This window comes from Streptomyces sp. NPDC027663, assembly GCF_055566415.1.
Map to the genome: position 1 here is coordinate 456,498 of NZ_JBVHSK010000004.1, position 56,724 is coordinate 513,221.

Annotated in this window: 45 protein-coding genes, 1 tRNA gene and 3 pseudogenes (2 of these 49 running past the window's edge); 27 read left to right on the forward strand and 22 right to left on the reverse strand. The window is 72.6% G+C overall.

The genetic code is table 11. The annotated features are described in order from the left end of the window. Positions 1–664 carry the 5' end (the start) of a GAF domain-containing SpoIIE family protein phosphatase gene (locus ACZ4SF_RS15040; RefSeq protein ID WP_468383706.1) on the reverse strand. The gene continues 1,682 nt to the left of window position 1, outside the view, so the window shows 664 of its 2,346 coding nt (coding positions 1–664); its start codon is at positions 662–664; the stop codon falls past the left edge of the window. 127 nt (positions 665–791) lie between these two features. Continuing rightward, the gene (locus tag ACZ4SF_RS15045) at positions 792–4,778 is read right to left on the reverse strand and encodes a HAMP domain-containing protein (protein ID WP_468383468.1); all 3,987 of its coding nucleotides are present in this window, start codon (positions 4,776–4,778) and stop codon (positions 792–794) included. A 557-nt stretch (positions 4,779–5,335) separates the two neighbouring features. Between ACZ4SF_RS15045 and ACZ4SF_RS15050 the strand changes: the two genes are divergently transcribed. From ACZ4SF_RS15050 to fdh, 4 genes are all read left to right on the forward strand, one after another. Further along, the gene (locus tag ACZ4SF_RS15050; protein WP_468383725.1) at positions 5,336–5,674 is read left to right on the forward strand and encodes a hypothetical protein; all 339 of its coding nucleotides are present in this window, start codon (positions 5,336–5,338) and stop codon (positions 5,672–5,674) included. 15 nt (positions 5,675–5,689) lie between these two features. Next, positions 5,690–6,709: a 4Fe-4S dicluster domain-containing protein gene (locus tag ACZ4SF_RS15055; protein ID WP_468383471.1), complete on the forward strand. Its 1,020-nt coding sequence runs from the start codon at positions 5,690–5,692 to the stop codon at positions 6,707–6,709. A gap of 196 nt (positions 6,710–6,905) precedes the next feature. Next, entirely contained in the window at positions 6,906–7,958 is a 1,053-nt protein-coding gene (gene nrfD / locus ACZ4SF_RS15060; protein ID WP_468383474.1) for an NrfD/PsrC family molybdoenzyme membrane anchor subunit, read from the forward strand. Positions 7,959–8,250: 292 nt separating this feature from the next. Beyond that, the gene (gene fdh / locus ACZ4SF_RS15065) at positions 8,251–11,511 is read left to right on the forward strand and encodes a formate dehydrogenase (protein ID WP_468383477.1); all 3,261 of its coding nucleotides are present in this window, start codon (positions 8,251–8,253) and stop codon (positions 11,509–11,511) included. Positions 11,512–11,679: 168 nt separating this feature from the next. Here the strand turns inward: fdh and selD are convergent, their stop codons facing one another. Then, a complete protein-coding gene (gene selD / locus ACZ4SF_RS15070) occupies positions 11,680–12,693 on the reverse strand; it encodes a selenide, water dikinase SelD (protein WP_468383480.1) in 1,014 nt (337 codons plus the stop codon). A 37-nt stretch (positions 12,694–12,730) separates the two neighbouring features. On the opposite strand from selD, the gene ACZ4SF_RS15075 reads away from it, so the two are divergent. Then, positions 12,731–12,823 (forward strand) — tRNA-Sec (locus tag ACZ4SF_RS15075). A gap of 101 nt (positions 12,824–12,924) precedes the next feature. Here the strand turns inward: ACZ4SF_RS15075 and ACZ4SF_RS15080 are convergent. Next, a pseudogene (locus ACZ4SF_RS15080) lies at positions 12,925–14,613 on the reverse strand (GTP-binding protein); the annotation flags it as partial. A gap of 338 nt (positions 14,614–14,951) precedes the next feature. Then, positions 14,952–16,322: pseudogene (gene selA, locus ACZ4SF_RS15085) on the reverse strand (L-seryl-tRNA(Sec) selenium transferase); the annotation flags it as partial. A 134-nt stretch (positions 16,323–16,456) separates the two neighbouring features. On the opposite strand from selA, the gene ACZ4SF_RS15090 reads away from it, so the two are divergent. Next, positions 16,457–16,807: a hypothetical protein gene (locus ACZ4SF_RS15090; protein ID WP_468383483.1), complete on the forward strand. Its 351-nt coding sequence runs from the start codon at positions 16,457–16,459 to the stop codon at positions 16,805–16,807. A 315-nt stretch (positions 16,808–17,122) separates the two neighbouring features. Here the strand turns inward: ACZ4SF_RS15090 and ACZ4SF_RS15095 are convergent, their stop codons facing one another. The 3 genes from ACZ4SF_RS15095 to ACZ4SF_RS15105 form a co-directional block, all read right to left on the reverse strand. Beyond that, positions 17,123–18,139 (reverse strand): MASE1 domain-containing protein, encoded by a 1,017-nt coding sequence (locus tag ACZ4SF_RS15095; protein WP_468383709.1) that lies wholly within the window; start codon positions 18,137–18,139, stop codon positions 17,123–17,125. 204 nt (positions 18,140–18,343) lie between these two features. Continuing rightward, on the reverse strand, positions 18,344–19,174 hold the full coding sequence (locus ACZ4SF_RS15100; RefSeq protein WP_468383486.1) for a PP2C family protein-serine/threonine phosphatase: 831 nt from the start codon (positions 19,172–19,174) through the stop codon (positions 18,344–18,346). 159 nt (positions 19,175–19,333) lie between these two features. Continuing rightward, complete coding sequence (locus tag ACZ4SF_RS15105; RefSeq protein WP_468383489.1) at positions 19,334–19,654, reverse strand: hypothetical protein; 321 nt, start codon at positions 19,652–19,654, stop codon at positions 19,334–19,336. Positions 19,655–19,879: 225 nt separating this feature from the next. Here ACZ4SF_RS15105 and ACZ4SF_RS15110 point away from each other — a divergent pair, with 225 nt between their 5' ends. Next, on the forward strand, positions 19,880–20,257 hold the full coding sequence (locus ACZ4SF_RS15110) for a hypothetical protein (protein ID WP_468383492.1): 378 nt from the start codon (positions 19,880–19,882) through the stop codon (positions 20,255–20,257). Between the two features lie 78 nt (positions 20,258–20,335). Here ACZ4SF_RS15110 and ACZ4SF_RS15115 read toward each other — a convergent pair whose 3' ends face one another. Next, the gene (locus tag ACZ4SF_RS15115; RefSeq protein WP_468383495.1) at positions 20,336–21,028 is read right to left on the reverse strand and encodes an alpha/beta fold hydrolase; all 693 of its coding nucleotides are present in this window, start codon (positions 21,026–21,028) and stop codon (positions 20,336–20,338) included. 150 nt (positions 21,029–21,178) lie between these two features. Between ACZ4SF_RS15115 and ACZ4SF_RS15120 the strand changes: the two genes are divergently transcribed. Further along, positions 21,179–22,633 carry a glyceraldehyde-3-phosphate dehydrogenase gene (locus ACZ4SF_RS15120; RefSeq protein ID WP_468383497.1) on the forward strand — a complete coding sequence of 485 codons (1,455 nt, stop codon included), beginning with the start codon at positions 21,179–21,181 and terminating at the stop codon, positions 22,631–22,633. A gap of 77 nt (positions 22,634–22,710) precedes the next feature. Here the strand turns inward: ACZ4SF_RS15120 and ACZ4SF_RS15125 are convergent, their stop codons facing one another. The 3 genes from ACZ4SF_RS15125 to ACZ4SF_RS15135 form a co-directional block, all read right to left on the reverse strand. After that, positions 22,711–24,657 carry a collagenase gene (locus tag ACZ4SF_RS15125; protein ID WP_468383500.1) on the reverse strand — a complete coding sequence of 649 codons (1,947 nt, stop codon included), beginning with the start codon at positions 24,655–24,657 and terminating at the stop codon, positions 22,711–22,713. A gap of 148 nt (positions 24,658–24,805) precedes the next feature. After that, the gene (locus tag ACZ4SF_RS15130; RefSeq protein WP_468383503.1) at positions 24,806–25,759 is read right to left on the reverse strand and encodes a LysR family transcriptional regulator; all 954 of its coding nucleotides are present in this window, start codon (positions 25,757–25,759) and stop codon (positions 24,806–24,808) included. Positions 25,760–26,176: 417 nt separating this feature from the next. After that, complete coding sequence (locus tag ACZ4SF_RS15135; RefSeq protein WP_468383506.1) at positions 26,177–27,064, reverse strand: NAD(P)-dependent oxidoreductase; 888 nt, start codon at positions 27,062–27,064, stop codon at positions 26,177–26,179. Between the two features lie 69 nt (positions 27,065–27,133). Here ACZ4SF_RS15135 and ACZ4SF_RS15140 point away from each other — a divergent pair, with 69 nt between their 5' ends. The 3 genes from ACZ4SF_RS15140 to ACZ4SF_RS15150 all read left to right on the forward strand — a co-directional run bounded on the left by ACZ4SF_RS15140 (position 27,134) and on the right by ACZ4SF_RS15150 (position 29,608). Continuing rightward, positions 27,134–27,496, forward strand: coding sequence for a winged helix-turn-helix transcriptional regulator (locus tag ACZ4SF_RS15140; RefSeq protein WP_468383509.1), 363 nt, complete (start codon positions 27,134–27,136; stop codon positions 27,494–27,496). Positions 27,497–27,825: 329 nt separating this feature from the next. Beyond that, the gene (locus ACZ4SF_RS15145; RefSeq protein WP_468383512.1) at positions 27,826–28,398 is read left to right on the forward strand and encodes a TetR/AcrR family transcriptional regulator; all 573 of its coding nucleotides are present in this window, start codon (positions 27,826–27,828) and stop codon (positions 28,396–28,398) included. 43 nt (positions 28,399–28,441) lie between these two features. Further along, positions 28,442–29,608: a GDSL-type esterase/lipase family protein gene (locus ACZ4SF_RS15150; protein ID WP_468383514.1), complete on the forward strand. Its 1,167-nt coding sequence runs from the start codon at positions 28,442–28,444 to the stop codon at positions 29,606–29,608. 15 nt (positions 29,609–29,623) lie between these two features. Here the strand turns inward: ACZ4SF_RS15150 and ACZ4SF_RS15155 are convergent, their stop codons facing one another. Together ACZ4SF_RS15155 and ACZ4SF_RS15160 are read right to left on the reverse strand one after the other, a co-directional pair. Then, complete coding sequence (locus ACZ4SF_RS15155; protein WP_468383516.1) at positions 29,624–30,295, reverse strand: class F sortase; 672 nt, start codon at positions 30,293–30,295, stop codon at positions 29,624–29,626. Between the two features lie 137 nt (positions 30,296–30,432). Next, a complete protein-coding gene (locus ACZ4SF_RS15160; protein ID WP_468383518.1) occupies positions 30,433–31,044 on the reverse strand; it encodes a hypothetical protein in 612 nt (203 codons plus the stop codon). A gap of 273 nt (positions 31,045–31,317) precedes the next feature. Here ACZ4SF_RS15160 and ACZ4SF_RS15165 point away from each other — a divergent pair, with 273 nt between their 5' ends. Both ACZ4SF_RS15165 and ACZ4SF_RS15170 read left to right on the forward strand, forming a co-directional pair. Further along, a complete protein-coding gene (locus ACZ4SF_RS15165; RefSeq protein ID WP_468383520.1) occupies positions 31,318–32,304 on the forward strand; it encodes a Vgb family protein in 987 nt (328 codons plus the stop codon). Positions 32,305–32,669: 365 nt separating this feature from the next. Beyond that, the gene (locus tag ACZ4SF_RS15170) at positions 32,670–33,536 is read left to right on the forward strand and encodes an SCO6745 family protein (protein WP_468383523.1); all 867 of its coding nucleotides are present in this window, start codon (positions 32,670–32,672) and stop codon (positions 33,534–33,536) included. 218 nt (positions 33,537–33,754) lie between these two features. Here ACZ4SF_RS15170 and ACZ4SF_RS15175 read toward each other — a convergent pair whose 3' ends face one another. Continuing rightward, complete coding sequence (locus ACZ4SF_RS15175; RefSeq protein WP_468383526.1) at positions 33,755–34,966, reverse strand: cytochrome P450; 1,212 nt, start codon at positions 34,964–34,966, stop codon at positions 33,755–33,757. Continuing rightward, positions 34,963–35,670 (reverse strand): cyclodityrosine synthase, encoded by a 708-nt coding sequence (locus tag ACZ4SF_RS15180; RefSeq protein WP_468383529.1) that lies wholly within the window; start codon positions 35,668–35,670, stop codon positions 34,963–34,965. The genes ACZ4SF_RS15175 and ACZ4SF_RS15180 overlap by 4 nt, the downstream gene beginning before the upstream one ends. A gap of 187 nt (positions 35,671–35,857) precedes the next feature. Here ACZ4SF_RS15180 and ACZ4SF_RS15185 point away from each other — a divergent pair, with 187 nt between their 5' ends. The 4 genes from ACZ4SF_RS15185 (at position 35,858) to ACZ4SF_RS15200 (ending at position 39,085) form a co-directional block, all read left to right on the forward strand. Next, positions 35,858–36,724 carry a fructosamine kinase family protein gene (locus tag ACZ4SF_RS15185; protein ID WP_468383531.1) on the forward strand — a complete coding sequence of 289 codons (867 nt, stop codon included), beginning with the start codon at positions 35,858–35,860 and terminating at the stop codon, positions 36,722–36,724. A gap of 235 nt (positions 36,725–36,959) precedes the next feature. Next, complete coding sequence (gene tgmA, locus ACZ4SF_RS15190) at positions 36,960–37,151, forward strand: putative ATP-grasp-modified RiPP (protein ID WP_468383533.1); 192 nt, start codon at positions 36,960–36,962, stop codon at positions 37,149–37,151. Between the two features lie 18 nt (positions 37,152–37,169). Then, positions 37,170–38,153, forward strand: a complete 984-nt coding sequence (gene tgmB, locus ACZ4SF_RS15195) for an ATP-grasp ribosomal peptide maturase (protein ID WP_468383535.1) — start codon at positions 37,170–37,172, stop codon at positions 38,151–38,153. Between the two features lie 35 nt (positions 38,154–38,188). After that, a complete protein-coding gene (locus tag ACZ4SF_RS15200) occupies positions 38,189–39,085 on the forward strand; it encodes a Gfo/Idh/MocA family protein (protein ID WP_468383537.1) in 897 nt (298 codons plus the stop codon). A 290-nt stretch (positions 39,086–39,375) separates the two neighbouring features. Here the strand turns inward: ACZ4SF_RS15200 and ACZ4SF_RS15205 are convergent, their stop codons facing one another. Continuing rightward, on the reverse strand, positions 39,376–40,284 hold the full coding sequence (locus ACZ4SF_RS15205) for a GNAT family N-acetyltransferase (protein WP_468383540.1): 909 nt from the start codon (positions 40,282–40,284) through the stop codon (positions 39,376–39,378). Between the two features lie 225 nt (positions 40,285–40,509). On the opposite strand from ACZ4SF_RS15205, the gene ACZ4SF_RS15210 reads away from it, so the two are divergent. The 3 genes from ACZ4SF_RS15210 (at position 40,510) to ACZ4SF_RS15220 (ending at position 43,887) form a co-directional block, all read left to right on the forward strand. Next, positions 40,510–41,619, forward strand: a complete 1,110-nt coding sequence (locus tag ACZ4SF_RS15210; RefSeq protein ID WP_468383542.1) for a PP2C family protein-serine/threonine phosphatase — start codon at positions 40,510–40,512, stop codon at positions 41,617–41,619. Positions 41,620–42,000: 381 nt separating this feature from the next. Continuing rightward, positions 42,001–42,468 carry a hypothetical protein gene (locus tag ACZ4SF_RS15215; RefSeq protein ID WP_468383544.1) on the forward strand — a complete coding sequence of 156 codons (468 nt, stop codon included), beginning with the start codon at positions 42,001–42,003 and terminating at the stop codon, positions 42,466–42,468. A gap of 177 nt (positions 42,469–42,645) precedes the next feature. Next, positions 42,646–43,887 (forward strand): serine hydrolase domain-containing protein, encoded by a 1,242-nt coding sequence (locus ACZ4SF_RS15220; protein ID WP_468383546.1) that lies wholly within the window; start codon positions 42,646–42,648, stop codon positions 43,885–43,887. A gap of 159 nt (positions 43,888–44,046) precedes the next feature. Here ACZ4SF_RS15220 and ACZ4SF_RS15225 read toward each other — a convergent pair whose 3' ends face one another. Both ACZ4SF_RS15225 and ACZ4SF_RS15230 read right to left on the reverse strand, forming a co-directional pair. Beyond that, entirely contained in the window at positions 44,047–45,231 is a 1,185-nt protein-coding gene (locus ACZ4SF_RS15225; protein WP_468383711.1) for an RNA polymerase sigma factor, read from the reverse strand. Between the two features lie 8 nt (positions 45,232–45,239). Beyond that, positions 45,240–45,647 carry a YciI family protein gene (locus tag ACZ4SF_RS15230; RefSeq protein ID WP_468383548.1) on the reverse strand — a complete coding sequence of 136 codons (408 nt, stop codon included), beginning with the start codon at positions 45,645–45,647 and terminating at the stop codon, positions 45,240–45,242. Between the two features lie 366 nt (positions 45,648–46,013). On the opposite strand from ACZ4SF_RS15230, the gene ACZ4SF_RS15235 reads away from it, so the two are divergent. The 3 genes from ACZ4SF_RS15235 to ACZ4SF_RS15245 all read left to right on the forward strand — a co-directional run bounded on the left by ACZ4SF_RS15235 (position 46,014) and on the right by ACZ4SF_RS15245 (position 48,854). Further along, positions 46,014–46,634, forward strand: a complete 621-nt coding sequence (locus tag ACZ4SF_RS15235; RefSeq protein WP_468383551.1) for an L-threonylcarbamoyladenylate synthase — start codon at positions 46,014–46,016, stop codon at positions 46,632–46,634. Positions 46,635–46,748: 114 nt separating this feature from the next. Further along, a complete protein-coding gene (locus ACZ4SF_RS15240; RefSeq protein WP_468383554.1) occupies positions 46,749–47,504 on the forward strand; it encodes a dienelactone hydrolase family protein in 756 nt (251 codons plus the stop codon). A gap of 150 nt (positions 47,505–47,654) precedes the next feature. After that, complete coding sequence (locus ACZ4SF_RS15245) at positions 47,655–48,854, forward strand: glycoside hydrolase family 64 protein (RefSeq protein ID WP_468383556.1); 1,200 nt, start codon at positions 47,655–47,657, stop codon at positions 48,852–48,854. 90 nt (positions 48,855–48,944) lie between these two features. On the opposite strand, the gene ACZ4SF_RS15250 is transcribed toward ACZ4SF_RS15245, so the two are convergent. Beyond that, positions 48,945–51,347 carry a M4 family metallopeptidase gene (locus ACZ4SF_RS15250; RefSeq protein ID WP_468383558.1) on the reverse strand — a complete coding sequence of 801 codons (2,403 nt, stop codon included), beginning with the start codon at positions 51,345–51,347 and terminating at the stop codon, positions 48,945–48,947. A gap of 347 nt (positions 51,348–51,694) precedes the next feature. Here ACZ4SF_RS15250 and ACZ4SF_RS15255 point away from each other — a divergent pair, with 347 nt between their 5' ends. After that, positions 51,695–52,510 carry an SAM-dependent methyltransferase gene (locus ACZ4SF_RS15255; protein ID WP_468383561.1) on the forward strand — a complete coding sequence of 272 codons (816 nt, stop codon included), beginning with the start codon at positions 51,695–51,697 and terminating at the stop codon, positions 52,508–52,510. A 91-nt stretch (positions 52,511–52,601) separates the two neighbouring features. Here the strand turns inward: ACZ4SF_RS15255 and ACZ4SF_RS15260 are convergent, their stop codons facing one another. Next, a complete protein-coding gene (locus tag ACZ4SF_RS15260; RefSeq protein ID WP_468383563.1) occupies positions 52,602–53,318 on the reverse strand; it encodes a TetR/AcrR family transcriptional regulator in 717 nt (238 codons plus the stop codon). A gap of 115 nt (positions 53,319–53,433) precedes the next feature. Here ACZ4SF_RS15260 and ACZ4SF_RS15265 point away from each other — a divergent pair, with 115 nt between their 5' ends. Continuing rightward, entirely contained in the window at positions 53,434–54,141 is a 708-nt protein-coding gene (locus ACZ4SF_RS15265; RefSeq protein ID WP_468383566.1) for an NAD(P)-dependent oxidoreductase, read from the forward strand. An 89-nt stretch (positions 54,142–54,230) separates the two neighbouring features. Here ACZ4SF_RS15265 and ACZ4SF_RS15270 read toward each other — a convergent pair. Further along, positions 54,231–54,686: pseudogene (locus ACZ4SF_RS15270) on the reverse strand (MarR family transcriptional regulator); the annotation flags it as partial. 401 nt (positions 54,687–55,087) lie between these two features. On the opposite strand from ACZ4SF_RS15270, the gene ACZ4SF_RS15275 reads away from it, so the two are divergent. Together ACZ4SF_RS15275 and ACZ4SF_RS15280 are read left to right on the forward strand one after the other, a co-directional pair. Further along, entirely contained in the window at positions 55,088–56,605 is a 1,518-nt protein-coding gene (locus ACZ4SF_RS15275; RefSeq protein WP_468383568.1) for a metallophosphoesterase family protein, read from the forward strand. A 90-nt stretch (positions 56,606–56,695) separates the two neighbouring features. Then, positions 56,696–56,724: the beginning of an LLM class flavin-dependent oxidoreductase gene (locus tag ACZ4SF_RS15280; RefSeq protein WP_468383571.1), read on the forward strand. 1,009 nt of this gene lie beyond the right edge of the window; only the first 29 of its 1,038 coding nucleotides appear in the window; its start codon is at positions 56,696–56,698; its stop codon lies off the right edge, out of view.

The following is a 56,724-nucleotide window of genomic DNA, read 5'->3' on the forward strand; positions in this document are numbered from 1 at the left end:
CGGCCGGTACGGCGATCCGTGCGCCGTCGGCGTACTGCCGCTGGCCGATCGTGGGCAGCCCGGACTCGGCGAGCGAGGGAAACCACTGCCCGTCGGGTTCGGTCAGGCCCCTGCGGGCCACCGTGGCCACGTCGGGCGGGACATAGCGCCAGCGGGCCGCCTCGCCCGGCGGGAAACCGGCGCTGCCGGCCAGGGTGAGCGAACCGTCCGAACCGGCCGCCCAGATGGCCACGGCGACCGCGCCCAGCGGGCGCAGCGCATGGTCGAGCAGCGAGTCGGCCATCGCCTGGGTGTCATGGGCGGCGAGGACGCCGCTCTCGGCGGCGCGCAGCCGTACGGCAGCGGACTCCGTGACGGGCTCGGCCCGGTCCGCGGTGACGGACAGGAACGTCTCGGTGACCTCCGAGACCCGGTCCCGGGCGGCCTGGTTGATGACGTCCACCGCGAACTCCAGCGGGCTCACCTGCGCCTGCTCGGTCAGTTCGGCGAGCTGGCGGGCCGCCTGGGCGGGGCCGCAGCCGAGGCGTTCGACCAGGATGCCCTTGGCCAGTTCGAGCAGGGCCCGGCCCTCGGCCTCGGCCTGCGCCGCACGCACCTCCCGGCGCAGCCGCTCGACGGTGGCGGCGAGCCGGCCCACCGGGGAGGCGGCGGGGACGTCGGGCATCGCCACGTCCACGTCCGGGAGCCGGACGGGGACGTCGTCGGATGTGACCGGGGCGGCGGGGGGTTCCTGCGTGTTCACCGGGTCCGTACTCCTCGTCCGACGGGCGGGCGTGCGTGCCGTGCCGCCCTCATACGGGGAGCCAGCGCCGGACGCAGGCGATGAGGTCATGGGTGTCCACCGGTTTCGTCACGTAGTCGCTGGCGCCCGAGGCGAGGCTCTTCTCCCGGTCGCCCTGCATGGCCTTGGCCGTCACGGCGATCACCGGCAGGTCCGCGTACTGCGGCATCTTGCGGATCTCCGCGGTGGCCGCGTAGCCGTCCATCTCGGGCATCATCACGTCCATCAGCACGAGTTCCACGTCCGCATTGTTCACCAGGGTCTCGATGCCCTTGCGGCCGTTCTCCGCGTGCAGCACACGGAAGCCGTGCAGTTCGAGGATGCCGCTGAGCGCGAACAGGTTGCGGGCGTCGTCGTCGACCACGAGCACGGTACGGCCCCGGGTCTGCTCGTCGGTGAACGGCGGTGCCGTCCGCTGGGCTTCGTCGTTGCGGACGAGGGTGAGGACCTCGCCGGGCTCCTCGGCGGACAGGTGCAGTGCGATCCGCTCGCGCAGCTCGTCCAGGCTGAACAGGTACTCCAGCGGGCCGTCCGCACCCTCGCTGAGCTGCTCGGTGCGGTGGGAGCTGTGCACCAGGACGGGCACGCTCGCGAGGGCGGAGTCGCCGCGCAGGGCCTCCAGGAAGCGGGCGGACTCCCCGTCGGGCATGCCGAGTTCGACGACGACACAGTGGCAGGGCTCCGCGGCGAGGGCACCTGCCGCCTCCTGGGCGCCGACGGCGGTGATGATGTCGACGGGTGTGCCGGTGTCGTCGGGACGGCTCTGCGCGAGGTCCCTGACCACGCTCTCGGCGACGAGCGTGAGCAGGCCGCGCGGCCGCTCCTCCACCACGAGCAGGCGGCGCGAGCGCTGCCGCTTCGCGGTGACGAGGGGTGCCCCCGCCGCCGGCCGGTGTCCGCTCGTACCGTCCGCCGTGAGTTGCCCGGCCGGCTTCGGTACGGCACGGCCGCTGCGCAGCACCTCCTCGAAGTCCGGCCGGGCCACGGGCAGGAAGAGGGTGAAGGTGCTGCCCTTGCCGGGGGTGCTGTCGACCGTGACGGCGCCGCCGAGGAGGTGCGCGATCTCCCGGGTGATGGACAGGCCGAGCCCGGTGCCGCCGTACTTGCGGCTGGTGGTGCCGTCCGCCTGCTGGAACGCGCCGAAGATGGTCTCCAGCTGCTGTTCCGGGATGCCGATACCGGTGTCCTGGACGCGGAACGCGACGACCGCACCGCCTCGCACCACGCCCTCGGGCACCTCGCCGTCGGCGGCGGGTTCGACCCGCAGCTCGACTCCGCCCTGCTCGGTGAACTTCACCGCGTTGGACAGCAGGTTGCGCAGGATCTGCCGGAGCCGGGAGTCGTCGGTGAGCAGGTCGGCGGGGGCGCCGGCAGCCGTGGTGACCGCGAAGTCGAGACTCTTCTGCGAGGTCATCGGCCGGAAGGTGGCCTCGACGTAGTCGATCAGCTGCCGCAGCGAGACCCGCTCGGGCGTGACGTCCATCTTGCCGGCCTCGACCTTGGACAGGTCCAGGATGTCGTTGATCAGCTGGAGCAGGTCGGAGCCGGCGGAGTGGATGATGCCGGCGTACTCGACCTGCTTCGGCGTGAGGTTGCGGGACGGGTTCTGGGCCAGCAGCTGGGCGAGGATGAGCAGGCTGTTCAGCGGGGTGCGCAGCTCGTGGCTCATGTTCGCGAGGAACTCGGACTTGTACTTGGAGGCGAGCGACAGCTGGCGGGCGCGGGCCTCGAGTTCCTGCCGGGCCTGCTCGATCTGCAGGTTCTTCGCCTCGATGTCCCGGTTCTGGTCGGCCAGCAGCGAGGCCTTCTCCTCCAGTTCCGCGTTGGAGCGCTGGAGTTCCTCCTGCCGGGCCTGCAACTCGGCCGAGCGGGACTGCAGTTCGCTGGTCAGCCGCTGCGATTCCTGGAGCAGTTCGTCGGTGCGGGCGTTGGCGACGATGGTGTTGACGTTGACCCCGATGGTGTCGACCAGCTGCTGGAGGAAGTCGCGCTGGACCGGCGTGAACCGCGTGACCGCGGCCAGTTCGATGACGCCGAGGACCTGTTCCTCGAACACGATGGGCAGCAGCAGCAGCGCGGTGGGCTCGACCTGGCCGAGGCCGGAGGAGATCGTGATGTAACCGGGCGGCAGCTCGTCCACGGCGATGGTGTGGCGGCTGCGCGCGGCCTGGCCGACCAGGGAGCGGCCGAACGGGATGCGGACGGGCCGGCTGTCCTCCTCGGGCCGTCCGTAGGAGCCGACGAGCCGCAGCTCGGGCCCGGACGCGCCGTCCTCGGCGAGGTAGAAGGCGCCGTACTGCGCGGAGACCTGCGGGACCAGCTCGTCCATGATGAGTTCCGCGACGACGGGCAGGTCGCGGTGGCCCTGCATGAGGCCGGAGATCCGGGCGAGGTTGGTCTTCAGCCAGTCCTGCTCCTGGTTGGCCCGGGTGGTCTCGCGCAGGGACCCCACCATGGAGTTGATGTTGTCCTTGAGGTCGGCGACCTCGCCGGAGGCGTCGACCGTGATGGACCGGGTCAGGTCGCCCTCGGCGACCGCGCTGGCCACGTCGGCGATGGCGCGGACCTGCCGGGTCAGGTTCCCGGCGAGTTCGTTGACGTTCTCGGTGAGCCGCTTCCAGGTGCCCGAGACGCCCTCGACCTCGGCCTGCCCGCCGAGCCGGCCCTCGGTGCCGACCTCGCGCGCGACGCGAGTGACCTCGTCGGCGAACGCCGACAGCTGGTCGACCATCGTGTTGATGGTGGTCTTCAGTTCGAGGATCTCGCCGCGGGCGTCGACGTCGATCTTCTTCGACAGGTCGCCCCTGGCCACGGCCGTCGTCACCAGCGCGATGTTGCGCACCTGGCCGGTGAGGTTGTTGGCCATGGAGTTGACGTTGTCGGTGAGGTCCTTCCAGGTGCCGGCCACGTTGGGCACGTGCGCCTGGCCGCCGAGCCTGCCCTCGGTGCCCACCTCGCGGGCCACCCGGGTCACCTCGTCCGCGAACGCCGACAGGGTGTCGACCATGGTGTTGATGACGTCGGCGAGCGCGGCGACCTCGCCCTTGGCCTCGACGGTGATCTTCTGCGAGAGGTCGCCCTTGGCCACGGCGGTGGCGACCTGGGCGATGGAGCGGACCTGCCCGGTGAGGTTGGACGCCATCACGTTGACGTTGTCGGTGAGGTCCTTCCAGGTGCCGGCGACCCCGCGCACCTGCGCCTGACCGCCGAGTCTGCCCTCGGTGCCCACCTCGCGGGCCACCCGGGTCACCTCGTCCGCGAACGCCGACAGCTGGTCCACCATCGTGTTCATGGTGTTCTTCAGCTCCAGGATCTCACCGCGCGCGTCCACGGTGATCTTCTGGGACAGGTCGCCCTGTGCCACCGCGGTGGCCACCTGGGCGACGTTGCGCACCTGCGCGGTCAGGTTCCCGGCCATGAAGTTCACCGAGTCGGTCAGGTCGCGCCAGGTGCCCTTGACGCCCTTGACGTCCGCCTGTCCGCCGAGCCGGCCCTCGGTGCCCACCTCGCGGGCGACGCGGGTCACCTCGTCCGCGAACGCCGACAGCTGGTCCACCATCGTGTTGATGGTGCTCTTCAGCTCCAGGATCTCGCCCCGCGCGGGCACGTCGATCTTCTGGGACAGGTCACCCCTGGCCACGGCCGTGGCCACCTGCGCGATGTCGCGGACCTGGGTGGTGAGGTTGCCGGCCATCGCGTTGACGGAGTCGGTCAGGTCGGCCCAGGTCCCTGAGACGCCCGGCACCTGCGCCTGTCCGCCGAGGGTGCCCTCGGTGCCCACCTCCCGGGCAACCCGGGTGACTTCGGAGGTGAACACGGACAACTGGTCGACCATGCCGTTGAAAACGGTCGCGATGTCGCCCATCAGTCCGGTGGAGTCGTCGGGCAACCGGGTCCCGAAGTCTCCGTCGCGCACCGCGGTCAGCCCCGCGAGCAGCATTCTCAGTTCGTGGTCACCCGGGACGGCCTCGGTCGTCCCGGTCGCCTTGCCGGCCATGCGCACCCTCGATCCACTCCCCAAGAGCCCCCGGGCGAGGGCTCGGAACCGCGGCCGGGCGCACACTGCGTACCGGCCGTTGGTGTGTGCATTTCCGCAGTTCACGGATTTGCATGATGAGAAAAATACGCCGCAGGCTAACCCACCTCGGCGGGCTTGGACAAAAGAACCGGCCAACGCTCGTCGATCATCGAGTTTTGCCCGCCGGAGCAGGTGTGAAGTGTTCTGAACCGGGTACTCGCACGAGTTTTGTCAGCGGCATGCGGCGCTGATTCCGGTCAGGATTCCGCCCCGCGTCCCCCTTGGCCGCCCAGTCCGGCGGAATTTCGCCGTCCACCACGAACTCCAGCGGTACCGGCCCACGCCCGGCGAGCACGTCGGCCCAAACCGGGGCGACGCGCCGGGGCCGGTCGCAGCGGACGGCCGGCAGCCCCGGACGACAGCTCCGTCCACCAGGCCGTTTCGGGCGCGCGGAGCTTGGGCACCCGTGCCACGCTCGAAGCAGAGCACCGAGAGTGAGGGATTCAGCACGGGCGGAAGGACGGGCACCAGTGGCGGTGTCGGAGCATCGGCGGTCCTCGCGGCGCGGTGAGCGCCCGGTGTCGGCGCTGAACCAGCGGCTGCCGGTCGCCTCGGCGGGCAGGTGCGGCTGCTCGCTCCCCGACGACCTGCTGTCCCGCACCGGTCTGCGCACCGCTCAGGGCATCGTGCGGTCGATCCTGGTGGTGGGGACGTATCTGTCGCTGATGGGTGCGCTGGTGCAGATCGCCAACGCCCTCAGCCGCTGGTACTTCGTCCGGAGCGTGGAGATGCCGGCCACCGAGCGGCAGCGGCGCCGGATCGAGTTCGTGCGGGCCGCACCGGGCCTGGTGCCCGGGCACGGCGAGGAGTCGTGAGCGAGGAGACCGGCGATGAGTGACGACGACGGCACGGACCGCCGGAACCAGTGGTACGGCCCGCAGCGGGACGTGGCCGGTGCGGCCGGTTACCCGGACGCCCCGCCCCGCGTGGGCTTCTTCACCGACACCTCGGTGTGCATCGGCTGCAAGGCCTGTGAGGTGGCCTGCAAGGAATGGAACGCCATCCCGGAGGACGGCCTCGAACTGACCGGCATGTCCTACGACAACACACAGACCCTCGGCGCCGACACCTGGCGGCATGTGGCCTTCATCGAGCAGCGCAAGCCGCTCGGCGGACAGGAGCCGGGGGTCGCGCACGACGACGTCGACGTGTTCGCGGCCGCGGCCCGGCTCGGCACCGATGCCGCGTCTCCCGGCCCGGGCGCCACCGCTCCCCCGCCCGACCGGGCACCCGCGGGCGCCCCCGCCGGGCAGATCTCCCCCCTCTCCCCCGACGGCCGCACCGAACTGCGCTGGCTCATGGCCTCGGACGTGTGCAAGCACTGCACGCACGCGGCCTGCCTGGACGTGTGCCCCACGGGCGCGCTGTTCCGCACCGAGTTCGGCACGGTCGTCGTCCAGGAGGACGTCTGCAACGGCTGTGGCTACTGCGTGCCCGCCTGCCCGTACGGCGTCATCGACCAGCGCAAGGACGACGGCCGGGTGTGGAAGTGCACCCTGTGCTACGACCGGCTCGGCACCGGCATGGAGCCCGCCTGCGCGAAGGCCTGCCCGACGGACTCCATCCAGTTCGGGCCGCTGGAGGAGCTGAGGGAGCGGGCGGGGGCGCGGGTGGCGCAGCTGCGCGCGTCCGGCGTGACCGACGCCCGTCTCTACGGCGAGAGCCCGGAGGACGGGGTCGGCGGCGCCGGCGCGTTCTTCCTGCTGCTGGACGAGCCGGAGGTGTACGGGCTGCCCCCGGACCCGGTGGTCACCACCCGGGACCTGCCGGGGATGTGGCGGCAGGCCGCGCTGGCCGCAGTCTCGCTGGCCGCACTGGCCGTCGGCAGCTTCGTGCGCAGGCCACGATGAACGACGACCGCTCCGCCGTGCGGGTCGCGGGGGCGACGGCCGTTCCCCAGGGCGCCGCGAGGGGCAACGGCCGCTCCGGCGGCCCCGGCAACCCTGGCGGCCCCGGCGGCCCCGGCGGCCCCGGCGGCCCCGGCGGCCCCGGCGGCCCCGGCAACAGGGTCGCCATGAGTCCCGGACGTTTCGTGAGGAGGCCACGATGAGCGAGTCGGACGTCACCCGGGACGGGATCCAGGGCGCACGGCCCGGCCGGCAGGCACCGACCGGAGCCCGTGCGGGCCGCCGCAGGCGCGGGCGTGGCCGGGGCGAGCAGCCCATGGTGCCGGACGCCGAGTTCTCGTCGTACTACGGCAGGCCCGTGCTCAACAAGCCGACGTGGAAGCCGCTGGACATCGCCGGGTACCTGTACCTGGGCGGGCTGGCCGGGGCGTCCTCGCTGCTGGCGGCCGGGGGGCAGGTCACCGGGCGGCCCTGGCTCGCGGCTTCGGCGAAGCTCGGCGCGGCCGGGGCCATCTCGCTGTCGCTGGCGGCGCTCGTCCACGACCTGGGCCGGCCGGCCCGGTTCCTCAACATGCTGCGGGTCGTCAAGCCGACCTCCCCCATGAGCGTGGGCTCGTGGGTGCTCGCCGGGTACGCGCCGCTGGCGCTGACCGCAGCGGCCACCGAGGTGGCGGGCCGGTACCGGCTGCTGGGCTCGGCCGCCACGGCGGGCTCCGCGGTCCTCGGGCCGGCCGTGGCCACGTACACCGCGGTGCTGCTGTCGGACACGGCCGTGCCTTCCTGGCACGAAGGCTGGCGCCTGCTGCCGTTCGTCTTCGCGGGCTCTGCCGCGACCGCCGCGTCCGGGCTCGCCCTGGCCGCGGCCCCGGCGGCCGAGGCGGGGCCCGCCCGCCGGCTGGCGGTGCTGGGTGCCGCGATGGAACTGGGTGCGTTCCGGACCATGAAGCGCCACATGGGCTTGGCCGCCGAGCCCTTCGAGCGGGGCAGACCGCACCTGTTGCTGCGGGCGGCGGAGGCGCTCACCGCGGGCGGCGCGGCCCTGGCCGTGTTCTCCGGGCGGCACCGGGGCGTGGCGCTGACGGCCGCCGCCGCGCTGCTCACCGGGTCGGCGGCCCTGCGGTTCGGTGTGTTCCATGCGGGCGTGGCCTCGGCCGAGGACCCCAGGTACACGGTCGTTCCCCAGCGCGAGAGGCTTGGGGCACAGGAGCCTCCGCGCACCGGCCGCGCCGGCGGCCCACCCGGTCCGGGATGAAAGTGGAGATGCCGGGCACCCCGCCTGGCCCGGGGTGGAAGTGAAGATGCCGGGCACCCCGCCCGGCCCGGGGTGAAAGTGAAGGTGCAGAAGGTGCCGGAAACCCCGCCCGGTCCGTGTGCAGACACACCGCAGCGGCGGAGTCCGCCGGCCGCGGCACTCACACCTCCGGAAACGGCACACGTGCCTGCCGGATCCGTTTGGCCGCGGCCGGCTGGGGTACCCCGCCGCCGGACGTGCCGTGATCGCGAGGCTGCGGGACAATCGAGGAAGCGAGCGGGAGGAGGGTGCCGTGGGCGTACGCACCTGGATCGACTCCTGGCCGGTCTACCGCCAGCTCACCGGCACGGACCCGCTCGGCCGCGGAGCCGCCGCCAAGAGCGGGCGCAGCGAGCGGCTCACGCCCCGGGTGGCCACCGCCGACCGGGTGGTGAAGTCCGTCTGCCCGTACTGCGCGGTGGGCTGTGGCCAGAACGTCTACGTCCAGGACGGCCGGGTCACCCAGATCGAGGGCGACCCCGACTCCCCCATCTCGCGGGGGCGGCTGTGCCCGAAGGGTTCGGCGAGCCTGCAGCTGACCACCGGTGACGCCCGTGAGTACCAGGTTCTCTACCGGCGACCGCACGGCACGGGGTGGGAGCGGCTGGACCTGGACACGGCGATGGACATGATCGCCGACCGGGTGATCGAGGCGCGCCGGGCCGGCTGGCAGTGGGAGGTCGACGAGACCCGCACCCGGCGCACCCTGGGCATCGCGAGTCTCGGCGGCGCCACGCTCGACAACGAAGAGAACTACCTGATCAAGAAGCTGTTCACGGCACTCGGCGCGATCCAGATCGAGAACCAGGCCCGCGTTTGACACTCCTCCACCGTTCCCGGTCTGGGAACCTCGTTCGGACGCGGCGGCGCGACCACCTTCCAGCAGGACCTGCAGAACTCGGACTGCATCGTCATCCAGGGCTCGAACACGGCCGAGTGCCATCCGGTCGGGTTCCAGTGGGTGATGGAGGCCAAGGCCCGGGGCGCGAAGGTGATCCACGTCGACCCGCGCTTCACCCGCACCAGCGCGCTGGCCGACCTGCACGTGCCGCTGCGCGCGGGCACGGACATCGCCTACCTCGGCGGGATCATCAACTACGTCCTGAGCAACGACAAGTACTTCCGCGAGTACGTCGTGGCCTACACCAACGCCCCGGTGATCCTGCGCGAGGACTTCCGGGACACCGAGGACCTGGCCGGCGTCTTCTCCGGTCTCGACTCCGGAAACCGCACCTACGACAACGCCAGCTGGCAGTACGAGGGCGTGGAGATGCAGGCGGCGTCGGGGGAACGCGACCGGGACTACGACAAGCGCACCGGCGGCGGCAGTTCCGTGACCGAGGCCGCCCGCGGCGAGGCCCACGGTTCCGGTGGCGCGGTGATCGGCGAGGGCGAGCCGGAACGCGACGAGACGCTCACCCACCCGCGCTGTGTGTTCCAGGTGCTGAAGCGGCACTACGCCCGCTACACGCCGGAGCTGGTCGAGCAGATCTGCGGGGTGCCGCAGGAGCTGTTCCGGCAGGTGTGCGAGCTGGTCACGGAGAACTCCGGGCGCGACCGGACGACGGCCTTCGCGTACGCGGTCGGCTGGACCCAGCACACGGTCGGGGTGCAGTACATCCGGGCGGCCTCCGTCCTGCAGACCCTGCTCGGCAACATCGGCCGGCCTGGCGGCGGCATCCTGGCCCTGCGCGGGCACGCCTCCATCCAGGGGTCCACGGACATCCCGACCCTGTTCAACCTGCTGCCGGGCTACATCCCGATGCCGCACGCCCACCAGAACCAGGACCTGGGCGCCTTCGTCGAGGCCGACGCCGCGCACAAGGGTTACTGGGGCAATATGCGCGCGTACCTGGTGAGCCTGCTCAAGGCGTACTGGGGCGACGCGGCGACCGCCGACAACGACTTCTGCTTCGACTACCTGCCCCGGCTGACCGGCTCCCACTCGACGTACGAGACGACGATGGCCCAGCTGGAAGGCGTCTGCAAGGGATACTTCCTGATCGGCGAGAACCCGGCCGTGGGCAACGCCAACGCGAAACTGATGCGGCTCGGCATGGCCAACCTGGACTGGCTGGTGGTCCGCGACTTCTCACTGATCGAGTCGGCGACCTGGTGGAAGGACGGGCCCGAGATCGAGACCGGAGAGCTGCGCACGGAGGACATCCGCACCGAGGTGTTCTTCCTGCCGGCCGCCGCGCACACCGAGAAGGACGGCAGCTTCACCAACACCCAGCGGCTGCTGCAGTGGCACCACCAGGCGGTCGAGCCGCCCGGCGAGGCGCGCAGCGACCTGTGGTTCACCTTCCATCTGGGCCGCATCGTCCGGGAGAAGCTGGCCGGGTCCGGTGACGAGATGGACCGGCCGGTGCTCGACCTGGCCTGGGACTACCCGACCAAGGGCCGGCACGCCGAACCGGACGCGGAGGCCGTGCTCGCCGAGATCAACGGCCGCGACGCAGCGGGCGCTCCGCTCTCCTCGTACGAGGAACTGAAGGGCGACGGCTCGACCGCCTGCGGCTGCTGGATCTACTGCGGTGTCTACGCCGACGGCGTCAACCAGGCGGCCCGCCGCAAGCCCGGTCAGGAGCAGGACTGGGTGGCGGCCGAGTGGGCGTGGGCCTGGCCCGCCAACCGGCGCATCCTCTACAACCGCGCCTCCGCCGACCCCCAGGGCCGGCCCTGGAGCGAGCGCAAGGCCCTGGTGTGGTGGGACCCCGAGAAGGGCGAGTGGACGGGCCACGACGTGCCCGACTTCAAGAAGGACAAGTCCCCGGACCATGTGCCGCCCGAGGACGCGACCGGGCCCGAGGCACTGGGAGGCACGGACGCGTTCATCATGCAGGCCGACGGCAAGGCCTGGCTGTACGCGCCGGCCGGCCTCACCGACGGGCCGCTGCCGGCGCACTACGAGCCGCAGGACTCCCCGTTCCCGAACCTGCTGTACGACCAGCAGCGCAACCCGGTACGCCAGTTGCTGCCCCCGCACCCGGACAACCGCTACCAGCCGAGCGGCGACGAGCCCGGCGCCCAGGTGTTCCCGTACGTGGCCACCACCTACCGGCTGACCGAGCATCACACGGCGGGCGGCATGTCCCGCTGGCAGCCGTATCTGGCGGAGCTGCAGCCGGAGTTCTTCTGCGAGGTGTCCCCGGAGCTGGCCGCCGAGCGGGGCCTGGAGCACACCGGGTGGGCGACGATCGTCAGCGCGCGGGGTGTGATCGAGGCGCGGGTGCTGGTCACCGACCGGATGGCACCGCTGTCCGTGCAGGGCCGCCGGCTGCACCAGGTGGGACTGCCCTACCACTGGGGGCCGAACGGCTACAGCACCGGCGACGCGGCCAACGAGCTGCTGCATCTGTCCCTGGACCCGAACACGCACATCCAGGAGTCGAAGGCGTTCGCCGTCGACATCCGCCCCGGCCGGCGTCCCCGGGGCCCGGCGGCCGTGGAACTGGTGCGGGCCTACCGGACGAGGGCGGGCATCGACGCGCGCACGGGAACGGAGCCGTGAGCGGCGCAGGCCGATCCCGGAGAGTCGTCGGCGGCAGCGCCGAGCTGAGCCGTGACCTGCGTACAGCCGGACCGAAGCCGTGACCTGCGTACAGCCGGACCGAAGCCTTGATCGGCGTGCAGCCGAGCCGGAGCCGTGATCGGCGTGCAGCCGGGCCGGCGGGCCGTTCTACCTGAGCACGACCGAGTGTGTGCCGCGGGGCACCAGCTCGCCCACGACCGGCGCCCCGGGCACCTCTCCGGCGACGAGCAGCCCGCCGGACGTCTGTGCGTCGGCGAGCAGCAGCCGCGTCTCCTCGTCCGTGCCCCCGAAGTCGGTGTGCGGCGCGACCCACTCCAGGTTGCGCCGGGTACCGCCGCTGACGTACCCGTCCCGTACGGCTTCCCGGGCGCCGTCCAGGTACGGGACGGCGCCGGTGTCGACCACGGCGGTGACCCCGGAGGCCCGGGCCAGCTTGTGCAGATGACCGAGGAAGCCGAAGCCGGTGACGTCGGTGGCACAGTCGGCGCCGGCGGCAAGGGCGGCTTCGCAGGCCTCCCGGTTGAGGGCCGTCATGGTGGCGACGGCCTGCTCGAACCGCTCGCCGGTGGCCTTGTGCCGGTTGTTCAGGACGCCGAGGCCGAGTGGCTTGGTCAGCGACAGCGGCAGCCCGGGCCGGCCCGTGTCGTTGCGCAGCAGCCGCTCCGGATCGGCGATGCCGGTGACGGCCATGCCGTACTTCGGTTCGGGGTCGTCGACGCTGTGCCCGCCGCCCACGTGGCAGCCGGCCTCCGTGGCGATGTCGAGGCCACCGCGCAGCACCTGGCGGGCGAGGTCGAAGGGGAGCCGGTCGCGGGGCCAGGCCAGCAGGTTGACGGCGAGCACCGGCCGGCCGCCCATCGCGTACACGTCGGAGAGGGCGTTGGCGGCGGCGATGCGTCCCCAGTCGTAGGGGTCGTCCACGACCGGGGTGAAGAAGTCGGCGGTGCAGACGATCGCCGTGCCTCCGTGTCCGACCACGGCGGCGTCGTCGCCGGTCGCGAGTCCGACGAGCAGCGGATTGTCGCCGCCGGCGAGCGGTGGCGCGGTCAGTCCCGCCACCACCGCTTCCAGTTCACCGGGCGGGATCTTGCAGGCGCAGCCGCCGCCGTGGGCGAACTGCGTCAGCCGTACGGGCGTCTGCCGGGCCGGTGTCGATGTCATACCTGCGGTCTCCCTGGGCAGTAGCCTGACGAACGGTGGAGGCGTGTGGGTGCCTGGTGGCCCTCCCGGTCTTCAAAACCGAGGGGCCCGAGGATCTCGGGCCGGCGGGTTCGATTCCCGTCCGCCTCCGTTCCCCTCTTCCGTGTCTTCCGTGTCTTCCGTGCGACAGCGCCTGCGCTGGTCGTCGACGCGCTCGGTGTGCCCGTGGGCGTCCAGGAACTCCAGCAGCGGTACGGCCACTCGGCGGGTGGTGTCCAGCGCGCGCCGGGCCTCACTGAGCGTGAACGGCTGGGGCAATTCGCGCAGCACGGCGGCGGCAGCGGTGTCCGCGCCGGGCAGCAGCACGATCCCGTCGGCGATCCGCAGCAGGGCTCCGGCGCTCGCAGCGGCGGCCAACGCCCTGCGGTCCAGGCCCAGTTCGGTGAGCCGACCGGCCTCGGGGGCACGGAACGGGGCGCGGCTCAGGTCCCGGCGCACGGCGTCCACGGCCGCGCGGACGGGCGCGGGCAGGTCGGGACCGCGGCTGTCGGCGGGGTGGAGCCGGCCCCGGCGGGCGAGGAGCCGGGGCTGTGCCTCGGCCAGCGCGTCGACCAGGGCACGGTCGGGCAGACCGAGGAGCCGGCGGGCCGCCTCGGCGGGCAGACCGGGCTCCATCGGGTGGGCACGGGCGTACCGGTCGACCTCGGTGACCAGCCGGTCCCGCAGCTCGCTCCAGTACGCCGCGTCGGCCAGCCAGTCTCCGGCGACGGGCTCGCCGGGCACCGCAATGCCCATGGCCCGCAGCTCGGCACGCCGGATCAGTCGGCGGCGGCGCAGTTCGGCGGTGCCGTCGGGGCGGCCGGTCATGCCGGCCAGTTCGGCCGCGCGGGCCCGGCCGGCACCGCGCCGGGTCAGTCCGGGCGGGCGTACGTCCAGGACGGTGACCGCGCAGGGCAGGCGGCCGCCGCCGGGTTCGCGCAGCACCGCGCGGTCGCCGACCCGCAGGGGCAGGCCCCGGCGCAGGGTGAGCCGGGCGGTGTCCTCGCCCAGCGGGCGGACGGTCACCGGCACGGCGGCCGTTCCGATGTGCAGGGTGACGCCCCGGGGCAGGTCGGCCACGGGCTCCCCGGTGATCCGCACGTCGGTCACCTCGGTGCACCGCCAGCGGTCCGGGGTGAGCAGCACCTGCCCGCGGCCCAGGGCCTCGTCGCCGGGGCCGTGCACGTTGACCGCGACGCGGGCCACCGCGCCGACGGCCGTCCGCTCCTCGTTCAGACTCTGCAGACCGCGCACTCGCAGCACGGCGGTGCCGTCCGAGGTGACCAGCCGGTCGCCGACCCGCAGGGTGCCCGCGCCGAGGGTGCCCGTCACGACGGTGCCGTGACCGCGGACGGTGAAGGCCCGGTCGAGCCACAGGCGCACGTCGGCGCCGAGGTCGGGGGCCGGCAACTCGTCGGCCAGCCGGGTCAGTTCGGTGCGCAGCTCGTCCAGGCCGGCACCGGTGAGCGAGCTGACGGCGACCGACGCGACCTTGCCGAGCGAGGTGGCGGCGAGACGCTCGACGGCGTCGGCGCGTACCGGCTCGGGGTCGGCGAGGTCGCTCCGGGTCACCGCGAGGAGGGCATGCCGGACACCGAGTGCGTCGAGGACGGCCAGGTGCTCGGTGGACTGGGGCTGCCAGCCCTGGTCGGCGGCGACCACGAACAGCACGGCGGGCACGGGCCCGACACCGGCCAGCATGGTGGCGACGAACCGCTCGTGCCCGGGTACGTCCACGAAGGCGAGCGGTTCCCCGGCCAGGCTGGTCCACACGAAGCCCAGGTCCAGGGTGAGACCCCGGCGGCGCTCCTCCTCGTACCGGTCGGGCTCCATCCCGGTGAGCGCCCGGACCAGTGCGGATTTGCCGTGGTCGACGTGGCCGGCGGTGGCGAGGACGCGCATCACACTCACCTCTCGGCGGAAGCCCGGGGTGACCGACGGCCATCAGCGAGCGGCCCACCACCATCCGCCAGCGGCCCGCCGCCGCACGCGAGCCGTTCACCAGCATCCGCGGGCCGTCCGCCACCATCCGCGAACCGTTCGCCGCCTCCCGAGAGGCGTCCGTGACTGACCGGCGGTCGACGGTTGCTGTCCGCCGGTCCCTCGCCAGGGTCTGCCGGCTCGCCGGTCCCTCCCGCCGGACGGTTGTCGCGATCTGCCGGCCCGTCGGCCTCCGCCGGACGGTCGCCGCGGCCAGCCGGCCCGTCGGCCTCCCCCGCCGGACGGTCGGCCCTCTCGCTCGCCACCGACCGGACAGCCTCCGTCAACCGTTCGTCGTCCTCCGGCGGCACCGACCGCAGGTCCAGCAGGCAGCGCCCCGCCTCCAGGCGGCCGACGACCGGGACGCGGCCGGTGCGCAGGGCGACGGCGTACGGCTCGGGCAGGGAGAGGGCCGCGCTGGGCAGGGGGACACCGGGTGCGCCTCCGCCGCCGACCGTGGCGGTGCTCTCGACGGCTCGGGCGTCGATCCCGTCGGCGGCCAGTTCCGCGGCGAGCCGGTCGGCGCGGGCTGCGATGCCGGCGGGGTCGGCGGCAAGGGCGAGGGCGGTCGGGGTGGGCGGTCCGGTGAGGGTGGCCTCCAGGGCGGCAAGGGTCAGCTTGTCGACCCGCAGGGCACGGGCGAGCGGGTGCCGGGCCAGAGCGTGGACCAGGTCCTCCCGGCCCAGCAGGAGCCCGCACTGGGGCCCGCCGAGCAGTTTGTCGCCGCTCGCGACGACGAGCGCGGCACCGGCGCGCAACTGGCTGTCGGCATCGGGTTCCTCGGGCAGGTCCGGACGCGGGACGAGCAGCCCGGACCCGATGTCGGCGACGACGGGGACACCGAGCCCGGCGAGGTCGGCGACCTCGGCGGACCGGGTGAAGCCGGTGATGCGGAAGTTGGACGGGTGCACCTTGAGCACGAAGCCCGTTTCGGGGCCGATCACGCCGGCGTAGTCGGCGGGAGCGGTGCGGTTGGTCGTACCCACCTCGCGGAGCCGTGCGCCGGTCGAGACCAGCAGGTCGGGCAGCCGGAAGCCGTCGCCGATCTCCACCATCTCGCCCCGGCTGACGACGATCTCCTTGCCGGCCGCGAGGGCGGTGGCGGCGAGGACCAGCGCGGCGGCGCCGTTGTTGACGACGTGCGCGGCACCGGCGGCCGGCACCCGTTCGAGCAGCGCGGCGAGGGCGGAGCGACCCCTGCGGGCCCGTACCCCGGTCGTCAGGTCGAGTTCGACGTCCGTGGGTCCTGCGGCTTCCTGCACGGCCTGCCGGGCGGCGTCGGACAGCGGGGCCCGGCCGAGGTTGGTGTGGAGCAGTACCCCGGTGGCGTTGATCACCGGGTGCAGGCCGCTCGCCGTGCCGGGCAGCAGGGACAGGGCCGCCCCCGGCACCTGTTCCGGTGCGATGCCGCCCTCGCGGGCCCGCTCCTGCGCCTGCCGGACGGCGGCCCTCACCGGGGCGGCACCGAGCCGGTCCACCGCCGCGGACAACCGGGGGTCGCGCAGCAGCACGTCGGTGCGCGGGATACGGCGGCGTGCGTCGGGCCCGGCGTGCCGGGGCGGGCGGCCGGAACCGGGCGCGCTCCGCGTCGGGTCCTCGTCGGCACTTCGCGGTACCGGCCGCTGCTCCATGGCGCCCCTGTCCTTCCAGGTCCGGCCGTGCGCCCGTACGGGCTGCGCTCATCGTCTCCCAGTGCCCCCGGCCCGCCGTTCGACACGCCGGAACGCACGTTGACCTCGGGCACCGCTCGGGTACTCGGCGCCGCATGACCGAGCATGAGCGCAAGCGACAGGAAGAGAACGCGACGGCGGCCGAGCGGGCCGCGCGCAGGCAGCGGGAGGCGGACCGCGAGCGCGCCGCCGCCGAGCCGTTCGACTACCCGTATCCGGAGCGCCGGGCCGGGGTCCGCGCCCGGCGCCACATCAGCGAGGCGGCCGCCGCCGCGGACACCCCTCCGGGCATCCCCGGGGGCTACGGCACGACGGGCGGCGGACAGCCGGGGGCGGTCGGCGCCGCCCACCCGCCGGCCCCCTCCCGCCGGAGCGCCGAGCACCGCACACCGGCCGCGGAGCCGGGCGGCGACGACGTGGGACCGGTGAACAGGTCCGACCACTGACGCCGCACGGGCCGACCGGAGTACCGGTGGGACGGCGGCCCCTGAAACCGGAGGGGCGGCGGTCCCCGGAGCCGGTGGGACGGCGGTCCCCGGAACCGGAGGGGCGCCGGTCCCCGGAGCCGGTGGGACGGCGGTCCCCGGAACCGGTGGGACGGCGGTCCCCGGAACCGGTGGGACGGCGGTCCCCGGAACCGGTGGGACGGCGGTCCCCGGAACCGGTGGGACGGCAGGCCCTGGAACCGGAGGGGCGGCGGGCCCTGGAACCGGAGGGGCGGTCGCCCGGTTACCCGTCGGCCCCGGGCCGCGTCCGGCGTCTCACGGCGCTTCGGTCGGCCACGGCGGCCGGTCGTCCCTGTCGTCGGCGTCCGGCGGCGGCCGGGGCGGCGGCGGCTCGCCCGCGGTGAGGTGTTCCAGCACCTCCATCAGTTCCTGGCAGGCCTTCTCCACCGAGCTGCGGGTGTTGCGTTGCTCGGTGATCACGGCGGAGAGCAGCAGCGCGGTCAGGGCCATGGCACCGTTGAACGCCTGCAGCTTCAGCATGACCTCGATCCGGTTCAGTCCGGCGAACGCCCCGACGCCGTCGGTCGCGGCGACGGTGGCCACCACGGACGTCACCAGCGCACAGAGCGCGCTGCCGGCCAGCTGGAACCGCAGGGCGGCCCAGATGATGAGCGGGTAGACGAGGAACAGCGTGCTGATCGAGCTGTAGGCCGCGAGCGGTACGAGGGCGCAGGCTACGACGGCCAGCGCTGTCGCCTCCTTCCAGCGGCCCAGCGACAGCGGCCTGCGGGCGCCGTACAGCAACAGCAGCAGCGGGGTGACGATCAGGACGCCCATCGCGTCGCCCACCCACCAGGCGAGCCAGACGGGCCAGAAGCCGTGGGCGGGCAGCCTGTCGGTGATCACGAGGAGCCCGACGCCGATGGTCGCGCTGATCAGCATGGCGGCCAGCGCGGCCAGGAACACCAGGGCGAGGCCGTCGCGTAAACGGCCGAGGTCGGTGCGGAACCCCGCCCGGCGCAGCAGCAGGGCCGCGCACACGGGTGCGGCGGTGTTGCCGAAGAGGATGCCGAGCACGTGGAGGCTGGGCGTGGTGAGGGTCAGTACGACGCAGAGGACGCCGATCGTGATGCCGGGCCAGCAGCCCAGGCCGAGGATCAGCAGGGCCGCGACGGCGACGCCGGTCGGCGGCCAGATGGGGGTCACGACGGCGCCCTCGACGGTCAGCTCGCGCAGCAGGCCGAGCCGCCCCGCCGCGTAGTAGCAGACGGCGACGGCCAGCACCTGGACGACTCTGCCGCCCGGCCGGCGCAGCTCCTCGATACCCACCACAGCAGCCATCTCACACCGCCGGCACCGGGTCGGCGAGGCGGGAGAGCCTCCCGTCCGGCCCTATGGCCGAATGCGCAACCGCTCCGGCAGCGGCCGTGCGCACCGGGTTCCGTGGCCGGCGGGCTCCATCACGGCTCGGCCGGCGTCCGCCGTCCAGGCCGGCACGGTCACGGCTCGGTGTCCGGCCCGTCCAGGCCGACACCGTCACGGCTCGGCGTCCGGGCCGTCCAGGCCCACGACGAGTACGGCGGCGTCGTCCTCGTGGCCGACGCTCTCGGCGCCCTTGATCACGGCCGTGGCAAGGGAGTGGGAATCCAGACCGGCGACGGCGGCGATGCCCGCGAGCCGGACCACCTGGTCGAGGCCTTCTTCCACGGTCAGCGACGGTCCTTCCACGACACCGTCGGTGAGCAGCACGAACACCCCGCCGGTGGTGAGCCGGTGCCGGGTGACCGGGTACTCCATGCCCTGTTCGATGCCGAGCGGGGGTCCGCCCTCGTCGTCGACGACACCGGACTTTCCGTCGGCCGTGGCCCAGACGAAGGGTATGTGTCCGGCCCGGGCGCTCTCCAGCACGCCGGTGGCCGGGTCCAGCCGCATGAAGGTGCAGGTGGCGAACAGGTCGCTGCCGAGGGAGAGCAGCAGGTCGTTGGTGCGGGCCAGCAGTTCCCCCGGCTCGCCGGTGACGGAGGCGAGCGCCCTCAGTCCGGCCCTGACCTGGCCCATGAAAGCGGCGGCCTCGATGTTGTGCCCCTGTACATCACCGATCGACAGCCCTATTCGGCCGTCGGGCATGGCGAACGCGTCGTACCAGTCGCCGCCGACGTTGAGGCCGAAGTTGGCCGGCGCGTACCGCACGGCCAGGTGCAGACCGGGTGCGGCAGGCAGGTCCCGGGGCAGCATGCCGCGCTGCAGGGCGATGGCCAGCTCGACCTGGGTCCGCTGCAGCTCCGCGCGCTGACGCGCCTGGGCGGTGAGCGAGCCGAGTCTGGCCAGCAGCTCGTCGCCTTGATCCGTGGGGCGCTTGCGGGGCATCGATCACTTCCGCCGGGGCGGCGGCCTGCGGAGGGCCGGGCCGCCGGAGATTTTGGCAAACGCCTAGATTTTACCGATTTACGAGTATCGCGCCCCCGGATGGCTCCCTTCGCGGCCCCGGCCCGGGGCCCTGCCGCCAAGGCCGGGACCCGGGTCCGCTCAGCGGACCTCGGAGTCGATTCCGGTGATCACCGCAGGTCCGAGCGGTGCCTCCCGCTCGTCCAGTCCCGCGTCCCGCAGCGCATCGTCCGCGAGGCGGCGCGCCTCCTCCTCGGCGTGCGGGCCGGTGTCCGCCTCGACGGTGAGGCGGAGGGTGAAGGTGTTGTCGTCGTTGACGCGGAGCACGTCCAGGTCCTCGGCGTTGCCCAACCGCGTGCCGTGCGGATCCGCGGGGCGGAGGGCCCCGGCCAGCCGGGACCGGGCGTCGGCCCCGATGCCGCTGGTGAAGGTGCCGGGGACGCTGATCACGTAGGTCGTCATGAGACGGGTCCTTTCCTCGGGCGTCGCGTCCCCCCGCCTACCCCGATTCCCGGCCTTCGCACAGCAAGGCCCCCATCGGCCGCCAGGCCCCGGCCCGGGCCCCGCGGGCCACCCGCTCCCCCGTCCCCTCGCCCCGGCCGGCTCCGCTCCCGTCAACCCGTCCGCGCCCCCGTCCCCCGGACGGTGGACCTCCCCGTGTCGGCTCCCCGGCCGGGCAGGGCCGGAATGGGAGATTACGGAGGCGGCCCGGTCCGCTTCTCCCCTGTCACCCTGCACGAAGGACTCGCCATGCGCCTGTACCGTCCGCTCGCCGCCGTACTCGGCGGACTCGCCCTCACCATGACCGCCACCGGCACCGCGCTCGCCGCCGACGGCACGTTCGCCTGGATCGGCCCCCAGGGCAAGGCGTACGCCATCTCCAACCCGCCGGACAACAAGTGCTTCGACATGGCCCAGGAAGCGCGCGGCGCACGCAACGAGACGAAGAAGCCGCTCGTCGTCTACACGAAGAAGAAGTGCAAGGGGACGGCGCTGCGGCTCGCGCCCGGCCACTCGGCGTCCAGCAGCGCGCGGTTCGCCAGCGTCGTCTTCAACCCGCGCTGACGGCTCCGCCGCGAATTCCACCGGGATTCCGCCGGGACTCCGCCGGAATCCCGCCAGGGTCGGGGGGCGGTGAGCCCCTCAGACCCAGCCGTCGAGCGCCCCCATGAAGCCGTCGAAGTCGTCGCGGTACAGGGTGTGCCCGGCCCCCTCGACGGTACGCAGCTCGAAGCCCCGCTGCACCAGCTCACCGGCGAGTCCCGGCCGCAGGAACTCGCTGGTGCCACCCAGCACCACCAGCGAGGGCACCGCCGCCCGCGCCGGTGCCCGGCCGACCGAGTAGACGCCGGGGAGGACACGGGCCGTGGCGGGGTCCCAGTCGGCGAGCGTGGCCAGTTCGATGTCCACGTCGACCTCGTCCCAGCGCGGATTGAGGCTTTTGACCATGGCGCGGGTCGCGGTCTTGAAGGCCGCGAAGTACGCGGAGGCCTCGACCAGTTTCTGCGGCAGGTCCCAGGCCGGATCGCAGTAGACGGCCCGCTTGGGCGCCAGCCGTTCGACGGCTCCGGCCAGGGCCATCGCCCCGAGCGAGTGGCCGAGCACCACCTCCGCCCCCTCGGGCAGGGTGTCGACGAGGTCGTCCGCCCAGTGCTCGGGGCTGTACTCGCCCCGGCCGCTCCTGCCGTGTCCACGCAGGTCCACACCGATGACGCGGTAACCCCTGCCGGCCAGGGCGGGCGCGACCCGGCGCCAGGTGCGGTGGTCGGACATCATCCCGTGGACGAGGACCGCGATGCGCTCACCGGTTCCCCACTCGTGCGTGTGCAGTCTCATCGGCGCCTCTCCCCGGGTCGGGACTCCGTCGGATCATGTCATCGCGCCCGGCGCCGGATCCACTACCGAACCGCCCTCGGCCACCCCCTCCGGGGGCCGAATGAGCGTGTGGTTATCATATGAGCGCTGCCTAGCTCGAAAGATGGACCTGTGACTGTCAACGACGACTCGTTCACCAACTGGAAGATCCGCGAGGAGATCGCGGAGTCGATGATCCCGCTCATCGGGAAGCTGCACCGCGAGCGGGACGTGACCGTCCTGCTGCACAGCCGCTCCCTGGTGAACAAGTCGGTGGTCAGCCTCCTCAAGACGCACCGCTTCGCCCGGCAGATCGCCGGTGCCGAGCTGTCGGTCACCGAGACCATGCCGTTCCTGGAGGCCCTGACCACGCTCGACCTCGGGCCGTCCCAGATCGACCTCGGCATGCTCGCCACCATGTACAAGGCCGATGACCGCGGTCTGAGCGTGACGGAGTTCACCGCCGAGGCGGTCGCCGGCGCCACCGGTGCCAACAAGATCGAGCGCCGCGAACCGCGCGACGTCGTCCTGTACGGCTTCGGTCGCATCGGCCGCCTCGTCGCCCGCCTGCTGATCGAGAAGGCCGGCTCCGGCAACGGCCTGCGCCTGCGCGCCATCGTCGTGCGCGGCGGTGGCGGCCGGGCCGCCGGAGACCTCGTCAAGCGCGCCTCGCTGCTGCGCCGCGACTCCATCCACGGCCAGTTCCAGGGCACGATCACCGTGGACGAGGACAGCAGCACGATCGTCGCCAACGGCAACGAGATCAAGGTGATCTACGCCGACGACCCGTCGCACGTGGACTACACCGAGTACGGCATCCGGGACGCCATCCTCATCGACAACACCGGTAAGTGGCGCGACCGCGAGGGCCTGTCCAACCACCTGCGCCCCGGTATCGAGAAGGTCGTGCTGACCGCGCCGGGCAAGGGCGACGTCCCGAACATCGTGCACGGCGTCAACCACGACACGATCAAGCCGGACGAGCAGATCCTGTCCTGCGCCTCCTGCACCACCAACGCGATCGTCCCGCCGCTGAAGGCCATGGACGACGAGTATGGCGTGCTGCGCGGCCACGTGGAGACGGTCCACTCGTTCACCAACGACCAGAACCTGCTGGACAACTACCACAAGTCCGAGCGCCGTGGCCGCTCCGCGCCGCTCAACATGGTCATCACCGAGACGGGTGCCGCCTCGGCCGTCGCCAAGGCGCTGCCCGACCTGAAGGCGAAGATCAGCGGCAGCTCGATCCGCGTCCCGGTGCCGGACGTCTCGATCGCGATCCTGAACCTGCAGCTGGCCCGCGAGGCCACCCGCGAGGAGGTGCACGACTACCTGCGCGAGGTGTCGCTGACCTCGCCGCTCAAGCGCCAGATCGACTTCATCACGGCGCCCGACGCGGTCTCCAGCGACTTCATCGGCTCGCGCCACGCCTCGATCGTGGACGCCGGTGCCCTGAAGGTCGACGGCGACAACGCGATCCTCTACCTCTGGTACGACAACGAGTTCGGCTACTCCTGCCAGGTCGTCCGGGTCGTCCAGCACGTCTCGGGCGTGGAGTACCCGACGTACCCGGCGACGGCGGTCTGATCCGCCCGGCCTCGCGTACGCGTACGGCCGTCGACCGGGGTTTCCGGTCGGCGGCCGTCTCGCGTGGGCGGGTGCGGTCAGGCCGTGGCCGGCTTGCTGCACGCGCCCGCGGCACACGCCGTGAGCCACTGGTCGAAGTCGGCGTCGTAGCGGGTGCCGATGCCGTCGTGGTAGACGGCGTATCCGCCGGTGTAGTCACCGACGCGGAAGCGGGAGAGCATGCGCTGGACGTCGTCCGGGTGCTTCTCGGTCATGTAGCGCACGGCGAGGTAGCCCCACGGGTAGGTGCGGACCACGTCGCTGTTGTCGTAGGTGTTCTCGAAGAGGGTGCTCAGCTTGTAGGTGTGCTTGCCGGCCTCCTGGACCGCCTGGTCGTCGACGAGACCCCGGTAGCTGTAGGAGACGTACTCGGCGATGCCCTCGATCCACCACACGTCCGGCACGGAGATCTGCCGGCCGAAGTCGCCCTTCATGTCGTCGCGGGCGTCCAGGAAGTGCGTGTACTCGTGGTTGAGGTTCCAGATCCGGGCCGGGAAGCCGTCGTCGTAGTTCTTCTGGTACATGATCGACATCGGCTGGTTGGCCGGGTCCGACGGGTCTCCGCCGAGCGTCATTCCCCCGTTGTCGGTGCTGATGCCGTACATGGGGCCGGCGTACGTCTGGTAGTCGGTGCGGCTGGCGAAGACCACCAGCTGGAGGGTGGAGGCGTACTGGCCGGGTATCTGCCCGCCGGCCCGTACGACGGAGCGGAAGTAGGCGTCCTGGCGGAGCACGCTCGCGCAGGCGGCGTCGAGGTCGGCCGCGGCCAGTGCCTGGGCGCGGACGGTGATGTTGCCGTCGCAGTTGCGTGTGACGGGCAGGACGGCCTTGGCGAGCTTGTCCGGCAGGTTGCAGACGTCGTAGTAGGCGCAGTTGGCGCTGTCGTAGTAGCCGGCCTGGCTGGCCACCGCCACCCAGAGCCCGGCCGTCGGACCGGTGATCGCGGTCCGGTCCAGCACGTCCTTCGCCAACGGCCCGGCGATGTCGCGCAGTTCGGGGTGCTCGACATAACGGGCCAGGTTCATCCCTGCGTTGGAGTCCAGGAAGGCCAGGTCGGTGCCGAGCTGGTCGGTGTTGGCCAGCGCGAAGTCGTACAGGGTGTCGACGATGCGCGGGTCGGCGTCGACCGCCTGTACGTACTGCGGGTTCCAGTTGCCGCGCCACAGCGGTGTGTAGACGTCGTTGACGGCCCTGATCATGCTGTCGATCGAGTCGTAGGAGCTGTCGTAGGCGTTCAGCAGCCGCCGGTAGACGTACAGGTAGCGGCCCTGCTGGTCGGCGCTGTCGGTGAGGATGACGGTCTCGCCGAGGATGTCGCCGTTGGCCGCCGTGACGTCACGGGAGTGGGAGCGGGCGAAGAAGGTGTCCATGCCGCCGGTGACGGCAGTGGTGAGGCGGGCGGTGTACGGGCCCACGTCACCAGGGTGGTTGAACTGCACGTAGTAGCCGGCGCGCAGGAAAAGGACCAACTGCAGCAGGCTGCCGGAGTTGTCGCCGCGGTACTGCCCGGCGGTGCGGGTGAACGCGTTCGCCACGGTCAGCATCTGGGTCTGGCGGAAGACGTCGCGCGCGTTCGTACCGGTGACGGAGAAGAGGGTGTTGACGCAGTCCGCGGTCGCGGCCTTGACGAAGGACACGAGTGCGGAGCCGGTACGGCTGCCGAAGTCGGCCGGGGTGCAGGAGGCCGACTTCGCCGCGGTCCGGGACGGCTTGGTGAACATCGGCCGGTGCGGCGGAAGTTGGACCGGACTGAGGCGCTTGGCCTGGGCCGAGGGGCGCTCGGTGGCACCGGTGGACGCGGCGGCGGGCGGCGGCACGGGGAGGTGCGTGCGGGGTGCGGTGACCGTGCCGGTCTGCGGCCGGGGTGCTGCCGACGCCGGGCCGGCCAGCAGACCGGCCAGGGTCATGCAGACGGCTGCGGTACCGGCGATGCGCCCGACCGTGCCTCTGGGGACGCGTCCGGGCAGCGCGAAGCGATAGCGCATCTGGGTTCCTCCACGAAGGGATGCGCCTCTGTGGGGTGTTGAGGCGTGTGAGGCACTGTCTCAGCGCCGTACCGGCCTCAACAATGGCGTGTGACATAGCACATGGCACCGGCCGCTCATAACATCGCGGCACATCCGTGACACGCCCCTACGCCCCCGCGACGCTCCAGGTGCGCGAGGCCCAGGTGCGCAGGTGCGGGGCCTGGGCGACGAGATCGCGGTAGGCCGCCGTGGCGGACTGGAAGAGCGCCTCCACCAGGTCGTCGCCGACCGCGTCCGGGCGCCAGGCCAGCACATAGCGGCACCACAGCGGCGAGCCGACCAGGGGTTTCACCGTGACGTGCGGAATCGGCCGCAGCGTCGGCTGCACGAGGGACACGCCGAACCCGTCGGCGATCATGCTCTGCAGCTGGGTCTGGTCGCCGAGCCACTCGTGGACGGTGACCGGGGTGAAGCCGGCCGCCGCGCAGGCGTCGTAGAACACGCCGGGCCAGCCGGCACCGTCGTCCGGGGTCACGAACCAGGCGTCCTCGGCCAGATCGGCGAGCTGCACCTGGGCGCACTGCCGGAGCCGGTGCCGGGCGGACAGGGCGACGAACGTGGGCTCGGTGACGATCCCGCGATGCCGTACGGCGGTCGAGTGCCGCAGCTCCATGCCCGGGTAGTCGGCGGCTATGGCGGCGTCCACGGTGCCCTCCTCCAGCAGCTCCACGATCCGTGAGGACGCGTAGACACTGGTGACCGCGAGGGAGAGTTCCGGCAGGCGGGTGCGAACGCGGGAGACCGTGCCGGACAGCACGGGCGAGTTCGTCGCGGCCACGCGCACGGTCCGCTGCGGGCGGGCGGAGGCCGGGCGGTGCCCGATGGCGGCGGCCCGGGCGAGGACGTCCCGGGCCTGCTCGACGACCTCGGCGCCGTACCGGGTGGGCCGGACCCCGCTCGGCCCGCGCTCGAAGAGCGGCTCGCCCAGGTGGCGTTCGATGCGGCGCAGCTGGGTGCTCACGGCGGGCTGGGAGTAGCCCAGCTGCGCGGCGGCGCGGCCCACGCTGCCCGCGTCCGCGATCGCGCACAGCACCCGCAGGTGCCGCAGCTCCAGCTCCATCGGTCCACTCCCGGTTCGTTCCCACGGCCGGCCCGACGCCCCGGCCCGCACCCCCGCACACGACCGTGCCCGCCGGGACCGCGCACGCCGCGCGCCGCCGCCCGCCCCGCCCGCGCCGGCCGTGGTCACGACCGGCGGACCGAAGCGTTCCATGGCCTCCTCCACGGCACAAGTCGCAGGTCCGCCAGGGTGCGGACGGCCACATCGCACGCAAGCCGCCGCGCGGGAGTGGAGCATGGCCCCAGCCGTGACCCTGACCCCGGCCCAGGCCGAGAGCGACATCCGGACGCTCGGGCGGACCGGCGCCCGCCCCTGGCCCAGCCCTGCCCCTCCAACCCGACAACGGCCCTGGCTTGGCGCCGGCCGGCCCCGGCCGGCCGCTGGAGTGCGGCCGGCCAGGGCCCTCGGGTCGCGGGCTCAGTGGCGCCCCAGCATCTCGGCGACCCGGATGAACCCGTCCGTGCCGTGCCCGAGGCCGATCACCCGGCGGGCCATGCCCTCGACCGCGCGCATCACGCCCGCGTCGATGCCGTGGGACTCCGAGACCTCCACGACATGGGCCATGGTGGAGGCTGCCGAGGTGACCGGGTTGATCTCGCCGGAGTAGGTGCCGCTGTCGGCGTCCTGCGCGAACTGCTCGAAGAGCGGCGGCAGGATCGCACCGATGCCCTGGGCGAAGGGCGCCAGTTCGCCTGCCGTGACCCCCTCCGCCCGGGCGATCGCCACGGCGTGCGCGTAGCCCGCCATCGCGGTCCAGAAGAGGTCGAGCAGCGCGATGTCGAAGGTGGCGGCACGCCCGGCGTCCTCCCCCAGGTGGGTGTGCGTCCCGCCCAGCACCTGCAGCGCGGCCCGGTGCCGTTCGAAGAGGTCACGCGGGCCACTGTGCAGGAAGACGGCCTCCGGAGTGCCGATGCTGGGAGCCGGAGTCATGATCGCGCCGTCCAGGTAGCCGATGCCGTGGGCCGCCGCCCAGTCCGCGGTGTCCCGGGCACGGTCCGGGGTGTCGGCGGTCAGGTTCACGACGGCACGGCCCTTCAGCGCGCGGGTGACGTCGTCACGGCGCAGGATCGCGTCGGACGCCTGGTAGTTCACCACGCAGACGACGATCAACTCCCCGGCCGCCACGGCCTCTTCGGCCGTCGCGGCGCCCGTCGCGCCACGCTCGGTCAGCTCGCGGTCCTTCCCGGGCGTGCGGTTCCAGACCGTGGTCCGCAGACCGGCCTCGAGGAACGCGCCCGCCAGCTCACGGCCCATCGGACCGAGACCGAGCACCGTGACGGCAGGAAGATCCAGAGATGTGGACATGTTGCAACTCCCGTATGCAGTAGGAAAGACGGCCGCAACGGCCGATGGGTAACCGAAGAGGGAACGACGATGACGCGAAGCCGTGCACAGGACCCGAACGTCTGTGGAGTGACCGCAGCGATCGCCGTGATCGAGGGCAAGTGGAAGACGTCGCTGCTGTGGTTGCTGGAGTCCGGCCCGCACCGGCCCGGCGAACTGCGCCGCCGGCTGCCGGGCCTGAGCGAGAAGGTGCTGACCCAGGCGCTGCGCGAGATGGAGGAGGACGGCTTGGTGCACCGGGAGGTGCACCAGGTGCTGCCGCCGAAGACCGTGTACTCGCTGACCGGGTTCGGCCGTGAACTGGCCGAGGCACTGGACCCCTTGGCCGCGTGGGGCCACCGTCGTCTGGACCGGCTCCGCGAGCGCGAGGACGAGCGCGAAGCGGCGTCCTGACGCGCCGCGGCTGTCACCTCCCGTCCGTTCTCCGGCAGCCCCTGACCTCGTGGAACAGCCTCTCCCGGTCGGCCGGGGCGTGCCAAGTACCCACAAAAAAGTGGGTATCCCGACGCCGCACCGACCGCACACGGAGCCGATCGCGGCGTCGTCCCCCTGCCTTGCCCGCTCCCCCACTCCCACTGCTCACTGCCCACTGCCCACTGCGCCCGCCGACGGGCTGGAGGCCGGCGGGACATCCCCGCGGCGGGCCGTCACCCGCACCCCTACTGCTAGCCTAATGGTTTTAGGAAACTGCATAATGGGTTTCGGCAAGAGGGAGAAGGACCATGGTGCGCGCAGGCCTCACCACCGAGCGTCTCGTCCGGGCCGGTGCGGAGCTGGCCGACGAGGTCGGCTTCGAGCAGGTCACGGTGTCCGCGGTGGCCCGGCGGTTCGACGTCAAGGTCGCGAGTCTGTACTCACACCTGAAGAACTCCCAGGACCTGAAGACACGGATCGCGCTGCTCGCCCTGGAGGAGCTGGCCGACCAAGCCGCCACGGCGCTCGCCGGCCGCTCCGGCAAGGACGCCCTCGGCGCCTTCGCGAACGTCTACCGCGACTACGCACTCGCCCACCCCGGCCGCTACTCGGCGGCCCGGCACCCACTGGACACCGAGACGGCGGTCACCAGCGCGGGTGTCCGCATCGCCCAGCTGACCCGGGCCATCCTGCGCGGCTACGACCTGGCGGAGCCGGACCAGACCCACGCCGTCCGCCTCCTCGGCAGCGTCTTCCACGGCTACGTCAGCCTGGAGACCGCCGGCGGGTTCAGCCACAGCGCGCCCGACTCCCAGGAGTCGTGGACCCGGATCCTCGACGGCCTCGACTCCCTGCTGCGCAACTGGCCGGTCCACCCCTGAGACCAGCGGCCCGCCCACCCCTGAGACGGAGTGAACAGAAATCATGCACACCACCCCACTGACGGCCGAACTGATCCGCGGCGCCATCGAACTGGAGCGCACCGCACACGGCCTGCTGCCGCACCGGCTGCCCGCCCGGGCCCGCGCCCAGTGCGCCGACCCGCAGCTGGCCCTGGCCGAGTCCCAGCCCTCCGGCGTGCGGCTGGTCTTCCGCACCCGCGCGACCACCGTCGAGCTGGACACCCTGCCGACCAAGCGGGTCTACATCGGCGTACCGCCGCGCCCGGACGGCGTGTACGACCTGCTCGTGGACGGGCACCCGGCCGGCAGCGCCATGCTCACCGACGGCAGCACCCTCACCATCGATCCGGGCACCGGCACCGCCGAGTACCGGCCCGGCCCGGTCGGCACCGTGCGCTTCACCGGCCTGCCGGACCGCGTCAAGGACGTGGAGATCTGGCTGCCGCACAACGAGCGGACCGAACTGGTCGCGCTGCGCACCGACGCGCCCGTCGAGGCCGTACCGGACCGGGGCCGCAGGGTGTGGCTGCACCACGGCAGTTCGATCAGCCACGGCTCCGACGCCGCGAGCCCCACCACCACGTGGCCGGCGCTCGCCGCATCCCTGGGCGGGGTGGAGCTGATCAATCTCGGGCTGGGGGGCAGCGCGCTGCTCGATCCTTTCACCGCCCGGACGCTGCGCGACACGCCGGCCGACCTGATCAGCGTCAAGCTCGGCATCAACGTGGTCAACACCGACCTGATGCGGCTGCGTGCCTTCGGCCCCGCCGTGCACGGCTTCCTCGACACCGTCCGCGAGGGCCACCCCGACACCCCGCTGCTCGTCGTCTCGCCGATCCTGTGCCCCCTGCACGAGGACACGCCCGGCCCGACCGCGATGGACCTCGCGGCGCTGAGCGAGGGAGTGGTGCGGTACCGGGCCACCGGGGATCCCGCGGAGCGGGCCGCCGGGAGGCTCACCCTCGGCGTCGTACGGGACGAGCTGGCCCGGATCGTGCGTGAGCGGGCGGCCGACGATCCGCACCTGCACCACCTCGACGGCCCGGAGCTGTACGGGGACGCCGACTTCGGCGAGCTGCCGCTGCCCGACGGCCTGCATCCGGACAAGGCCGCGCACCGCCGGATCGGCGAACGGTTCGCGGCGCTGGCGTTCGCCGGGAGCGGCCCCTTCGCGGACCGTGCCGCCTGACCCGTACCCGCCGGCTCACACCAGGTGGGCGAAGACGACCAGGTTGTCGGTGTAGTCGCGCACCGAGCGGTCGTAGTCCCCGGCGCAGGTGATGAGCCGTGCCTCGGGGCGCGAGGCGTCCGCGTACACCCGTGAGCTGGGGAAATCGTCCTTGGCGAAGGTCTCTGTGCTGTCCACGACGAACTCCGCCGTGCGCCCGTCGGCCCGCTCCACCGAGAACCGGTCGCCGGCCCCCAGCTCGTCGAGGTCGGCGAAGACGGCCGGGGAGGTCACGGTGTCGACGTGCCCGGCGATCACCGACGTGCCGTCCTCACCGGGCGAGGCACCCTTGGCGTACCAGCCGACCAGATTGGTGTCGCCGGCGGGCGGGGGCTGGAGCTGGCCCGAGGGACCGAGGTCCAGGGAGGTGAAGGGCGCGTTCACGCCGATCTTCGGGATGCGCAGCCGGAGCGGCGCGGAGCGCGGCAACGCCTCGCTGGTCCGCTGCGGGTCGGTCTGCGTGTCGGCGGGCGCGCCCGAGGTGCGGGGCGGCACCGGCGTCTCGTCGGGCTGCTGGTGACCGCCGAACATACTGACGGCGAGAACGACGGCCGCCACACCCCACAGCATCAGCCGCCCGCCGCGGCCGGAGGACCGCTCGTCCGGTCCCGGTCCGGCCGATGCCGGAGTCGACGGTTCTGCTGCCATCGGACATCACCTCTCTCGGACACGGCAGCGCGGGGGTCAGGCCAGGGAGCGGGGCCGGCCACCGGGCACAGTGGGCGCGGGCCGCCGACACAGCGGGCACGTCGGCGGCGTCCGCAGCCCCTGGGCGGTGCCGGCCGTCAGGACGCCGGCCCGGTGGCCTTCTTACGGCGCAGCGCGTACGCGCCGGCGGCGCCTACGCCGAGCACGGCGAGACCGCCGGCGGTGACACCGGGCGTGGCGAGGCCGCCGCCACCGGTGTGCATGCCACCGCGCGGCTTCTCGCCGCCGTCACCCCAGCCGCCCTTGCCGTGGCCACCGCCCTCCTCCTTGTCTCCCTTGTCTCCCTTGTCTCCCTTGCCCCCCTTGCCGCCGCTGTCCTCCTCGTCTTCGTCATCTCCCTTGCCCCGGTAGCTCTCGGAGCCGTAGCCGCTCTTGTCGCCGCTGTCGCCCCCGGAACCCCAGTCGTCGCTGCCCACCGCGGCGAGGGCTCCGCCACCCGTGTGCATTCCGCCGCGCGGCCCGCCGTGTTCGCGGTCGTCGTCGCGCTTGTTGCCGTAATCCTTGTCGGAGTCGCTGTCGGAACCCTTGCCGCGGTCACGGTCGGAGTCGCTGTCTTGCTCCCTGCTGTACGAGGAGTCGTCGTTGTCGCCGCCGTGCCCGGCCGCCGGAACGGCGAACGCGGTGCCGGGAACGGCGAGGGCGGCGGTGGCGGCCGCCGTGGCCAAGAACGTGCGGGCAGAGCGCATCATGATGTCCTTCCGCCGTGACCGGGCAGCGGATACCTCATCAGCTGGATGGACCCGGCCCCGACATGAACCACCGTCAGTGAGGGCCCTGACATCCACCATCCGAGCCGCCCAGCCGGGTCACCACGCCACCCGTCTGCCCCAGCGCGCCTGCCGCGCGATCCCTCGTCCGGGCCAATCGGCCGGAGGGGGCGCAGGACCCCTGAAGGCGTCCGGGTTCCGTCCGGCCGTCGATCGCGTTCCGGCGGGACCGCCGCGCCGGGAAGGGGACGTGCGATGACCGCGGGCGCCGTGCGGGCAGTCCGGCACCGGCTGCTCGCCGCGTCGGCCGGTGCCCTGCTCGCGGTGGCCGCCGTCGCCGTGCCGGCCCGCGCCGGGGCGGAGGTGACGGAGTATCCGGTCACCACGGCGGCCGGGGCCGCTCCCGCAGGAGTCACCACCGGACCGGATCGCGCGCTGTGGTTCACGGAGCACGGCGCCGGACGGATCGGCCGGATGGCGGCCGACGGCACGATCACCGACTTCCCGACCTCCGGCTCCGACACCGGTCCGGCCGAGATCACCTCGGGGCCGGACCGTGCCCTGTGGTTCACGGAGACCACCGCCGGGCGGATCGGCCGCATCACAGTCACCGGCCGGCTCACCGAGTTCCCGCTGCCCGACCCGGGCGGCGGACCGGCCGGGCTCGCACTCGGCCCGGACCAGGCCCTGTGGTTCACCGAGGCCACCGGCAACAGGATCGGCCGCATCACGGCCACGGGCCGGATCACCGAGTATCCGGTCCCCACGTCCGACGCCTCTCCCCACTCGATCGCCGCGGGCGGGGACGGCGCCCTGTGGTTCACGGAGCTGAGCGGCGGGAAGGTCGGGCGGATCAGCACGGCCGGCCGCATCACCGAGTACCGGCTGCCCGGCGGTGCCGCCTTTCCCGCCGGCATCGTCGCGGGGCCGGGCGGGATGTGGTTCACCGCGTCCGGCACGCACTCGGTCGGCCGGATCGACTACACCGGGCGCGTCACCCATGTCCCGCTGCCCGGCACGGACAGCATGCCGAGCGGCATCACGCGCGGGCCCGACGGCCGCGTCTGGTACGCCGACCAGGCCGGCCGGATCGGCAGCATCTCCGCGACCGGCAACGTGACCACGGTCCCCGTGCCGGACGGCGCCGACAAGGTGCCCTTCCGGCTGACGGCGGGCCCCGGCCGTGCCGTGACGTTCACGGAACTGCTCGGCAACGCCCTCGGCCGGGTCCGCATCCCGTGACACCGCCCGCCTTGTTCCGTTATGCCGCCTGACCTGCCCGGTGACACCGCCTGCCTTGCCCCGTGACGCCGCCTGACCTGCCTACGCCGCCTGACCTGCCCGGTGACACCGCCTGCCTTGTTCCGTGAGACCGCGCCCCCGACTCCGTGACACCGCACTCTTTCCCGTGACACCGCCTGCGTTGTCCCGTGAGGCCCCTCCCTTGACCCGTGAGACCCGCCCCGGACCCGTGAGACCCGCCCCTGACTCGTGAGAGCCGCCCCTGACTCGTGAGGCCATCTCTCTTGTTATGACCGCTGTCATAACGCAGGCTGGTGCCGACAGCGTGCGAGCCGATGCGGTGGGAGGAAGCAGTGGCGGACGGGATGGCACGGGACCTGTGGGAGCGGTACGAGCCGGTGCACGATCTGGTCTACTTCACGCCGGAGGCGCACCGGGCGGCCGACGAACTCGGCATGCGCGGGTTCTGGATGGGCTACTTCGCCCTGCGCGCCGCACCCCTCGGTGCGGCGGCCCCGTCCGTGGTGACGAGTTGTTTCTACGTCTTCCACCCCGCCCGGGTGGCCCGGGCGCTGCCGGACGCCTGGGAGTACGCGGCACCGGCGGACGTACTCGCGGCCCGTCAGGAGGCGATGGACGCGGCGATGACCCGGCTGTTCGGGCGGGACGTCGTCGGCTCCGCCGCGTTCGCCGAGGCCGCGGACCTGGCCTGGGAGGCCGCGGCGGCCGCGGACACCACGGGCCGGGTACTGGCCGCCGCCAACCAGGCGCTGGAGCGCCCGGACCGGCCCACCGCACGCCTGTGGCAGGCCCTGACGACCCTGCGCGAACACCGGGGCGACTCGCACGTCGCGGTGCTGGTGAGCCTGGGCCTCGGACCGGTAGAGGCGATGGTGCTCAAGGCGGCGGCGGGCGAGTCCGACGGGGCCTTCCTGCGCGAGACACGGAAGTGGGAGGAGACGGACTGGGAGGCGGCCGTGACCCGGCTGCGCGCGTCCGGCCGGCTCGCGGCGGACGGCTCGCTCACGCCCGCGGGCGCGGCAGTACGTGCGGAGGCCGAGGCGCTCACCGACGCGGCGGCCGAGGGACCGTGGACGGCGCTGGGCGCCGGACGCACCGGGCGTCTGGCCGAGCGCCTGGAGCCGCTGGCCCGGACCGTCCTGGAGGCGGGACTGCTGCCGCCCGGGAATCCGGTGGGGCTGACCCGCGCGTCGTATCCCGTCGGCCGCTGAGGTACCGGGTCCGCTGAGCCGAGGATCGTGCCTCGGCGGCCGCTGAGGCAGCCGGTGAGACTGAGCCGAACGCCGTACCCGCTGGCCGCGGATGCACCCGGGGGCTGAGACCGAGGGTCGTGCCTCGTCGGCCGCCGGGGCGCTTCGGGCGGGTCGGCCGGGGTCCCGGCCCGGGGTGCCGGGCCGGGGACACCTCACGGGTGGCGGAGTGCTGCGGACTACCAGGTCACCGGCAGCCGCTCGGGGATCCGCTTCATGAACCCGGTGCGCCAGACCAGTTGGCCCGCCGGTACGGCCAGCGCGAGGTCCGGCAGCCGGTCGAGGAGGACCTCCAGCGCGATACGGGCGTGGGTACGGCCGAGCGCGGTGGCGGGACAGTAGTGGGCACCGCCGCCGAAGGAGAGGTGGTCGGCGGTGTTGTCGCGGTGGACGTCGAACCGGTGCGGGTCCGGGAACTTCTCCGGATCCAGGTTGGCGCCCTCGACCAGGACGAGGACGAGCTCGCCCGCCCGGATGTCGACGTCGCCGAGCCGGACGTCCTCCAGGGCGAGCCGGGGCAGGGCGTCGCCGATGGAGAGGTTGACCCGCAGCAGCTCCTCCACACCGGGTCCGGTCAGGTCGGGGCGGTCCCGCAGGAGGTCGCGGGCGATGGGGTGGGTGAGCAGGTAGACCAGGGCCATGGCGAGGAAGCCCGAGGTGGAGATGACTCCGGCGCCGAAGAGGGTGACGCCGACGGTGGCCAGCATCTCGTCGGTGAGGTGCGCGTACTCGGGGTCGTCGCGCAGGGCGGCGAGTTCGCCCATCAGGCCGTGCGTCGCCGGGTCGTCGAGCAGGGCCGCCATCCGGGAGATGTCCCGGTCCCAGTTGATCCGCGCGCCGGTGATCGGGCACGGGGAGTTCATGAAGGCGATGTCCAGGCTGCGCAGGAAGGCCGGGGCCTCGTCCTGCGGGATGCCGAGGATGTGGCAGTGCATGCCGGCCGAGTACGGCTCACAGAACGCCCCGCGCAGGTCGGCCGTCGGCCCTTCGGCGACGAGCAGGTCCACCAGCCGGTGGGCCTCCGCACGCAGCCACTCCATCAGGCCCGGCGCCTTGGGGTTGAGCGCCTTCATCACCGCGCGGCGCAGCCCCGCCCCGGTGATGTTGCCCATGTTGTTCACGACCTCGGGCGGGATCGTGAGTGCGTACTGCCGGGGCACTCCGGGGGCGGAGGTCTCCTTCAGCGAGAAGCGGTCGTCCTTGATCACCTGTGCGCACAGCTCGTACGACGACACCAGCCAGGCCTCGTCGCCGGCGATCGTCCGGACGCGCCGTACGGGGGAAGCGGCGCGCAGTTCGGCGACCTCGGCCGGCACGCGGGTGCCGTCCCAGGAGAACGGGAAGTCGAGCAAGGGAGGGTGGTCGGTGCGGGTGTCCGGGGCGGTGGTCATACCGCGGCTCCTTCCAGGGCGGGGGTGACGACGGCGTGGCCCTGGTTGCGGGACGCGCGCAGGCCGGCGCCGCGCGAGTACAGCAGCTCGGCCATCGGCAGGAGTTGGTGGTAGCAGTTGAGCGAGGAGGGAACCTTGAGGATGGCCGGGGTGTCCAGGAACAACGGGGCCTCGGCGCACACGTACTCCAGGCACACGGCGCGCTGCCGATCGGTGGGCGCCTCGCCGCGCGACGTGAGGAATCGACTCACCAGGGCGTCGCAGACGGCCCGGAAGGCGCTGTCCGAGGCCAGCCGTCCCTTCAGGTGCGCATGGATCTCCTGGTAGGCGGGGTTGGTGCGGAATTCCGACATCGGATGCCAGTCCAGCCGGGTGCCGTCCGGGTCGGCCGCCGACACCGCGTCACGGACCTTGGCGCGCACCCCGCGCAGGTTCTTCACGGCCTTGCGGCGGGCTTCGTCCGGCGGGTAGCCGGAGGCCTCGTACATCTCGGCGACGTACAGGTCGGTGTAGACGAAGTCGACCCGGTCGAAGTTGTCCAGTCCCCAGCGGGCGAGGTCATGCAGGCGTTGGGCGGAGAAGTAACTGTTGCCCGGGGACACACCGATCACGGCGTGTGCGCCCTCACCGAGGATGATCTCGCAGTGGGAGGTGTACGGCTGGACTTCGAAGACGTCGGCCATCAGCACGGATGCTGTGGTCACGGGGGAATCCTCCGCCGCGCGCTAGTCCCGGCGGGGCCCTGTGCCCCTGGTGTGGCAGCGCGGCGCCCTCACGCTATCCGTACGAGATCAGCACGGGTAGTAACTGCCTGGGTTTGGCTGAAAACAGTCGTATTAATGATTGAACGGCCCCGCGAAGGGCCGCCGTTGCGGGTCGTACCCTGGGGCCGTGGTCAACCGAGACGAGGATCCAGGACAGGCCGCAGCCCGGCTCACCGGCCGACCCGTGACCGGGACGCGCAGCGCCTGGGAGTCCCCCGCGGAAGTGCTGCTGGACGGCGGAACACCGGTGATGGTCAAGCACTGCGACGGTCCCGGGGCGGTGCGCGCCGAGGTGGCGGGGCTGCGCTGGCTCGCTGCCGCGGAGGCGGTCGGGGTACCGGAGGTTCTCGGGCACGACGAGAGCTGGCTGGTGACCGAGCGCGTACCGACCGGTACACCCGACCCCACAGCAGCGCTGCGTTTCGGCCAGGCCCTGGCCTCTCTGCACGCGGCCGGGGCACCCCATTTCGGCGCCGCGCCTCCCGGCGGCCCCGAGGACGCGTTCATCGGCCTGGCCCCGATGCGCAACGCGCCGGGCACCGACTGGCCCAGCTGGTACGCCGAGCACCGCGTCCTTCCGTATGTGCGCGCCGCGGTCGACGGCGGCACGCTCCGCCCGGGCGAGGCCGACGTGTTCGAGCGGGTGTGTGAGCGGCTGCCGGACCTGGCGGGCCCCGCCGAGCCGCCCGCGCGGCTGCACGGCGACCTGTGGAACGGCAACGTGCTGTGGGGAGCCGACGGCGAGGTCCGGCTCATCGACCCGGCCGCCCACGGCGGGCACCGGGAGACCGATCTGGCGATGCTCCAGCTGTTCGGCTGCCCGCACCTGGACCTGATTCTGGCCGGGTACCAGGAGGCGGCCCCGCCGGCCGACGGCTGGGCGGAGCGCGTGGCGATACACCAGCTCTTCCCGCTCCTGGTGCACGTGGTGCTGTTCGGGCGCGGGTACGCGGAGCGGGCACGGGCGGCCGCCCGGCAGGCGCTCACGCGCTGAGCGCGACCACCGGGAGGCCAGGTGCGGCACCTGTGTCATTCACTGTGACATCCAGCACTTCGGCACCATCCGTCCCGCGGCGGCCGGACCCTCCGGCAGCCCTCCGACGAGCGGCGCGTACCGTGCCACGCGGTGCGCCGACGGCGTCGACCCCGGCCCGTGGTCACACAGCGTAAGGAAACCAATCACCCGTTCGATTCGTATAAGGACGTGAAAGCCGAATCAGGGAGAGAGCATGCAACCGTTCACGCTCAACTACGCGCGGCCCGCAGTGCAGTTGGACGTCGTCACTCCGTACGCGTACGACTCCGGACTGCAGTTGAACGTCCTCCCGGACGGGCGGATCGCCGCCACCGACCACGCGACCCTGGCAGCACTCGGAACCACGACCTCGACCGCGGGTTCCAAGACGCACTTCGACGACTGAACCGCGGGCCCCGGAAAGATGACCGTGCTCATCCTGACCAGTGAAGAGGACGTGACGGCGGACATGGTGGTCCTCCGGCTGGGCGAGGCCGGTGTGCCCGTCGTCCGGCTCGACCCCGCCGACCTGACCAACGGTGTGGCGCTGTCGGGCGAGTACGTGCACGGTGCCCACCATGGACATCTGTCCGTCGGCGGGCGCCTGGTGAGCATGAACGGCCTGCGCTCCATCTGGGTCCGCAGACCCGGGACCCCGGCCGCCCGCGCCGCCCACCCGTCCGCCTGGCTGACCGAGGAGTCGTCGCAAGCGCTGTACGGCATGCTGCGGTGCAGCGACGCCCGCTGGATGAACCATCCGGACGCCGCCCGCCGCGCCCGGCACAAGCCCTGGCAGCTGCACCTCGCCCAGCGCTGCGGCCTGCCGGTGCCGGCCACGCTCATCACGACGTTCCCACAGGCTGCGCGGGAGTTCGCGGAACGCTTCCCGGACCTGGTGGTCAAGCCGGTCTCCGGTGCGCATCCGCAGGAGCCGCCGCGGGCGGTGCCGACCAGCCGGGTGGCGCCGGACACCGACTTCACTGCGGTCGCCTTCGGTCCCACGCTGCTGCAGCGGCGGATCGCCAAGCGGGCCGACATCCGGCTCACCGTCGTCGGCCGCACCCTGCTGGCCGCGCGCAAGCCCGCCGACCCGGACGCCCGCCCCGACGACGTGGACGTCCGCTTCGCCCCCTCGGCCTCTCCCTGGCTGCCCACGGAGGTACCGCCGCGCGTCGCCGAGAGCGCACTGCGCTACCTGGCGGAGGCTGAACTGGCCTACGGTGCCTTCGACTTCGCGGAGGACGCGGACGGGATCTGGTGGTTCCTCGAGTGCAACCAGTCCGGCCAGTTCGGCTTCATCGAGATGGACACCGGCCAGCCGATCGCCGCGACCATCGCCAAGTGGCTTGCCGGGCAGGGCGATTCCGGCCGGAGGTGTGCGGAGGGCGAGCGGAGCGCAGCATCGTGAGGGTGCGGGGTACGGCTCGGAGAAAGGAACGCGACATGCGCATCGGACTGCTGGGAACGGGCCCGTGGGCGCGGGCGGCGTACGCCCCCGCACTCGCCGGGCACACCGGCCTGGAGTTCGCCGGGGTGTGGGGGCGCCGCCCGGAGGCGGCCACGGCGCTGGCGGAGCAGTACGACGTCGCCGCGTACACCGACGTGGACGCGCTGCTGGCCGACGTGGACGCGGTGGCGGTGGCCCTGCCGCCCTCCGTGCAGTGCGAGTTGGCGGTGCGGGCGGCCCGGGCGGGCCGTCATCTGCTGCTGGACAAGCCGCTCGCGGTGTCGGTCGGCCAGGGGCGGGCCGTCGCCGAGGCGGTGGAGCGGGCCGGGGTGGCGTCGGTGGTGTTCTTCACCGCGCGTTTCCAGAAGGAACCGGAGGCGTGGATCGGGGAACAGGCTGCCGCGGCGAGCTGGTTCACGGCGCGGGCACACTGGCTGGGGGCGGTGTTCACGACCGACAGCCCGTTCGCGGGCTCGCCGTGGCGGCGGGAGAAGGGCGCGCTGTGGGACGTGGGCCCGCACGCCCTGTCGGTCCTGCTGCCGGTCCTCGGCGACATACGGCAGGTCGTGGCGGCGGCGCATGGACCGGCGGACACCGTCCACCTGGTCCTCGACCACGCCACCGGCGCGTCGAGCACGCTCACGCTGAGCCTGTCGGCCCCGCCCGCGGCGGCCGGGGCCGATGTGGAGCTGCGGGGCGAGGCGGGTGTGACGGTCATGCCCGGGAGCTCCGACGGCGCTGTTCCCGCGCTCTCCCGGGCCGCCGACGCCCTGGTGCGGGCGGCCCGCACCGGCCGCCCGCACTCCTGCGACGCCGGGTTCGGCCTCCGGATCACCGAGATCCTGGCGGCGGCCGAGACCCGGCTGACGGACGGCACCCGGCGCACCGGATGACGGATGGCACCGGGCGCGCCGGACAGGGAGAACCGGGGCGGCGGGGCCGGGCGCGGGCACCCACCGTACGGGGCGGTGCTGTGCCGCACCCGGACCGGCCGGGACACGCGGTGGCGTCGCCCGGCCCCGCCGCGACACGCGGTGCGTCGCCCGGCCCCGCCGCGACACGCGGTGCGTCGCCCGGTCCGGCCGGGACACGCGGTGGCGTGTGCACGGACCGAGGGAGTCTCCCGGCCTGCGCCCGGACCACCACGCTCCCGGCCGGTGCCGGTCACCGCGCCGTGCGTGGGTCAGCCGGCGTCGGCGACGCGGGTGACCCAGTAGTTGACGCGTTCCCGTGTGACCGGATAGCCCGCCCTGGTGAAGTGCGCGGCCATCGGGAAGTTGCCCTGGTCGGTGGCGGCGGCGATGCGCTCGGCGCCGCGTTCGACCAGGTAGTGGGTGCACTCGACGAGCAGGTCGTAGGCGTAGCCGTGACCGCGCTGTTCCGGCACCACCCCGATGAAGCCGATGCACGGTCCGCCGGGGTTGCGGGCGGGGATGTGGATGCCGACCGGCTCGCCCTCGGGCGTGCGGGCGATCTGCCACCAGCTGCGCGGTGACGGCATCCAGTGGAAGACGTCCAGTTCCTCCTGTGCGGCCTGGTCCACTCCGCCCTGCGCGATGGCCCGGCGAGCGTGGGCGTCCAGGGTGACGGAGTGGATGCGGCGCAGCAGGCCGAAGAAGACGGCGTCGTCCGGTTCGCCCTCGAACATGAGGCGTCCGGGCCGTTCGGGCAGGCCACAGTCCGGGGTCCAGTGGTACAGGAAGCGCTCCACCAGCGGTTCGTAGCCGGCTTTGCGCGCGGCGGCGTCGCGGGTCGCGACGGCCGCATGCAGGTGCGGGTCGTCGCGCCATCCGGCGGGCAGGTCGAGGTCGATCTCGTCGGGACGCCAGGGCGCGGACAGCACCAGCTCGGCTCCGGCCTCCTCCTCGCCCTCGGCGACGTCGAACCAGTTGAGCAGGAGCGGCTCGGTGTCCTCGGGCCTGCCCCACCAGGCGGCGCGGGCCACGGTGCGGCCGTCGCGCTGGGCGATGCGCTGCCAGTCGGGTCGGAACTGCGTCCGCCGGTGCTTCTCACGGAAGCCGAGCGGGTCGGACATGGTGTGGAAAAGGTGGGCACTGCTCTCGTCGAGCGTGCGGATGACCAGGTCGGTCAAGGATTCCTCCGGGATGCGTACGGTGTGCAGCGCTCCCGGTCGGATCAGACGTGACACGCCCGCGGCACGGGGAGGGGGGAGCGCTGAATGGTGGTGTGCTGCATGACGCTCGCCTCCTTCTTCCGTCCGGCTCGGGCGTGGTGATCACAGGCTAGGCGGGTGGCCGGCCCGGTGTCCACGGCTTTTTCGGGGCGCGGTCCGCGGGCAGCGGCGTAGCTTGGGGATGTGGGATGGGTACGCGGCTGGTCGTCCCGCGGGGACCGGGAGGGCCGCGGCTGGCTGCGGGGCGCGCCGCCACCGTGGTGGGTACGCGTGCTGCCCGTTCTGCTGCTCGTGGCGGTCGGCTCGGCCACGATGGTCACGCCCGACGCGCGTGATCTCGGTTTCCTGCTGGGCGCGATCCCGCCGCTGGCGGTTCTGTCGTACGGGCCGGTGGCGACCGGTCTGCTCGGCCTGAGCGTGGTCGCGGTGCTGACCCTGCCGGCCACGCATCTGAATCGCCCCGGCGACACCGATCTGCTCACCATCGCGTTCGTGGCCGCACTGAGCGTGTTCGTGTCCTTCGTGCGCAGTCACCGGGACGCCCAGCTGGACATGGAGCGGGCGATCGGCGAGGCGGTGCAGCGGGCGGTGCTGCCGCCGGTGCCGCAGCGGGTCGGACGGGTCGAGTGCGCGTCCTTCTACCGGGCAGCGCAGGACGGGACGCTGGTGGGCGGGGACTTCTACGACGTGCGCGAAGGGCCGTACGGGGTGCGCGCGGTGATGGGTGACGTGCAGGGACACGGGCTGCAGGCGGTCGCCACGGTGGTGTCGCTGCTGGGGGCGTTCCGGGAGGCGGCCCTGGACCAGCCGGACCTGGAGTCGGTGGCGGCGCGGATGGACCGCCGGCTGGTGGTGGACGCGGCGGACGTACGGAACGCGGAGCTGTTCGCGACGGCTCTGCTGCTGGAGTTCCCCACCGGCACGGCCGCGGTGCGCGTCCTGGCCTGTGGCCATCCGTCGCCCGTCCTGCTGTGCGAGGGACAGGCTCAGGAAGTGACGGTCGCGCCCGGCCCGCCGCTGGGGATCGGGCTCGTGGACGTCGATCCGCCGAAGGAGGCGACCGTGGCGCTCCGTCCGGGCGACGGACTGTTCCTGGCCTCCGACGGCGTGTGGGAGGCGCGGGACGCCACCGACGCCTTCTATCCGCTGCCGGACCGGCTGGGCGCCCTGGCCGGCACCGCTTCCGCCCAGCTGCCCGCCGCGGTGTGGGCGGACCTGCTGCAGCGGCGCTACGTCGTCCGTGACGACGCCACCATGCTGGTGCTGACGCCCGAGCCGCCGGCCGCCTCGTGACCGGGCCGCCGGCGCGCGCGGTGCCGCCCTCTTCGGGCGGCTCCCGCCCGGTCCCTCCGTCCTCCCGGGGCTGACCCGGGCCGCCCGTTCCGGCGGTTCCCGCCCGGTCCCTCCGTCCTCCCGAGGCTGACCGGGGCCGCCCGTTCCGGCGGCTCCCGCCCCGTCCTCCGTCCTCCCGGGGCTGACCGGGGCCGCGCCTGCCGGCGGTTCCGGCAAGCGGAGTTCGAACGACCCGCCTCAAACGCCATGTCGCGCCACCCCTTCCGCCACGTAGAAATATCCACAACCATGCATATGCCGGGTTGGCGTGCGAACGCGAAGCGCCCGGTCACAGCCGTTCCCTGCGCTCGGGCAGGCGAGCGAGGACACCCGGAGCAGTGCATGACGAACACGATGTGGATGCGGGGCGTGGAATGGCTGGCCGCGGCGGCGGCCGACCCGCGCGCCTGCAAGTGGGAGTGGGACCACGGGGAGGGCATCGCGCTGCTGGAGGCGGGCCGCTTCTGGGACGTGCTGAGCGTCCCCGACCGGCTGGGGCTGCTCACGCTGGACCTGTTGTGGCGGCCCGGGCTGCCCGTGCCGGGGCCGACCCTGGTGGACACCGCGGCAGGACGGGTGGGGTTCTTCCTGCCGCCGGACCCGTCCGGGGGCTGGGTCGGTTCCGGCCTGCGCTGTGCGAGCAAGGGCTCCTGGGTCGCCGTACCGCCGCCGTACCGGCCCGCCCGGTACCTGGAATGGCTCGTGCCGCCCGACGGCAGCGGCATGCTCCATGCGCCCGGCACCCTGGAGGACGCGCTGCAGCAGGCCAACGGCACGCTGGCGGTGCTCGCGCCGCTGCGCGGCCGGTGAGGGGTCAGCGGTGCCCGGGGGCGGGCCGGGCAGCACCGGGGGCGAGGTCGCAGGGGCCGCGGTGCTCCGGCTCGGGCCGACGGGCGGCGGGGGCCGGGCGCTCCTATGCTGGTAGGTCATCGGGCCCCGACGTCCCACCCCGTGCACGGTCGCACCTCACGTGCTTGGAGTCAGCCCATGTCGCCTTCGTCCACACAGCTGTGCAGGGGGGCCGTGGTCGCCGTGCTGGCGGGCACACTGCTCGCGCCGTTCACGGCCAGGCAGGGCACGGCTGCCGCACCGGCAGCACGCGCCGTCGGCTCGCCCAGCCCCGCGCCTTCGGGGCCGGACGTCCGCGCGATGAGCCCCGACGTGGCGCGCCAGATCGACACCTCCGTACAGCGGGTGATGCGCGAGGCGAACGTGCCCGGCGTGACCGTCGGCATCTGGACGCCGGGACAGGAGAGTTACGTCCGCTCGTTCGGCCTCGCCGACAAGGCGAGCGGCCGGAAGATGGACCCGGACCTGTACATGCGCATCGGCAGCGAGACCAAGACCTTCACCGTGAGCGCGCTGCTCCAGCTGGTGGACGAGGGGAAGGCCGGCCTGGACGACACGATCGACAAGTACGTCGACGGCGTACCGAACGGCCACAAGATCACATTGCGGCAGCTGGCCGGCATGCGCAGCGGACTGTTCAACTACTCGGAGGACGACGACTTCTTCAAGGCGCTGACCTCCGACCCGCAACGCCCCTTCACACCACGGCAGTTGCTCGACTACGCCTTCAGGCATCCGGTGATGTTCCCGCCGGGGGCGAAGTTCTTCTACAGCAACACCAACCTGATCCTGCTCGGCCTGGTCGTGGAGAAGCAGAGCGGTCAGCGACTCGGGGACTACATCAGGCAGCACATCACCGGGCCGGCCGGAATGAAGGACACGGCCCTCCCGCCGGGCCGCGAGTTCCCCGAACCGCACGCGCAGGGTTACACGAACCAGTCCGAGGACAAGAAGATCGTCGAGACGGCCGGCTGGAACCCGTCCTGGGGGTGGGCGGCCGGAGCGATGTACTCGACGCTGGACGACCTGCACACCTGGGCGCCCACGGTGGCCACCGGCCAACTGCCCGACGGCCGGCGGATGATCAGCCGGGCCCTGCAGAAGCAGCGCCTCGACACCCCGGCGACGCCGATCCCCGGCGTCGGATACGGACTGGGCATCTTCGACGTGCAGGGCTGGATCGGTCACAACGGCTCGCTGCCGGGCTACGAGTCGCTGACCATCTACCTCCCGGCCTCCCGGACGACCCTCGTGGTGCTCCTCAACACCGACATCGACCACGGCGGGGAGGAACCCAGCACGCTGTTCGGCCAGGCGATCACGCAGATCGTCTCACCGCGGCACGTGTTCAACCTGCCGGCCCAGCCGGCCGCCAGGTGACACATGCCGTCGTTCATCGCGCAGGCACTGCCCGCCGCAGCGGGCAGTCGTGCCGCTGGGGCGGCGCAGGTGGGCGAAGCGGCACCCTGAAAGCGCCGGCAACCGGCAGGAGATACCGGTCCGCCGGCAGTCTCGGACCGGCCGCGGGGGCGCGGCCGGTCAGTGGCGCCGCTGGGTGTTGAGGCGGGCGGCCCGGCGCGTCAGGTGGTCGCGCTCGGCGAGGTCGGGGGCCTTGTGGGCCGCCTCGGCGTAGAGCCGTGCCGCCGTCGCCAGGTCGCCGTCGCGCTCGTGGAGGTACGCCGCCACCGCGGTGTGGCGGGGCAGCGAGTCGTCCAGCTCCGCGAGCGCAGCCAGGCCGGCACGCGGCCCGTCGGCCTCGCCCACGGCGACCGCGCGGTTGAGCCGTACGACCGGGCTGCCGGTCAGGCCCACGAGTTCGTCGTACCACTCGACGATCTGCACCCAGTCGGTCTCCTCGGCGGTGGGCGCGTCGGCGTGCAGGGCCGCGATGGCGGCCTGGGCCTGGAACTCGCCCAGCCGGTCGCGGGCGAGGGCCGCCTGCAGGATCGCGACGCCCTCGGCGATCGCCGTCGTGTCCCAGCGGCCGCGGTCCTGTTCGGCGAGCGGCACGAGGCTGCCGTCGGGCGCGGTCCGGGCGGCGCGGCGGGCGTGGTGGAGCAGCATGAGGGCGAGCAGTCCCGCCACCTCGGGGTGGTCGGTGCGGGCCGAGAGCTGTCGGGTGAGCCGGATGGCCTCCGCGGCAAGGTCGACGTCGCCCGAGTAGCCCTCGTTGAAGACCAGGTAGAGGACGCGCAGCACGGTCGCGACATCGCCGGGCCGGTCGAACCGCACGCCGGAGACGGTGCGCTTGGCCCGGCTGATCCGTTGCGCCATGGTCGCCTCGGGCACCAGGTAGGCCTGGGCGATCTGGCGGGTGGTCAGGCCGCCGACGGCCCGCAGCGTGAGCGCGACCGCGGACGCCGGCGTCAGCGACGGGTGGGCGCACAGGAAGTACAGCAGCAGGGTGTCGTCCAGCTCAGGTGCGGGACCGGGCTCCGGCTCGGCGTCGACGATGTCCTCGCGCCGGCGGCGGGCGGTGTCCGCCCGGGCCGCATCGAGGAACTTCCGCCAGGCCACGGTGACCAGCCAGCCCTTCGCATCGCGAAGGGGGTCTCCCCCGCTCTCGCGGAGCCGGGAGCTTGGGGAAGGGCCGGACGGCCAGACACGGACCGCCTCGACCAGCGCGTCCTGCACGGCGTCCTCGGCCGCCGCGAAGTCGGCTCCGCGGCGGACGAGGATGGCGAGCACGCTCGGGGTGAGGCTCCTCAGCAGGGCCTCGTCCATGGTCGGGGTCACTCCGTGATGGTGGGCGGCGCCGCCAGGAACGGACGCAGTTCGAGCCACTCGTGGATCGGCTTCCCGCCCGCGCCGGGGGCGGCCGACAGCTCCCCTGCCAGCTCGACGGCGCGCTCGTAGCTGTCGACGTCGATCACCATCCAGCCGGCGATGAGGTCCTTGGTCTCGGCGAACGGGCCGTCGGTGACCGGCGGGCGCCCCTCGCCGTCGTACCGGACCCAGGTCCCCTCGGGAGCGAGCGCCTGGCCGTCGACGAACTCACCGGACTTCTCGAGCCGGGCCGCGAAGTCCTGCATGTACTGCACGTGGGCGGAGATCTCCTGCGGCGTCCACTGGTCCATGGGCACGTCGTTGGCCGGGGCCGGAGCGCCGCGGTAGTGCTTGAGCAGCAAGTACTTGGCCATCGTGGTCTCCTCGGTGCTGTGCGGCCCATTGTGGCCGCATTCACCTCGGGGACGGAGCCGGTCACGATTTCTCGACATCGCCGGCCAAGTTTTTTTCGGGGCCTTCCGAGAAACCGTCCAAGAGACCTTCCGGGAGGCCGTCCGAGAGACCTTCCGGCAAGCCGTCCACAAGGCTCCGCCGGCGGCCTGGGGGGAGAGGCCGCCGGCGGAGACGCCGCGCCCGGGGCGGGGGGACGGCCCCGGGCGGCTCAGTGCTCGGATGCCCCGGTTCCCGGGAAGTACGCACCGCAGTTCGAGCCGCGCACGGGGCGGGGGCGGCGGCCCGGCCGTGCGGCCCAGTGCCCCGGCACGGCATAAGCTCGGCAGATGGCGAAGTACTTCGACGTGCACCCCGACAACCCGCAGCCGCGCAGCATCACCCAGATCGCCGATGCGGTCCGCTCGGAGGCACTCATCGCATACCCGACCGACTCCTGCTACGCGCTCGGCTGCCGGCTGGGCAGCCGGGACGGCATGGACCGGATCCGCTCCATCCGCAGGCTGGACGACCGGCACCACTTCACGCTGATGTGCCGGGACTTCGCGCAGCTCGGTCAGTTCGTCCGGGTGGACAACGACGTGTTCCGGGCCGTGAAGGCGTCGACCCCCGGCAGCTACACGTTCATCCTGCCGGCCACCCGTGAGGTGCCGCGCATGCTGCAGCACCCGAGGAAGAAGACCGTGGGCGTGCGCATCCCCGACCACGTGGTCACCCAGGCGCTGCTGGCCGAGCTGGGCGAACCGCTGGTGTCCAGCACGCTGCTGCTGCCGGACGAGGACGAGCCGCTGACCCAGGGCTGGGAGATCAAGGACCGGCTCGACCACGTGGTGGACGCCGTCGTCGACTCGGGCGACTGCGGCACCGAGCCGACGACGGTGGTCGACTACTCCAGCGGGGAGGCGGAGATCGTCCGCCGGGGGGCCGGGGACACCGACCGCTTCGAGTGAGCGGACGGCACCCGGGCGGCGGCTTGTTGATCATGCGTGACAGCATGGCCGCAGCCGTGGCGCCGGCACGGGTCCGCCGGCCGCCGCCCATCCCCGAGGAAAGGCCTTCTCCCCATGGCCGATGTCCAGGCGACCGCCGTCGACATCCCGACCGAGGACGGCGTCGCCGACGCCTACCTCGTCCATCCGGCCGACGGACGGCCCCGCCCGGCCGTGCTGCTCTACCAGGACGCCTACGGGCTGCGCCCGCACCTGCGGTCGATGGCCGACCGGCTGGCCGGGGCCGGCTACACGGTGCTGGTGCCGAACGTGTTCTACCGCCTCGGCCGGGCGCCGGTTCTGGACCTGCCCGAGTTCATCGACCCGGGCGCGGACCCGACCATCTGGGAGCGGCTCGGCCCGATGCTGGCCGCAATGACGCCGGAGCTGGTCAAGCGGGACGCGGGCGCCTTCCTGCGCCTGCTGGCCGACAGCCCGCTGGCGGCGGACGGCCCGGTCGCGCTGACCGGCTACTGCATGGGCGCCCGGCTCGCCCTGTGGACCGCGGGCGCCCACCCGGACCGGGTGGCTGCGGCGGCCGGGTTCCACGGCGGCAGCCTCGCCACCGACGCCCCGGGCAGCCCGCACCTGGAGGCCCCGCGCATCACCGCGGAGCTGTATTTCGGCCATGCCGACGAGGACCCTTCGCTGCCCCCGGAGCAGGTGGCGCGTTTCGAGGAGGCGCTGTCGGCGGCCGGGGTGCGGCACACCTGCGAGGTGTACGCCGGGGCCCACCACGGCTACACCCAGGCGGACACCTCCACCTACGACCGGGACGCGGACGAGCGGCACTGGGCCGCGCTCCTGGACCTGCTCGGGCGCACGTTCTGACGCCCCGTCCGGCGCCCCGGGGACGACGGGGCGCCGGACCGATTCACGTTCAACTTATTGACATGAACTCGTCCCAGCATGAATCTGAGAGCGCTCTCAAACAGGTACGGACCAAGCCCGTACTGCCCCGACCCCACACGGAGGTGGAGAGTGCCTCACACGCTCACGCGCCCCGCGCTGCCCCTGGCCGCCGCGACGGCGCTGGCCGGCGGTCTGCTCGCGCTCGGTACGCCCGACCGCGCCGACGCGGCCGTCCCCGACACCATCCCGCTGAAGATCACCAACAACTCGGGCCGTTCCGAACCGGTCTACGTCTACGACCTGGGCACCCAGCTGTCCTCGGGACGGCAGGGCTGGGCCGACGCGAACGGAGCCTTCCATGCCTGGCCGGCGGGCGGAAACCCGCCGACACCCGCTCCGGACGCGGCGATTCCCGGTCCGGCCGCCGGACAGTCGACGACGATCCGCATCCCGAAGTTCTCCGGCCGGATCTACTTCTCGTACGGCCGCAAGCTCGACTTCCGGCTCACCACCGGCGGACTCGTGCAGCCGGCGGTGCAGAACCCCTCCGACCCCAACCGGAACACCCTCTTCAACTGGTCGGAGTACACGCTCAACGACTCCGGCCTGTGGCTCAACAGCACGCAGGTGGACATGTTCTCGGCGCCGTACGCGGTCGGCGTGCAGCGGGCCGACGGCGGCGTGAGCAGCACCGGGCATCTGAAGCCCGGGGGCTGGACCGGCTTCTTCGACGCGCTGCGCGGACAGCCGGGCGGCTGGGCGGGCCTGATCCAGACACGCTCCGACGGAACCGTGCTGCGTGCGCTGTCCCCGCTGTACGGCGTGGAGACCGGAGCGCTGCCGGCGAACGTGATGGACGACTACGTCAACCGGGTCTGGCGGAAGTACGCGACGTCGACCCTGACCGTGACCCCGTTCGCGAACCAGCCGAACACCAGGTACTACGGCCGGGTCTCGGGCAACGTCATGAACTTCACCAACTCCTCCGGCGCCGTCGTCACCAGCTTCCAGAAACCGGACGCGGCCAGCATCTTCGGCTGCCACAAACTGCTGGACGCCCCCAACGACCAGGTCCGCGGCCCCATCTCCCGCACGCTGTGCGCCGGTTTCAACCGCTCCACCCTGCTGGTCAACCCCAACCAGCCGGACACCACGACGGCGGACTTCTACAAGGACACGGTGACCAACCACTACGCGCGCAAGATCCACGCGCAGACGGCCGACGGCAAGGCCTACGCGTTCGCCTTCGACGACGTCGGCAACCAGGAGTCACTGGTGCACGACGGCAGTCCGCGGCAGGCGTATCTGACGCTGGATCCGCTGGACTGACACGTCTGACGCTGGATCCGCTGGACTGACACGGCACGGTCCCGCACCCGAGGAACGGGGTGCGGGACCGCGGTCGTCAGCGCGCCGGGCTCAGCCGGTCGTCAGGGCGGTGTCGTCCACGACGAAGCTGGTCTGCAGCGAGGAGTCCTCCACGCCGTTGAACTTCAGCGTGACCGTCGAGCCCGCCAGCGAGGACAGGTCGAAGGTCTTCTGGCTGTAGCCGGAGGCCTTGTTGAGGTTCGAGTAGGTCGCCAGGGTCTTCGAACCGGCGGTCACCGTCAGCTTGTCGTACTGGGTGCTGGTGGTGGTCTCGGAGCTGTCGATGTGCAGGTAGAAGGTCAGGGTCGCCTTGCAGCCCGCGGGGATCGTCACCGACTGGGACAGCGTGTCGGTGTGCGTGGAGCCGTAGCCGTCGAGCCAGGCCTTGTAGGAGCCGCTGTGGGACGCCTCACCGCTGTCGGTGGTGATGACGCCGCTGGTCGCGGTCCAGCCGGTGCTGCCGGACTCGAAGCCCGGGTTGCTCAGCAGCTGGGTGGAGCTGCAGCCGCCGCCGGTCGTGCTGACCGTCCAGCCGAAGGTGGCGGTGCCGGTCGCGCCGGTGGAGTCGGTCACCGTGACGGTGGTGTTGTACGAGCCCGCCGTGCTGGGCGTGCCGGAGATCAGACCGGTCGAGCTGTTGATCGACAGGCCGGCAGGCAGGCCGGAGGCGCTGTAGGTCAGTGCTCCGCTGTTGGTGCTGCTCGCCTGGATCTGCAGGTTCACGGCGGTGCCGACCGTGGCGGACTGGCTGCCCGGGTTGGTGACCGTCACACCGTTGGCCGGTGGGTTGATGTGGCCGCCGACGTTGATGCCGGCGAACGCGTTGCCCACTCCGGCGTACTGCGTGGAGTTGGTGCCGTACAGCGCGGCGGCGGCGTTCAGGGCGGCGGTGCGGGCTCCGGCGTAGTTGGTGCTCGACGTCATGTACGACGTCAGCGCCTTGTACCAGATCTGCAGCGCGGCGGCGCGGCCTATGCCGGTGACGGCGACGCCGTCGGAGGTCGGGCTGTTGTAGGTCACACCGTTGATGACCTTGGTGCCGCTGCCCTCGGACAGCAGGTAGAACATGTGGTTCGCCGGGCCCGAGGAGTAGTGCACGTCGAGGTTGCCGACGCCGGAGTACCAGCTGTCCGCCGAGCCGCCGTCCTTGCTCGGCTTGTCCATGTACCGCAGCGGCGAGCCGTCGCCGTTGATGTCGATCTTCTCGCCGATGAGGTAGTCACCGACGTCCTTGGAGTTGTTCGCGTAGAACTCCACCCCGGTGCCGAAGATGTCGGAGGTGGCCTCGTTCAGGCCGCCCGACTCGCCGCTGTACTCCAGGCCGGCGGTGTTGGAGGTGACGCCGTGGCTCATCTCGTGGCCGGCCACGTCCAGCGAGGTCAGGGCGTGGGTGTTGCCCGAGCCGTCGCCGTAGGTCATGCAGAAGCAGTCGTCGTCCCAGAAGGCGTTGACGTATCCGCTGCTGTAGTGGACGCGGCTGTAGGCGGCGACGCCGTCGTTCTTGATGCCGCTGCGGCCGAAGGTGTTCTTGTAGAAGTCCCAGGTCTCCTGGGCTCCGTAGGCGGCGTCGGCGCCTGCGGTCTGGGTGTTGGAGCCGGTCCCGTCGCCCCACACGTCGTCGGCGTCGGTGAACAGGGTGCCGGTGCCGGAGGTGCCCCGGTTGAGGTTGTACGTCTTGTGACCGCCGCGCGTGGTGTCGTACAGCTGGTACGTCGAGCCCGACAGCGTGGTGTTCAGGGTGACGGTGCCGCTGTACTGGGTGTTGCCGGTGCCGGTCTTGACCGCCTGGTACCGGTACAGCTCCTTGCCGGTGCCGGCGTCGGTGATGACGTGCAGCTGGCTGGGCGTGCCGTCGTCCTGGAAGCCGCCGATCACCGTCTCCCAGGCGAGCTTCGGGGTGCCGCCACCGGACCAGATCACCTTGCGGGCGCTGTCGGTGGTGGGCTTCTTGGCGTCCAGGGCCTTCGCGGCCTTCAGGGCCTTGGTCCGGGCGGCCGCCTTGGTGAAGGTCGCGGTGGTGGAACGCACCGCGATCGTGCGCTTGTTGTTGAAGGTGGTGCTCACGGTCCCCTTGGCCAGCGAGGCGGGCGGGGTGTGCACGACGAGGTCGCCGCCGAGCACCGGCAGGCCGGCGTAGGTGCGTTCGTAGCGCGTGTGCAGGGTGCCGTCGTTGTCCTTGACGACGTCCCTGACGACCAGCTTCTCCTGCGCGCCGAGCCCGAGGGTGCGGGCGGTGGCGGTGGTCTTCTGCTGGGCGCTCTTGATCAGCGCGGTGTGCTGCGCCGGGCTGAGCTTGGCCTCCATGCCGCCGGTGCGCAGCGGACTGGGGTGGGGAGCTGCCGGTGCGGCGGTCGCCGGGACCGCCTGGAGGCCGACGGCCAGGAAGGCCGCAGTGGAGACCAGGGCGGCTCCGACCGTGGCCCGCTTGTGGGGAAGGGGTCTGTGGGGTCTCACTCGTACTCCTCCTGCTGCGGCCGCCGGGTCGCGGCCGGTGACAGACCGGGCGGACGGGTCTGCCGCCCGGGTGAGCTGAGCTGTGCGGGAGCGTGATCCGTGAACTGGTGGGGTGGATCAGCGTGCGGAGGGAGAATGACAGGATTGACCGAGTCATGTCACCCAACGGCGGGTCAATCGAGGGTTTTCCCTATCGGTCCGCATCCGCGCCCACGGCGGCCGCCGGACGGCCTCCCGAGGCACCGCCCGTCCCGGCCGGAACACGAACGGGGAGGTGGGAAGCGGGCGTTCGGACGTAGGTTGTGCCGTGGACGACCCATGCCATGGCTGAAAGAAGGACACGACTCATGACCGATCCGGCCACGACGCCCGAGCCCGCGATGCAGGAGAAGATCGACACCTCGGTGCCGCACTCCGCCCGCATCTGGAACTACTGGCTCGGCGGCAAGGACAACTACCCCGTCGACGAGGCGGCCGGCGACGCGTACACCGCCGTCTTCCCCGGCATCGTCACCATCGCCCGCAGCAGCCGTGCCTTCCTGCGCCGCAACATCGCGTATCTCGTGCGGGAGGCGGGCATCCGGCAGTTCCTCGACGTCGGCACCGGCCTGCCGACGGCCGAGAACACCCATGAGGTCGCCCAGCGGCTCGCCCCCGAGGCGCGGATCGTCTACGTCGACAACGACCCGATGGTCCTGGCCCACGCCCGTGCCCTGCTCTACTCCTCCAAGGAGGGCGCGACCGCCTACATCGACGCCGATGTGACGGAGCCGGACCGGATCCTCGCGACCGCGGCCGAGACCCTGGACCTCAGCCGGCCCACCGCGCTCATCCTCAGCAACATCCTCGGCCATGTCGCCGACCACGGTCAGGCCCGCTCCATCGTGAACCGGCTGATGGCCGCTCTGCCCTCGGGCAGCTACCTGTCCGTCAACGACGGCTCACGCGGCATCGACCCGGTCTTCGAAGAGGCCCAGGACGCGTACAACGGCAGCGGCGCCGTCCCGTACAACCTGCGCACGGTCGACGAGATCAGCACGTTCTTCGACGGCCTGGAACTCGTCGAGCCCGGCGTCGTCTCCGTCACCCGGTGGCGTCCCGAACCCGGTGCGCCCGCCGCGGAGATCATCGCCGAGCACGGCGGACTCGCCCGGAAACCGTGACCGCCGGCTCCAGGGGCGCCGCCCCCTTCCTCGGCGAGCCACACGGGTGATCACCGGGGCGTCCGGAGCGCGCCGTCGCCGGGGCACGTCGTCAGCGTCGGCGCGGGACGCCCAACATCAGGAGGAGCTGGGCGAGTTCCTCCCGGAAGAGTTTGCCGGGGCTGGTGGTCTGCGTGTGCAGGTGGCCGTAGACCTCCAGTGACACGAGGCCGTGCAGGTGCCCCCAGAGCCGCAGGGCGAGGGCGAGGGCCGCGGGCGGCAGGTCCGGGAAGGCGGGCCGCACCTTGTCCAGGAGGCCGGGGTCGAAGTCCGGCCAGTCGAAGGCACTGTCCCGGTACAGGTGCCGGGCATGGGGCCACGCGGCCGCCGCGAGTGCGGTGAGCCCGGTGCAGACGCGCCGCGCCGCATCCGGGGCCGGGCCTCCCTCAGGGGCCCGGTAGCCCGGGACGGGATCGCCGTAGACGAGCCGGAAGCCCTGGGGGTTCGCCAGGGCCCAGTTGCGGAAGGCGTCGGCCCACGCCTCGATCCGCACGGCGGGATCCTCGGCGGGGGCCGCCTCCCAGGCCGCGTCCACGGCATCCGCCAGGGCGGTGTACACGTCGTTTATCAGCGTGGTGACCAGGTCGTCCCGCGTCGCGAAGTAGCCGTAGAGGGCGTTGGCGGTCATGCCCATCTCGCGGGCGATGGCCCGCAGCGTGATGGCGTCGGGACCGCCCGAGGCCATCAGGGCCAGTGCCACCTTCTTGATCTCGGCCGTGGTCTCGGCCCGTAGCCGCTCGCGCCGCCCCGTGCTGCCCGTCGTTGTCACAACCGGCACTCTACAGCGTCCCTTTACTGGACGCCGTATGAGAACTTCACGGCGTATAGTTTCTGCACGGCGTCACGTCCGGCGGCGTCCACTTCTGCATGCACAAGGGGAGAACATGCACATCGGAGTCGTCGGAGCAACGGGGACCATCGGCAGCCGGGTCGTCACCGAAGCCCTCGGCCGCGGTCACCACGTCCGGGCGTTCAGCCGTGACGCCGTGCAGGCGGGGCACGAGGAGCGCCGCGAGAACATCACATGGGTGAGCGTCGACGTCCTGGACGCGGAGGCCATCGCCGGCGTCCTGCCCGGCCTCGACGTCCTCATCAGCGGATTCCAGCCGGGCAACGCCGCACGGGACTTCGCGGACACCGTGCAGCGCTCCATCGCCGACCCCACCTCGTACGCCACGGTGGCGCGGGCCCTGCTGAAGGCGCTGGAGAGCCACCCGCGGACCCGCCTCATCGTGATCGGCGGCGCCGGCAGCCTGGAGATCGAACCGGGAGTGGTGCGCGCCGACTCGGACGAGCTGCTGCACTCGGCCCTGGACCAGCTGGGACTGCCGCGCGCCTACGCCGCCGCGGTGCGTGGACACCGGGACGCCCTGAACGTCCTGCGGGCCTCGAACCGGCTGTGGACCTACTTCAGCCCCGCGGAGGAGATCGCCCCCGGCGAGCGCACCGGGCGTTTCCGCGTGGGCGGCGATCAGCCTGTGCTGGACGCCGACGGCCGCAGCCGCATCTCGGCGGAGGACGCGGCCGTGGCCCTGATCGACGAGGCGGAGCTGCCGCGCTTCGTCCAGCGTCGCTTCACCATCGGCTACTGAGCCGGTTCTGCCCGACGGTCGGCCGACGGCCCGTCCGCGGACGGACGGACGCCCGCCGGAGCCGGAGTCGAACGGGTCTGGAGCACGGTCCCGCCGGTGTTGCGGATCATCTGCTGAAGCACCTTCACGGCCGTCACGTAGTCGGCGTCGTCGATGCCCTGGTGGATGCGGTCGCGGATCGCCGGCGCGTGCCGCTTGAGGGCGGCGCGGGCCTCGTCCCCGGCCTCGGTGATCCACAGCCGCCCGTCGCCGTCCCGGGTGAGCCAGCCGCGCCGCACGAGGTCCTCCGCCTCGGCCGCCGGATCGTCCTCGGGCCTGAGGTAACTGCTCATGGCCTGCCGGAGTTCGGCGACGGTCATACCGCGGCCGTCGGCCGAGAGGTCGTTCTTCGACAGATTGCGCAGCAGCCAGTACCCGGGCTGGGTGAAGCCGAGTTCGGCCTGCCAGGTGCGGGTGAAGGCGATGAGGGCTTCGTAGGCCAGTCCGGTCCAGTACGCGGCCGGCTGGGCGGCGAGTTCGGCGTCGGAGAGGGGCTGCGTGGTCATTGCGGTGCCTCCTGCGAGTGATCGCTGATGAAGGAACCGTAGAACCTCAACCAAGGTCGAGATCAAGAGCGGCCGCCGGCAGCCCGGTCAAGGCCGGCCCGTCGCCACGCCGACCGGGACCGGCCCGCCGGCACCGCGGTCGGGACCGGCCGTCGGTGCCCTGGTCGGGACCGGCCGCCGGTGCCCCGGACCGGGACCGCGCCGTCGGCGCCGCACCACGCCCTGCCGCGCCGCTGCACTCGGGACGCCGCGTCCCGTCGGCCGGCCGCCGCCGCGCTCCGTTCGGGAAGGAAAGCGGGTTGCGGTCAGCGTGGCGACACGGCAACGGACGTGGAGCGCGGGTGCGTTGGACGAGACCCCGGTATCCCGCCGCTGACCGGCGCGTTGTTACGGTGCACCGCGTGTCTGACTCCTCACGCGATACCGCACAGGGCGCCGGCTGGGGCCCGGCCGAACCCGGCAGCTACCGCCGGCTCATGCCGGACCACGTCGAGAAGCTGTCGTGGCTGAACCCCCGGACGCTCTGGGCCGCCCGCAACGGCGTTCTGGCGTCCTGGTTCGGTGACCCGACCGGCCGTACCCGCAGCCGCTGGGTGGCGAGGCGGGCGGCGGCGGGAGCGCCCGCCGACAAGGTGATCCGGCGGGACGTACCGGACCGGTTCTCCTTCATGGTCATCGGGGACACCGGCGAGGGGGACGACTCCCAGTACGCCGTCGTGCCAGGGTTCCTGAGGGCAGGTCAGGGAACCGACTTCGCGGTCATCGCCAGCGACGTCATCTATCCCGTGGGCAGCGCCGACGACTACGGCGACAAGTTCTTCCGTCCCTACCAGGACTACCCAGCGCCGATCTACGCGATACCGGGCAACCACGACTGGTACGAGGACCTCGGCGCCTTCATGCGCGTCTTCTGCGCCGACACCCCGCCGCTCGAGCCGGAGCCCCGGCCCCGCCCACTCACCGGCGCCTGGTGGCGCTCCCTGCTCTGGCACCGGGCACGCCCCGCCGACGAACAACGGCTGGCCGATGCACGGCGGTTGCGGCCGGCGCCGGGCCAACAGGCCGTGCAGCCGGGCCCCTACTGGGCGATCGACGCGGGCCCGGTGCGGATCATCGGCATCGACACCGGCCTGCTGGGCACGGTCGACGCCGAACAGGGCGCGTGGCTGCGGGAGACATCGCAAGGGCCCAGGCCGAAGATCCTCGTCAGCGGTTCGCCGTTGTACGTCGACGGTGAGCACCACCCGTGCCCGATCGAGGGCGGCGGCACGGTCGACGACATCGTCCGGGACCCGGAGCACCACTACGTGGCCGCGATCGGCGGCGACATCCACAACTACCAGCGGTACCCGGTGCAGGTGGACGGCCGCACCGTCCAGTACGTCGTCGCGGGCGGCGGCGGTGCCTTCATGCACGCCACCCACACCATCCCCCGGGTGGCCGTCGGGGGCGTCACCGAGCGCGACTTCCGCTGCTATCCGCTGCGCGGTGACTCGCTCGCCTTCTACAGCCGCCTGTACGGCCGCCGGCTCCGGCTGCGCCGCTTCTTCGGGCTGTCCGAGGCGGAGGCGACGGCCGTGATCGCCGAGCGGCTCGGCATCGAGCCGGGCCGCGCCCCGGACCCGGCCGCCCGGGTCACCCGCCGGACCCGCCTGGTCGCGAGCCTCCTCGGGGCCGGCCGCCGCCCCGACCGCCGCGCCCGGTTCCGGCTGCCCGTGCGGAAGATCTACACCCAGCTGTTCTCGCCGTCCTCCGCCACCTACAGCCCGCCGTTCTTCAAGTGCTTCCTGCGGCTGGACGTCGCCCCGGACTCGGTCCGGCTGCGCTGTTTCGCCGCGACCGGCAACCGGGCTCAGGAACTCGACCCGCCGGTCGAGGACGAGGTCGTCATCCCGCTGCCGCCGGCCCTCTCGAACTGATCACACGGTTGTCACACTCGCCTGCCAGAATCGGTGCAGAGCAGATGCACGACTGCTGACGGAGCAGATGCACGACCGCCGGAGGTGCCCGTGCCGTCCACCCCTCGCCCCCTGCGCAA

What these genes read in the sequence shown, in the direction of transcription:
- ACZ4SF_RS15045 (WP_468383468.1), bottom strand. Translation starts at nt 4,778, where the DNA reads ATGGCCGGCAAGGCGACCGGGACGACCGAGGCCGTCCCGGGTGACCAC.
- ACZ4SF_RS15055 (WP_468383471.1), top strand. Translation starts at nt 5,690, where the DNA reads ATGAGTGACGACGACGGCACGGACCGCCGGAACCAGTGGTACGGCCCG.
- nrfD (WP_468383474.1), top strand. Translation starts at nt 6,906, where the DNA reads ATGAGCGAGTCGGACGTCACCCGGGACGGGATCCAGGGCGCACGGCCC.
- selD (WP_468383480.1), bottom strand. Translation starts at nt 12,693, where the DNA reads ATGACATCGACACCGGCCCGGCAGACGCCCGTACGGCTGACGCAGTTC.
- ACZ4SF_RS15090 (WP_468383483.1), top strand. Translation starts at nt 16,457, where the DNA reads ATGACCGAGCATGAGCGCAAGCGACAGGAAGAGAACGCGACGGCGGCC.
- ACZ4SF_RS15100 (WP_468383486.1), bottom strand. Translation starts at nt 19,174, where the DNA reads ATGCCCCGCAAGCGCCCCACGGATCAAGGCGACGAGCTGCTGGCCAGA.
- ACZ4SF_RS15105 (WP_468383489.1), bottom strand. Translation starts at nt 19,654, where the DNA reads ATGACGACCTACGTGATCAGCGTCCCCGGCACCTTCACCAGCGGCATC.
- ACZ4SF_RS15110 (WP_468383492.1), top strand. Translation starts at nt 19,880, where the DNA reads ATGGGAGATTACGGAGGCGGCCCGGTCCGCTTCTCCCCTGTCACCCTG.
- ACZ4SF_RS15115 (WP_468383495.1), bottom strand. Translation starts at nt 21,028, where the DNA reads ATGAGACTGCACACGCACGAGTGGGGAACCGGTGAGCGCATCGCGGTC.
- ACZ4SF_RS15125 (WP_468383500.1), bottom strand. Translation starts at nt 24,657, where the DNA reads ATGCGCTATCGCTTCGCGCTGCCCGGACGCGTCCCCAGAGGCACGGTC.
- ACZ4SF_RS15130 (WP_468383503.1), bottom strand. Translation starts at nt 25,759, where the DNA reads ATGGAGCTGGAGCTGCGGCACCTGCGGGTGCTGTGCGCGATCGCGGAC.
- ACZ4SF_RS15135 (WP_468383506.1), bottom strand. Translation starts at nt 27,064, where the DNA reads ATGTCCACATCTCTGGATCTTCCTGCCGTCACGGTGCTCGGTCTCGGT.
- ACZ4SF_RS15140 (WP_468383509.1), top strand. Translation starts at nt 27,134, where the DNA reads ATGACGCGAAGCCGTGCACAGGACCCGAACGTCTGTGGAGTGACCGCA.
- ACZ4SF_RS15145 (WP_468383512.1), top strand. Translation starts at nt 27,826, where the DNA reads ATGGTGCGCGCAGGCCTCACCACCGAGCGTCTCGTCCGGGCCGGTGCG.
- ACZ4SF_RS15150 (WP_468383514.1), top strand. Translation starts at nt 28,442, where the DNA reads ATGCACACCACCCCACTGACGGCCGAACTGATCCGCGGCGCCATCGAA.
- ACZ4SF_RS15155 (WP_468383516.1), bottom strand. Translation starts at nt 30,295, where the DNA reads ATGGCAGCAGAACCGTCGACTCCGGCATCGGCCGGACCGGGACCGGAC.
- ACZ4SF_RS15160 (WP_468383518.1), bottom strand. Translation starts at nt 31,044, where the DNA reads ATGATGCGCTCTGCCCGCACGTTCTTGGCCACGGCGGCCGCCACCGCC.
- ACZ4SF_RS15165 (WP_468383520.1), top strand. Translation starts at nt 31,318, where the DNA reads ATGACCGCGGGCGCCGTGCGGGCAGTCCGGCACCGGCTGCTCGCCGCG.
- ACZ4SF_RS15170 (WP_468383523.1), top strand. Translation starts at nt 32,670, where the DNA reads ATGGCACGGGACCTGTGGGAGCGGTACGAGCCGGTGCACGATCTGGTC.
- ACZ4SF_RS15175 (WP_468383526.1), bottom strand. Translation starts at nt 34,966, where the DNA reads ATGACCACCGCCCCGGACACCCGCACCGACCACCCTCCCTTGCTCGAC.
- tgmA (WP_468383533.1), top strand. Translation starts at nt 36,960, where the DNA reads ATGCAACCGTTCACGCTCAACTACGCGCGGCCCGCAGTGCAGTTGGAC.
- tgmB (WP_468383535.1), top strand. Translation starts at nt 37,170, where the DNA reads ATGACCGTGCTCATCCTGACCAGTGAAGAGGACGTGACGGCGGACATG.
- ACZ4SF_RS15200 (WP_468383537.1), top strand. Translation starts at nt 38,189, where the DNA reads ATGCGCATCGGACTGCTGGGAACGGGCCCGTGGGCGCGGGCGGCGTAC.
- ACZ4SF_RS15215 (WP_468383544.1), top strand. Translation starts at nt 42,001, where the DNA reads ATGACGAACACGATGTGGATGCGGGGCGTGGAATGGCTGGCCGCGGCG.
- ACZ4SF_RS15220 (WP_468383546.1), top strand. Translation starts at nt 42,646, where the DNA reads ATGTCGCCTTCGTCCACACAGCTGTGCAGGGGGGCCGTGGTCGCCGTG.
- ACZ4SF_RS15225 (WP_468383711.1), bottom strand. Translation starts at nt 45,231, where the DNA reads ATGGACGAGGCCCTGCTGAGGAGCCTCACCCCGAGCGTGCTCGCCATC.
- ACZ4SF_RS15230 (WP_468383548.1), bottom strand. Translation starts at nt 45,647, where the DNA reads ATGGCCAAGTACTTGCTGCTCAAGCACTACCGCGGCGCTCCGGCCCCG.
- ACZ4SF_RS15235 (WP_468383551.1), top strand. Translation starts at nt 46,014, where the DNA reads ATGGCGAAGTACTTCGACGTGCACCCCGACAACCCGCAGCCGCGCAGC.
- ACZ4SF_RS15240 (WP_468383554.1), top strand. Translation starts at nt 46,749, where the DNA reads ATGGCCGATGTCCAGGCGACCGCCGTCGACATCCCGACCGAGGACGGC.
- ACZ4SF_RS15255 (WP_468383561.1), top strand. Translation starts at nt 51,695, where the DNA reads ATGACCGATCCGGCCACGACGCCCGAGCCCGCGATGCAGGAGAAGATC.
- ACZ4SF_RS15265 (WP_468383566.1), top strand. Translation starts at nt 53,434, where the DNA reads ATGCACATCGGAGTCGTCGGAGCAACGGGGACCATCGGCAGCCGGGTC.